Below are 41,370 nucleotides of genomic sequence, written 5' to 3'. Positions count from 1 at the left end.
CAGATTTCGCGGATGCCTTCTTCGAACACGCCGTGGGTCGACGGGTAGGTGATCATCAGCGCGGCGAGGTGTTCGCGGTGCTCGATGGCTTTGGCGCGCAGGTCTTCGATGTCGACGTTGCCACGCGCATCGCACGCAGTCACGACAACGCGCATGCCAGCCATGTTGGCGGTGGCCGGGTTGGTGCCGTGGGCGGACGACGGGATCAGGCAGATGTCGCGACGCTCATCGCCACGGCTCTGGTGATAAGCACGAATCGCCAACAGGCCAGCGTATTCACCTTGCGAACCGGCGTTCGGTTGCAGCGAGATCGCGTCGTAACCGGTGGCGGCGCAGAGCATCGCTTCCAGTTCGTCGGTCAGTTGCTGGTAACCGGCGCTCTGTGCGGCTGGGGCGAACGGGTGCAGGGCACCGAATTCAGCCCAGGTCACCGGGATCATTTCGCTGGCGGCGTTGAGTTTCATGGTGCACGAGCCCAGCGGGATCATGGTGCGATCCAGGGCCAGATCCTTGTCTGCCAGTTTGCGCAGGTAGCGCATCAGCTCGGTTTCCGAGTGATAACGGTTGAACACCGGGTGGCTGAGGATTGGCGACTGACGCACCAACGAAGCAGGAATGGTGCTCTGTACCGAAGCGGCCAGCGCAGCGAAGTCCGGCAGGGTCTTGCCGTCGGCGAACAGGCCCCACAGGGTTTCGATATCCGCCTGGGTGGTGGTTTCATCGACCGACAGGCCCAGACGCTGAGCGTCGACCACGCGCAGGTTGATCTGCGCAGCGTGCGCCTTGTCGTGCAGTGCGGCGGTTTGTGCGCCGGTGGCTACGGTCAGGGTGTCGAAGAAGCTGGCTTGTTCAACTGTCGCGCCCAGCGCGGTCAGGCCCTTGGCCAGAATCGCGGTCAGGTGATGCACGCGGTTGGCGATCTGCGTCAGGCCTTTCGGGCCGTGGTAGACGGCGTACATGCTGGCGATGTTGGCCAACAGAACCTGTGCGGTGCAGATGTTCGAAGTGGCCTTCTCGCGACGGATGTGTTGCTCGCGGGTTTGCATCGCCAGGCGCAGGGCCGGCTTGCCGAAACGGTCAACCGAAACGCCGACCAGACGGCCCGGCATGTCGCGCTTGAACGCATCTTTGGTGGAGAAGTAAGCGGCGTGCGGGCCACCGAAGCCCAGCGGCACGCCGAAGCGTTGTGCCGAACCGATGGCGACGTCAGCGCCGAATTCGCCCGGGGCGGTCAGCAGGGTCAGGGCCAGCAAGTCAGCGGCCACGGCCACCAACGCGTTGGCGGCGTGGAAGCGTTCGGTCAGTTCGCGGTAGTCGAACACATCACCGTTGGCGGCCGGGTATTGCAGCAGCGCGCCGAAGAACGGCGTCACGTCAGTCAGTTCACGCTCATCGCCCACTACAACTTCAATACCCAGCGGCTCGGCACGGGTGCGCAGCACGTCGAGGGTTTGCGGGTGGCTGTGGATCGAGGCGAAGAATTGGTGGCTGCCCTTGTTCTTGCTCAGGCGTTTGCAGAAGGTCATGGCTTCGGCAGCGGCGGTGGCTTCGTCGAGCAAGGATGCGTTGGCGATCGGCAGGCCGGTGAGGTCGCTGATCATGGTCTGGAAGTTCAGCAGCGCTTCGAGACGGCCCTGGGAAATTTCCGGCTGGTACGGGGTGTAAGCGGTGTACCAGGCCGGATTTTCCAGCAGGTTACGCAGGATCGGCGACGGCGTGTGGCAGTTGTAGTAGCCCTGGCCGATGTAAGTCTTGAACAGCTGATTCTTGCCGGCGATGCCTTTGATCATCGCCAGGGCATCGGCTTCGCTGAGGCCGTCGTCCATGCCGAGCACGCTGGTGCCCTTGATGCTTTCCGGGATGACGCTGGCGCTCAGCGCTTCGAGCGAATCGAAGCCGAGGCTGTTGAGCATGGCTTGCTCGTCACCGGCGCGCGGGCCGATGTGACGGGCGATGAATTCGTTGGCGGTGCCAAGGTTTACTTGAGTCATGTCGGTGTTCCTCAGGCTTCGGCTTGGGCTTTGATCAGACGGTCGTACGCGTCCTGATCGAGCAGTTTGCCGACAGCGGCGGCGTCGCTTGGCTGGAAGCGGAAGAACCAGCCTTCGCCCAGCGGATCTTCGTTGACCAGTTCCGGGCTGTCTTCCAGCGCCGGGTTGGTTGCCAGCACTTCGCCGTCGAGGGGCATGTACACGCCGCTGGCGGCTTTCACCGATTCCACGGTGGCGGCTTCGGCGCCTTTGTCGTACGCCTGCAATTCAGGCAGTTGCACGAACACCACGTCGCCCAAGGCGTTCTGCGCGAAAGCGGTGATGCCGACAGTAACGCTGCCGTCAGCTTCGGTGCGCAGCCATTCGTGATCTTCAGTAAAACGCAACTCGCTCATGGAAACTCCTCAGGGGCCAGACTCGTCTGGTGGACGCGGTGGAAGGCTTGGGCAGGGAAGCCCTTTATTTATGAAGGGTTGATTAGCAAGAACGCGGCCAAGGTTGATTTATCTTTATAAATCAGTGATTTGAATGATTTTTACGGATGTGACTCAGTGGCGCGTGTAGCGAAATCGCTACAGCACAAGGCGAGGAGAAAAGCTGAACCGGATCAAAGCCTTGCACAGCGGTGATCGGAGGAGGGTGTAACGACATCATTCCACTGTAGCGCTTTCAGTACAGATAAAGGTCGCTTTTAAGCAGGAAATACAATTCTTGGGTTGGAAACCCGGACTGTAGGAGCTGCCGAAGGCTACGATCTTGTCCCGGCCAATACACATTCAAAGTCAACAGATCGCAGCCTCCGGCAGCTCCTACAGAAAACAATCTGGAACACCGTTCAAAATGTAGGAGCAGAGCTTGCTCGCGAAAGCGGTCTGTCAGTCACCATTAATTGCAACTGAAAGGCCGCTTTCGCGAGCAAGCTCTGCTCCTACAAGGGCGCGGCGTCGGATTTGCTAAGTGTGCAAAAGGAGTTACGGTTTGTTGGGGATGCCGTACTTGCGCAACCGATGGGCGATAGCGGTATGCGAGGTTTGCAGGCGGCTGGCCAGTTGCCGGGTCGAGGGGTAGCTGACGTAGAGTTTTTCCAGCAGCGCTTTCTCGAACGACTCGACCGCTTGTTCGAGGCTGTCGACATCGCTGTCAGTCTGCCGCGCCACCGAGGTGCCGGCGATGTCGAGGTCGCCGATGTCCACCAGGCTGCTTTCGCAAATCGCCGCCGCGCGGAAGATCACGTTCTGCAATTGCCGCACATTGCCCGGCCAGCGATTGCCGAGCAGCGCCGGGTAAGTGCCCGGGGCGAGGCGGCAGACCGGGCGCTGAATCTGCGCGCAAGCCTGCTGCATGAAGTAGCGCGCCAGCAGCAGAATGTCCTGACCACGTTCACGCAGCGGCGGCACTTCCACGTTGAGCACGTTGAGGCGGTAGAACAGATCCTCACGGAACGACCCTTCGCTGACCATTTTTTCCAGATCGCGGTGGGTTGCACTGAGGATGCGCACGTTGACCTTGACCTCTCGATCACCGCCCACGCGGCGGAAGCTGCCGTCATTCAAGAAGCGCAGCAATTTCGCCTGCAAGTACGGCGACATTTCGCCGATCTCATCGAGAAACACCGTGCCCTGGTTGGCCAGCTCCATCAGCCCCGGTTTGCCGCCACGCGCCGCCCCGGTGAAGGCGCCGGGGGCGTAGCCGAACAGCTCGCTCTCGGCGAGGTTCTCCGGCAGCGCTGCGCAGTTGAGGGCGAGAAACGGCGCGTTGTGTCGCGCACTGATCGCGTGGCAGGCGCGGGCGACCAGTTCTTTGCCGGTACCGGTTTCGCCTTGAATCAACAGCGGCGCATCGAGGGCTGCTACACGTTGAGCACGGGCCTTGAGGGTGCGAATCGCCGGGGATTCGCCGAGCAGCGCATCGAAACCTTCGGCGTGGTCGTGGTGCAGCGCCGAGAGTTGTTCGCCGATGCGGTTGGGTTGATACAACGTGAGCAGGGCGCCGGCGTCGGTGATTGGCGTGGCGTCGAGCAGCAAGGTCTGACCGTTGACGGTGATTTCGCGCAGCGGCAGACGGAAGCCGTGTTCGAGCAGCGTGTCGAGCAGGCCGGGGTCGTTGAACAATTCGGAGACGCTTTCGCCGGCCGGTTCGCGACCGTAGAGGGCGATCAATGCCGGGTTGCCGAGCAAGACTTTGCCGGCGCTGTCGAGGGCTAGAACAGGATCGGTCATCGCCGCGAGCAAGGCATCGAGTTGCAAGTGCCGACGCTGGCCGGGGAGGATATCGACCACGGTCACCGCCTCCACGCCGAGCACGCGGAACAACGCATCTTTCAGCTCTTCGAGCACTGTCGGGCTCAGGGTTGGCGCGTCGATATAGACGTTCGGCGGGATCATCTCCACCGCATCCAGATTGAGGTTGCGCCCACCGAGGATAGCCAGGACTTCCTGGGTGATACCGACGCGGTCGATGAAACTGACGTGGATACGCATGGGGCGGTTCAGTGATCTGCAGAGCGGAGGGTGGCAAGTATGCCCTAAATCAAAAACACCCTCACCCCAGCCCTCTCCCGGAGGGAGAGGGGGCCGACCGAGGTGTCTGGGATTTGACATCGACCTGAAAGAACCAGTCGATTATGGATTCGGTGATGCAAGATCAGGTCGGCGTAATTCTGAAGCATCCCCCAATCAGTCCCCTCTCCCTCTGGGAGAGGGCTAGGGTGAGGGGCTTTTGACGGTTACTCGAAATGCTCAGGATTAACCGGATCCCCGGACTGCATATTCAGCTGCTTGCGGATGTCTTCAAACATCAAGTCGTAATGCTTGTGCACCGAGCCGATCTGGCTGTGCGTCTTGGGAATCCCGTATTTTTCGGCAATCCGGGTCACGTCGCGGGCGAAGTTGTAGGCCTCTTCCTTGGGCAGGAAAAACGTTTCCTTCATGTCCTTGCCCTGCATATTGCCGTGCAGGGTGAACTGTATCCCTTTGCCTTTTTGCGGATCGGTGAACACTTCATAGTCGAGGCAGACGTTGTAATTGACGTCATCGTCGGTCAACGCATGCCGCTCGATGTGCAAATGACCGGGTTCAAACTGGGCCATGAGGAACTCCTTTCAAGGCATGGAAAGAGGGCAGACCCTGGGCCTGCCCCCGCCGTTTCTAATTATCGGTAAGTGATGCCAGGCTTCGCTGTGGTCACGCGTGTACCGGCGGTGCCTTGGACAATCGCTTCGATGTCCGCCAGCGAACCGATCACCGCGACCTTGCCAGTATGGCGCGCAAATTCGCAGGCTGCCTGCACCTTCGGCCCCATCGAACCGGCGGCGAAACCGAGGCGCTCGAGTTCGTCCGGGTGCGCTTCGGCGATGCCTTTCTGCGTTGGTTTGCCGTAATCGATAAATGCTGCGTTGACGTCGGTGGCGATCACCAGCAGATCCGCTTCCAGTTGCTCGGCGAGCAGCGAAGAGCACAGATCTTTGTCGATCACCGCTTCGATACCCTTGAGGTTGCGGTTCTCGTCATACATGGTCGGAATCCCGCCACCCCCGGCGCAAATCACGATGCTGCCCTTGTCCAGCAACCACTTGATCGGGCGGATTTCGAAGATGCGTTTTGGTCGTGGACTGGCCACCACACGACGGTACTTATCGCCGTCCGGCGCAATCGCCCAGCCTTTTTCAGCAGCGAGTTTTTCCGCTTCGGCCTTGTCGTAAACCGGGCCGATCGGCTTGGTCGGGTTCTTGAACGCGGGGTCATTGGCGTCGACTTCAACCTGGGTCAACAGGGTGGCAAACGGTACTTCGAAGTCGAGCAGGTTGCCCAGTTCCTGTTCAATGATGTAGCCGATCATGCCTTCGGTTTCGGCACCGAGCACGTCCAGCGGGTAAGGGGTGACGGAGGTGTAAGCCGCCGCTTGCAGCGACAGCAGACCGACTTGCGGGCCATTGCCGTGGGCGATGACCAGTTGGTTGCCGGCATGGATTTTGGCGATTTGCTCGGTGGCGATGCGGATGTTGGCGCGCTGATTGTCAGCGGTCATCGGTTCACCACGGCGGAGCAGGGCGTTACCGCCCAGAGCTACGACGATACGCATGGTGCATGTCCTTCTAATCAGAGGAGAGGCGAACAACTCGATCTTCCTGCCGGAACCGGGATCCCCTGTGGGAGCGAGCCTGCTCGCGAAGGCGTCAGATCAGTCGACATCTCTGTTGAATGACCCACCGCTTTCGCGAGCAGGCTCGCTCCCACCTTTGGAACCGGTTCCTTCAGTGGGAGCTATTTCAGTTACAGATCAGCGAGGGTCGAGACCAGGATCGCCTTGATTGTGTGCATGCGGTTTTCCGCTTGCTCGAAGGCGATGCAGGCTGGGGACTCGAACACGTCGTCGGTCACTTCGATGCCGTTTTTCAGGTGCGGATACTGTTCGGCGATTTGTTTGCCGACTTTGGTATCACTGTTGTGGAACGCCGGCAGGCAGTGCATGAACTTGGTGCGCGGGTTGCCGGAGGCTTTCATCAGCTCGGCGTTGACCTGGTATGGCAGCAGTTGCTGGATACGCTCGGCCCACGCTTCAACCGGCTCGCCCATCGAAACCCAAACGTCGGTGTGAATGAAGTCGACGCCTTTGACCGCGGCTTTCGGGTCTTCGGTCAGGGTGATTCGTGCGCCACTTTCTTCGGCATATTTGTGGCAACGCTCAACCAGATCATCCAGTGGCCACAGGGCTTTCGGCGCGCAGATGCGCACGTCCATGCCGAGTTTGGCGCCGATCAACAGCAGCGAGTTACCCATGTTGTTGCGCGCATCGCCAAGGTAGGCGTAGCTGATTTCATGAATCGGCTTGTCGGCGTGCTCACGCATGGTCAGCACGTCGGCGATCATTTGTGTCGGGTGATATTCATCGGTCAGACCGTTGAACACTGGCACGCCAGCGAACTTGGCCAGCTCTTCGACGATTTCCTGTTTGAAGCCACGGTACTCGATGGCGTCGTACATGCGACCCAGCACGCGGGCTGTGTCTTTCATGCTTTCCTTGTGACCGATCTGGGAAGAGTTCGGGTCGATGTAGGTGACGTTGGCGCCTTGGTCATACGCCGCCACTTCGAACGCGCAACGGGTGCGGGTCGAGGTTTTTTCGAAGATCAGGGCGATATTGTTGCCCTTCAGGTGCTGCTGCTCGGTGCCGGTGTACTTGGCACGTTTGAGGTCGCGGGACAGGTCGAGCAGGTAACGCAGCTCACGTGGGGTGTGGTGTTCCAGGCTGAGCAGGTTACGGTTGTGAATGTTAAAAGCCATGATGGATCTCCTTCGGTGTCGGTTATCCCCCTGGCCGCACTTTATAAGTGACGGCCAGGGCTCAGAGGTTTAGTAGTCGATTGCGTCGCGCACGATTGGGCAGGTCATGCAGTGGCCACCGCCACGGCCTCGGCCCAGTTCACCGGCGCTGATGGTGATGACTTCCACGCCGGCCTTGCGCAGCAGGGTGTTGGTGTAGGTGTTGCGGTCGTAGCCGATGACCACGCCCGGTTCCACGGCCACCACGTTGTTGCCGTCGTCCCATTGCTCGCGTTCAGCGGCGAAGCTGTTGCCGCCGGTTTCCACCACGCGCAACGCTTTCAGATTGAGGGCCTTGGCCACGGTGTCGAGGAAAGTGCCTTCTTCGCGGCGGATGTCGATGCCGCCCTGTTTGCCTTCGTCAGGTCGCAGGGTGAAGGCAACGATCTGATTGACCACTTCCGGGAAAATCGTTACGAGGTCGCGGTCGCAGAAGCTGAACACGGTGTCGAGGTGCATCGCCGCGCGGGATTTCGGCAGGCCGGCAACGATGACTTTTTCCACGGCTTTGTTCTTGAACAGGTTCAGCGCCAGTTGGCCGATGGCCTGACGGGACGAGCGCTCGCCCATACCGATCAACACCACGCCGTTGCCGATTGGCATGACGTCGCCGCCTTCAAGGGTGGAGCTGCCGTGATCCTTGTCCGGGTCGCCGTACCAGATTTCGAATTCGGCGTTGGTGAACTGTGGATGGAATTTGTAGATGGCGGTGGTCAGCAGGGTTTCCTGACGGCGCGCTGGCCAGTACATCGGGTTCAGCGTCACGCCACCGTAGATCCAGCAGGTGGTGTCGCGGGTGAACTGAGTGTTCGGCAGCGGCGGCAGAATGAAGCTCGAATGGCCGAGGAAGTCGCGGAACATCTGAATAGTCTTGCCGCCGAAACTGTCCGGCAGATCATCAGCGGACACGCCGCCAATCAGGAACTCGGCGATGTGCCGTGGCTCGAGGCTTTTCAGCCAGGATTTGACTTCGTTGATCAGGCCCAGGCCCACCGAATCGGCGGTGACCTTGCGCTCGAGAATCCAGTCCAGCGCCTCAGGGATGGCGACGATGTCGGTCAGCAGGTTGTGCATTTCCAGTACATCGATGCCGCGCTCGCGCATCTTGGTGACGAAGTCGAAGTGGTCGCGCTTGGCCTGGGCAACCCAGAGCACGTCGTCGAACAGCAGCTCATCGCAGTTGTTCGGGGTCAGCCGCTGGTGGGCCAGACCTGGGGAGCAAACCATGACTTTGCGCAGTTTGCCGGCTTCGGAATGTACGCCGTACTTAACTTTTTCCGTGGTCATTTCAGTGATCCTCCAGATGACAAATTAGTCGGGTATTACAGCGTCAGGAAGCCGTCGTAGAGACCATAGGCTGCCACCAGGGCACCCACGATCACCGCGGCGAAAAGCAGCTTCTCGACATTAGTGAAAATCGGTTGTTTGAGTTCCAGCTTGGCTTTGGCGAACAGGATCGCTCCAGGTGCGTAGAGCAGGGCCGAAAGCAGCAAGTACTTGACCCCGCCGGCATACAACAGCCACACCGCATAGATCAGCGCGATGCCGCCGATAATCAGATCCTTGCGCCGTTCGGCGGCAAAGCCTTCGTAAGTTTCGCCGCGCACCGCCAGCAGCAGCGCATACGCCGCCGACCACAGATACGGCACCAGAATCATCGAAGTGGCGAGGTAGATCAGCGACAGGTAAGTACTCGCCGAGAACAGAGTGATGATCAGGAAAATCTGCACCATCGCGTTGGTCAGCCACAGGGCGTTGACCGGTACGTGGTTCTCGTTTTCCTTGCGCAGGAACTCTGGCATGGTGTGGTCTTTGGCGGCGGCGAACATGATCTCCGCACACAGCAGCACCCACGACAGCAGCGCACCCAGCAGCGAAATGATCAGACCAACACTGATCAGCACCGCGCCCCAGTGACCGACGACATGCTCAAGCACGGCGGCCATCGACGGGTTCTGCAGTTTCGCCAGTTCCGGCTGAGTCATGATGCCCAGCGACAGCACGTTCACCAGCACCAGAAACAGCAGCACGGTGATGAAGCCGATCACGGTGGCTTTACCGACGTCCGAGCGTTTTTCCGCGCGGGCCGAGAAGATGCTCGCGCCTTCGATGCCGATGAACACCCACACGGTGACCAGCATCATGTTGCGCACCTGGTTCATCACGCTGCCCAGATCAGGGTTTTTGATGCCCCAGATGTCGGCGGTGAAGATGTCCAGTTTGAAGGCGAAAATCGCGATCAGAACGAACAGCACCAGCGGCACAACCTTGGCGACCGTGGTCACAAGGTTAATGAACGCTGCTTCCTTGATTCCGCGCAGGACGAGGAAGTGCACGGCCCACAGCAGCACCGAGGCGCCGATCACCGCTGCAACAGTGTTGCCTTCACCGAAAATCGGGAAGAAATAGCCGAGAGTACTGAACAGCAGAACGAAGTAACCGACGTTGCCCAGCCAGGCACTGATCCAGTAACCCCAGGCGGACGAGAAACCCATGTAGTCGCCGAAACCGGCCTTGGCATAGGCGTAGACACCGCCGTCCAGGTCAGGCTTTCGGTTGGCGAGGGTCTGGAAGACAAAAGCGAGGGTGAGCATGCCGACAGCGGTGATGGCCCAACCGATCAGCACGGCGCCAACGTCGGCGCTGGCGGCCATGTTTTGTGGCAAAGAGAATATCCCGCCACCGATCATTGAACCGACTACCAACGCAACCAGTGCACCGAGTCGTAGTTTTCCGGGAGCTTCAGACATTGCATGACTCCATTGCAGGAGAAGAGAGATCACAGCGTAGTTCTGTTGTCTGTTCAGTTAGCTGACTTAGATCAGTGCATGGTCACATTCCATTGTTAATGAATGACTTATGAATCGGCTGAAGGCATAAAGCTATCGTCTGCGAAGCCCGATTTAGACGCTTTTTGGCTACATGCTTGGGAATAGCTATTATTACTTTCGAATTATGACGCTAGTTCGTTTTGGCAGATTGGCAAATTTTCCGCGTCTGTTTTCAGTACAGAATTGATTTATTAGGATCAGCGCACAAAATTGTCTGAGCGTGCTAGGCGTTAGCGTGATCGGCTATATATAAATGGGCATTTGTTGGCGTTATTTAATAAACGTACATACTCTTTACCCATTTAGTTAGTTAAGTCATAAACCAGTGGTGAGGGTTCGGTGCATCTGGGGTTTGGGTGGATCCTGAGGTTTGGCTGGAAATTGAGAATTCGTTGATCAGGAAGGGAGATTTGAATGTCGCAACCGACGCAAAAGCTGCGCCTAGGCGCGTTGATCGCTCTGGTGGTGGGGTCGATGATTGGTGGGGGGATTTTCTCGCTGCCGCAGAACATGGCGGCGCGGGCCGATGCCGGGGCGATATTGATCGGTTGGGGCATCACCGCGATCGGCATGCTCACGCTGGCGTTCGTCTTTCAGACCCTGGCCAACCGCAAGCCTGAACTGGATTCCGGCGTCTACGCCTATGCCAAGGCCGGGTTCGGAGACTACATGGGGTTTTCATCGGCGTGGGGTTACTGGATCAGCGCCTGGCTGGGTAACGTCGGTTATTTCGTCCTTTTATTCAGCACCCTCGGCTACTTCTTTCCGGTGTTCGGTCAGGGCAATACGCCGATCGCCATCGGCTGCGCTTCGGTGCTGTTGTGGTGCGTGCATTTTCTGGTGATGCGCGGGATCAAAGAGGCAGCGTTCATCAATCAGGTGACCACGGTGGCGAAGATCGTGCCGCTGATCATGTTCATCGTCATTGCCGCCGTCGCCTTCAAGGCCGACATTTTTACCCGCGACATCTGGGGCACCAGCAACCCGAACTTCGGCAATGTCATGGATCAAGTGCGCAACATGATGCTGGTCACGGTGTTCGTGTTCATCGGCATCGAAGGCGCCAGTGTTTACTCGGCGCGTGCGGAGAAACGCAGCGACGTCGGCCGCGCCACGGTGATCGGCTTTATCGGTGTGTTGGCGTTGCTGGTGCTGGTCAATGTGCTGTCGCTGGGGATCATGAGCCAGCCGGAACTGGCCAACCTGCAAAACCCTTCGCTGGCCGCGGTGCTGGAACACATCGTCGGGCCGTGGGGCGCATTGCTGATCAGCATCGGCCTGGCAATCTCGCTGCTCGGTGCGCTGCTGTCGTGGGCGCTGCTCTGCGCAGAAATCCTCTTCGCCACGGCCAAAGACAAAACCATGCCGGCGTTCCTTAAAAAGGAAAACAAAAACCACGTGCCGGTGAACGCGTTGTGGCTGACCAACGCGATGATCCAGATTTTCCTGCTGATCACCCTGTTTTCGGCGGGCACCTACACCAGCCTGATTTATCTGGCGTCGTCGATGATTCTGGTGCCGTATCTGTGGTCGGCGGCGTATGCCGTACTGCTGAGCGGGCGTGGCGAAACCTACGAACACGCCTCGGCTGAACGCACCAAGGATTTGCTGATCGGCGGCATCGCCCTGGGTTATGCGGTGTGGTTGCTGTACGCCGGCGGGGTGAAATATTTGCTGCTGTCGGCGCTGCTGTATGCGCCGGGGGTGATCCTGTTTGCCAAGGCCAAACATGAACAGGGCGAGCCGATCTTCACGTCTATTGAGAAGGGCATCTTTACCGTCGTCATTATCGGTGCGGGTCTGGCGGCGTATGGCTTGTACAGCGGCATGCTGTCGTTGTGAGGTTGGCGCTGGACTATCAACCGCCGTATGACTGGGAGGCGATGCTGGATTTTCTCGCGGCGCGAGCGGTGGTCGGGATGGAGACCGTGGTCGATGGCTTGTACTCGCGCAGCATCGGGTTGAACGGGGTGCATGGCACGGTTTCAGTGTGGCCCGGTGCTGCTGATTCGCTGGCGGTTGAAGTGGGTTTTCCTGATTCGCAGGCGCTGCCGGAGATTGTGCGGCGGTTGCGGCGGATGTTCGATCTGGATGCGGAACTGGTGGTGATGCAAGGGCATCTTGCGCAGGATCCGCTGCTGGCGCGGTTGATGGCCGAGCGTCCCGGGTTGCGCATTCCGGGGGCGTGGGATGGTTTGGAACTGGCGTTTCGTGCTGTGCTCGGGCAGCAGATTACCGTGGTGGCGGCGATTCGCTTGGCGGGGAAATTGGTGGCTCAGTATGGCGCGCCGTTGCAATCGACGGTGCCGGGTTTGAGTTATGTGTTTCCTGAGGCGAGTGTGTTGGCTGAGGCGGATTTGGCGGCGTTGGGGATGCCCAAGAGTCGAGGGCGGACACTGTCGGGCGTGGCTCAAGCGTTGCTTGATGATCCTTCATTATTTGAGCCGGATTGCGACGATGGTGTGGCGCGGTTGCTGGCGTTGCACGGGATTGGCGAGTGGACGGCGCAGTACATTGCGCTACGGCAGTTGCGCGATCTGGATGGCTTTCCCCATGGCGATGTCGGGTTGTTGCGGGCGTTGGAAGTGTTGGAAGGACAGCGGCCGACGGCGCGGGAATTGGCTGTGCGGGCGGAGGGTTGGCGGCCTTATCGCGGGTATGCGGCGCAGGTGTTGTGGGCGTCTTTGAGTCACCCTCACCCCAGCCCTCTCCCAGAGGGAGAGGGGGCCGATCGAGGTGTCTGGCGCTATACATCGACCTGAGTAACCGAGGCGATTATGGATTCAAGGCCAATTTTCCATGCTGATGTTGGATTCAACACCAATCTTTCAAGTCGGTGAATCTCGCCAATATCCCCCAATCAGTCCCCTCTCCCCCTGGGAGAGGGCTAGGGTGAGGGGCTCTTCAAACCCACTGCGGCCGGTGGGCGCCCAAATCCATGGCAGGCAACGCCCACTGCAGCGGTGTGCCGCTGATCTTCACCGGCGCCAGCAACCGATGTGCTGGCCCCCATGGGGTTTGTTCCAAGGGCAACCCTTGGTCTTGTTCATCCTCGGCACGCAACGCTTCGGCTATTCCGGCCCCGTGTTCGATCAACAACTTCGCCGTCCGCGCCAACGACAACCGTGCCGAACCACCATGCCCATTCCGCAACCGCTCAGTCAGCAATCTGATCGCACTCGCCGCCATCAAATAGCCGGTCGCATGATCCAGCGCCTGCACCGGCAACGGCGTCGGTTTGTCCGCCTGCTTCCAGCGCTTCCCGGCCTCGGCGATGCCGCTGCTCATTTGCACCAGACTGTCGAAGCCCCGACGGTTTTGCCACGGGCCGCTCCAGCCGTAAGCGTTGAGGCAGACGTCGATCAATCCCGGTGCCAATTGGCGACGACGTTCAACGCCGAAACCAAGATTCTCCAACGCATCAGCGCGATAACCGTGCAGCAGTATGTCGGCGTCTTTCAGCAGACTCTCGAACACCGCGCGATCCGCCGGAACCTGCAAATCCAGCCGTGCGCAGCGTTTGCCCAAGGTCATTTCCGGGACGACGCCGGGCTCATTCCAGGTCGGTGGATCGATGCGCAAAACCTCAGCACCGAGCCCCGCGAGGAAACGACTGGCGGTAGGGCCGGCGAGCACGCGCGTCAGATCTAACACCTTGATCCCGGCCAATGGGCGTTCCACGGAGCCTTGCCACGATTTCGCATATTCATCCTGATCAGCGATGAAGTGCACCAGCGGTTCGGCATTCACCGCCAACCCCTGCGGATGCTGTTGCCACTGCGCCCAACTGCGCATTTCGGCGGCGCAACCCTTGGCGTCGACCACCGCTTGCTCCAGCTCCGTGCTCGCCCACTGCGCGACTTTCGCCGCCATCACCGCGTGGTCGGCGCAGGCACCGAGCACGCGTTCAGCGGCGGCGCGGTGGTGCGGGGCGTTGGTGTGCAGGCGAATCCAGCCGTCGCGCGTTGCGTAGTCACCGGCGACCGGATCCCACAGCGGCGGCACTTGCCAGCCGATCGGGCGCAGTGATGAGGAAAACCAGAACGAGGCCAGACGACGATCGACTTCTACGGCGGGCAGGTGGCCGGTTTGTTGCTGCAAGAGTTCGCTGATGGCTTGCCCGGCAGCGGCGATGCTGGCGCAGGCCAGATCGGTGACGGCGAAGGCCGAGGGCAGGGCGCCACTGGCGGTGAACGCAATCGGCGTGTGCGGCAAGCCGAGTGCGGCTTGAATGGACGTGAGTAAATCAGTCATCGAAGGCCCTCCGGAGCGAGAGGGCGATGATAGTGCAAAACGTCACGGGATTAGATGAAGGCTCTTGTAGGAGCTGAGCTTGCTCGCGAAAGCGGTGTGGCAGTCGACGAAGATGTTGAATGTGACGGCCTCTTCGCGAGCAAGCTCTGCTCCTACAAGTTTGTGTGGTGAGGTCTAGACGCGGAACTGATCCATCAATTTCATCTGCTGGCTCGCCAGTGCATTGAGCTGGCTGCTGATCGCCGCCGACTCGGTGGCTTGCCCGGTCAAGGTCTCGGTCACAGTGCGAATCGCCGAAACGTTGCGATTAACCTCTTCGGCCACCGCGCTCTGCTGTTCCGCCGCGCTGGCAATCTGCAGATTCATGTCGCTGATCACCGTCACCGCGTCGCTGATCTTGCCCAGCGCATCCACGGCCTGACGAATCTGCCCGGCGTTGTTGTGTGCCTGAGTCTGGCTCGAATGCATGGTGGCGACCACGCCGCGCGTGCCGGTCTGAATACGCTCGATGACCACGCGAATTTCTTCCACCGAATCCTGCGTGCGTTTGGCGAGGTTACGCACCTCGTCGGCGACCACGGCGAAACCGCGTCCACTCTCACCGGCACGGGCCGCTTCAATCGCCGCGTTGAGCGCGAGCAGGTTGGTTTGTTCGGCGATGCTGCGGATCACTTCCAGTACCGAACCGATCTGCTCGCTGTTGACCGCCAGCGCTTCAACTTCGGTCACCGCTTTGCTGACTTCATCGGCCAGTTGATTGATGTCGCGGGTGCTGCGTTCGATGATCGACATGCCGTCCTTCGCCGACTGATCGGCACCTTTCGCGGCGTTGGCTGCGTTCGACGCGCTGTTGGCGACGTCGTGGGCGGTGGCGCTCATTTCGTTGGACGCGGTGGCGACCTGATCGATTTCGCGGAACTGCACCTGCATGCCTTCGCTGGTCTGACGGGCGATTTCCGAAGACTGGTCGGCGGTGCCGCGCGCTTCGGTAATGCTCTGTTTGATCTGCGCAATGGTCGGTTGCAGCTTGTCGAGGAAACGGTTGAACCAGTTCACCAGTTCGCCCAGTTCATCTTTCTTGCTGTAGTTCAGACGCTGGGTCAGATCGCCTTCGCCGCTGGCGATGTTCTTCAGCATCTTGGCGACGCTGTTGATCGGACGGGTAACGCCAGACGCGGTCAGCCAGATCAGCAGCAGACCGACCACGCCAGCCACCACAGCCACCAACAGCGCGGTGAGCACGCCGGTTTCCTGCGCATCATCGAGCACCGCTTGCAGCTTGACCGAGTCGGCCAGCAGCACTTGTTTCGGCAGGTCGATGACCACGCCCCACGCACGCGAGTTGCCAATCGGGTCGACCGGGTACACCGCACGGATCAGGTCGCCCTGTTCGAGGATTTTCGGTGTGCCGGAGGCGAGCAGTTGCAGTACGTCCTGGCCATTGGCGCCGAGGGTGTCGTTGATCTTTTTGCCGACCTTGGTCGCGTCCGAACTGTCGGCGCCGAGCACGCCGCTGCCGGAGACGATGAGCATGTGCCCGGCGTTGTTGAAGAGGTTGCGTTGCGACTCGACGGCGGCTGCTTGCAGCGCGTCGAGGGCGATGTCGACACCGACCACGCCGATCGCTTTGCCGTCGACAATCAACGGTACGGAAATGGTCGTCATGAGCATTTCCTTATTGCCCACGGTGTCTGCGTACGGGTCGAGCAAACAGGTGCGTTTGTTGTCGCGAGGGCAGGTGTACCAGCTGTTGTACGGCGTGCCGCTGACGCTGAGGGTAGTTTTGGTCAGGTCTTCTTCGACCATGATCGTGTTCAGCGAGGCGCCGGCCGCGCGGCTCCAATAGGTCGCGAAACGCCCGGCTTCGTTGGACTGGCGCGCGGCGTCGTTGGCGAACTCGCTGTCCTTGCCGTCGAGGCCGTTGGGTTCGAAGGCGAGCCAGATGCCGAGCACTTTATCGTTGCGCTCGAAGGCGGTTTTCAGGCTCAGGTTCAACTCTTCGCGCAGGGCGCCGGCGTCCAGTGAACGCTTGGCGGCCATCACGCGCATGTCTTTGATCTGATCCGCCAGCGCGGTAATCACCAACAAGCTTTCGCCAAAGGTTTTCTGCACCCGCACCGCTTGTTCGGCGGCTTTGGCTTGCAGCAGGTTTTGCACACTGGCGGTGAGCAGCTGGTTGCTGGAGTTGCTGACCAGTTCATCGTTCTGGTTGGTCTGGTAGATGTTCATGCCAACAATCAGCGCGACCACACCGAGCAGGCACAGACCGGAGAGCAGGACGATTTTCAGGCGGATGGACAGAGAGTCGAACATGGGGCGATCTCGCGAATGGATAAACGGTTGGCTTGCGGGTATGGACTACCCGGTTCGCCAAATCCATTCAGCGCCATGAATGCTCATCGGCGCGAGGCGAAAAGGCATGAGGCGCGCGCCGACGAACGGTCAGCGCTAAACGTTTGCGCAGGGGAAAGTGCTGGAAATCAGAGCAATTTCAGGGAAGTGTCTGCGTGAATTGGATAGCTTTTGTGGCGAGGGGATTTATCCCCGTTCGGCTGCGAAGCAGTCGTTAGACAAGATAATGCGGTCTGTCAGTGGAACGGGGGGGCCGGGTTTGGGGCTGCTTCGCAGCCCAGCGGGGATAAATCCCCTCGCCACAGGGTTTATGTATGCCGCAGATTTGGAGTGATCTTTGAAATATCAGGCGGGTTTAGTGATGGTTTCCGGGCGCGACCAGATCCACAGATTCCCCAACCCCATCCCGGCGATCGCCAGATAGATCGGCCAGCCGTGATCGAGCATCACCAGCATCAACGTCGCGCACAGCAACATGCTTACCGTCGCGCTGACTTTGGCTTTGCGCGCGATGATTTTGCCGTTGCGCCAGTTGCTCAGAATCGGCCCGAACAGGCGATGGTTTTCCAGCCAGGCACTCAGGCGCGGCGAACTGCGGGTGGCGGCCCAGGCGGCGAGGAGGATGAACTCGGTGGTCGGCAGGCCGGGCACGACAATGGCGATCAGGCCGATGCCGAGGCTGACGTAGGCCAGGAGGCCGAACAGCAGGCGGGCGAGTTTGGAGGAGGCTGGTTGCGGCATGGGCTCGGCGGGATGCTTCTGAAGCGGGATCGGGATCTTACAGATTTACGCGGCCCCTTGTAGGAGCAAGGCTTGCCCGCGAAGGCGGTGTGTCAGTCAACGATGATGTTGAATGGGCTGACGCTTTCGCGGGCAAGCCTTGCTCCTACAAGGGATCGTGTCGGGAATCAGGCCAGTTCGGCTTCTGTCGCGTAAGCCTGTTCCAGCAGCACGGTGAAGCGGTTGAACGCGTCGATCGCGCCTTGTTCCACTTCGACTTCTTCCTCAGCGCTGAATTCCAGCGAATCCAGGGTGCGCACGAAGCTCTTCCAGCCTTCGGCACGGCCACCTTCTGGCTCACCGAGGTGACGGGCGCCGAAGGTTTCGCTCAGTTCCAGCGCCACGGCGCGTTTGATCAGGAACGCAGCGCCGAGCTTCGAACCTTCGGACACAAAGATCCAGCCCAGTGCCCGTGCCTTGTTCGGGTTTTTCACCGCGCCAGCGACCGGTGCCGGGACTTCGGTGTCGAGATCGGCGAGGTCAGCCTTGGCCGCTTCAGCGCGGCAGCGGGCCGGCAGGTCAGGGACGATGGCGGTCAGTTCGGCGCTGTTGTAGAGGTCGACCAGTTCCGACTGGAACAGGTACTGCGCGACCACGAAACGGGCGAAGTTGGCGCGGGTCTCGAACGGCGCGTGAGCCTTCACCAGGGCATCGAGCTTGGTGTGCGGTTCGTTAGTGATCTGGTTCAAGCGTTGCGAACGCAGGGCAGGGCGTTGTTCGGTGTCTTGAGCTGTCATGGGAAATCCTTGAGAAAGAGAGGCGCTTGCTAACGAGACGAACAAGCAGACGCCTGAGCGTAAAAAAACCTCACTGCGCGGTGCTTGAACACGCGCAGTGAGGTCGGCCGGATCAGATGTCCCAGACCAGATTGATCGCGAAGTTGCGGCCCGGTTGGGTCAGGCGATCAAGGTTGGCCGGTTGCGTAACCGAGGCTTCGCCAACGCTGTCGTAACCGCGCACGTCATCCCACTGCCAGTATTTCTTGTCGGTCAGGTTGTAGAGACCGGCGTTGACGGTCACGTCGTCGGTGACTTTGTAGAAGCCCGCCAGATCGAGCACGCCATAACCCGGGGTCTTGAACTGGGTGCTGGTGCCGTCAGGCGTTTTGAACATGGTGCTGTCGACCCGATCCTTGCGCTTGACCAGCGTCCAGCTCAGCAGCGCGCCGTATTTGTCCTGGTCATAACCGAGGCCGAACACGCCGGTCAGCGGGTTGATGCTGTTCAGCGGCTCACCGCTGTCGTCGTTGCGGCCATACAGGTACGCCATCGAGCCTTGGGTGTAGAGGCCGGTCGGTGCGCCGAAGGTATCGAGGTTCAAGCGACCTTTAAGCTCCACGCCTTTGATGGTGGCGTGTTTGATGTTGTTGCTCTGGAACGTGGTCTCGGTGTAACCGGGAGTGATGGCGTTCTCGTCGATGAAATCACGGTACTTGTTGTAGAACACCGCAACGTCGAAGGTGCCCGCTTCAAACTGGCCACGCAGACCGGTTTCATAGCTTTTGCTTTTTTCCGGTTCAAGATCCGGGTTCGGCGCGACCTGGTAGCCGCCCGCGAGGTTTTCAAAGCGACCATACAAAGCCTTGGCGGTCGGGGTGCGGAAGCCTTCGGCGTATTGACCGTACCAGGTGTAGTTGTCGTTGAAGCTGTAAGTGGTGCCGAACTTCGGCGACAGACGATGCCAGGTTTTCTTCTCGTCGCTGACCAGACCGTTACCGCTCTGGTCGGCAGTGGCGAGGAACTCATCGGTGATGTGCGGTTTGAGTTCGGTGTAGTCGTAACGTGCGCCCGGCAGGAACGTCCAGTTGCCCCAGCTGATCTGATCCTGGGCAAACAGGCTGTAGCTGTTGATGGTCGGATCCGGGAAGTCGCTGGCCGGTGTCAAGGTGTCGGCCGCGCTTGGCGCCCCGATGACGCGGCAGGCACCGGCGACAGTCAGGCAGGTGCCGGAGCCGGTGCGCAGACCGGTGACCTTGTCCTGCTTGATGGTCGTGCCGTAGGTGATGGTGTGATCGGTGTCGGCGATGGCAAACGACTTGTCAGCCTGCGCATCGAACACCCACTGGCGATCTTTGTAATTGGTGTCACGGTTACGCAGCACAGTGCGCGACGGCGCGTAGATTTCCTGGGTGCTCTGATCGGTCTTGGCGATCTGATAGTTGAGCGACCACTTGATGTTGTCGGCCAGCACAGTGTCCAGTGCGAAGCGGTGTTCCAGACCAAAACGCTCGCGGGTAACGGTGTCGTTGCCGGTGCGCGACTTATAGAAACCGAAACCGCGTCCAGCGTTGAACGGGCCACCGACGGCGCTCAACTGGTTGGTGTCGCGATCATCTTTATAGTGTTCGTAGGTCAGGCCGAAGCGCGCGTCGTCAGCGTAGTTCCAGCCAAGTTTGGCCAGCACGTTGGTGGTGCGCACGTCTTCCGGGTTGGCCTCGGTGCGGTTCAGGCCGGTGCCACCGGTTTCGCCGTAGGATTCGGTTTCGTGACCGTTGCGCTGGCTCAGGTGCAGCAAACCGTCGAAGTCGCCGGTGCGGCCAGCAACGGTACCGGAGGTCAGCCAGCTGTCATCGGCCGAGCTGTAACCGGTTTTCAGCCGGGCGCCGACGTCCTGGCCAGGCTTGATGATGTCGTCCGGATCGAGGGTGTAGTAGCTGACGGCGCCGCCAATCGCATTGCTGCCGTACAGCACCGAGGCCGGGCCACGGAGAATTTCGACGCGTTTGACGATTTCCGGGTCGACGTAATTGCGGTTGGTCTGCGCGTACGGGCCGTTGAAGAAACTGTCCGGCACTTGCACGCCGTCGACCTGAGTCAGCACGCGGTCGCCATCGATACCACGGATGTTGTAGCCGGTGATGCCGGCACGTTGACCGGCGCCGCCCACCGAAACGCCCGGCTCGTACCGCACCAGATCCTTGATCGAATTGACGTTGTTGCGATCAAGATCTTCGCGGGTCTGCACGCTGACGGTGGCCGGCACGCTATTGACCGACTGTTCCTGACGCGTGGCGCTGATGGTCACCTGATCAAGGTTGAGGGTGCCGCTGCTGTTGCGCTTTTCCAGCACCACATTGTTATTGCTCAGCTTGCGGAAGCTCAGATTGGTCCCCACCAATAGCCGCTCAAGCGCTTTCTCCGGCGGCAGCGAACCGCGCACGCCCGGCGACGATACGCCCTGACCCAGTTCCGCCGGCAAGCCGACCTGCCAACCGGTCACAGAGGTGAAGGCATTGAGCGCCGACACCAGCGGTTGCTGGTTGATGGAGAACGCGTAATCACCCATGTTGCGCGCCGGTTGCTCGGTGGCAGCCATCAGCGGTGCGGTGCCGGCCATGAGAATGGCAGCGGTCAGCAGCGACAATACGCGGGAAGGGGAAGTCTGACGGGTAAGGCGTGAGGACATCGATAGCGCTCCGTGTCGCACGAATCTTTATAGGTGCTGATTGGCATCGTGATGCGAATCAATTGCATTGGCTATAACGAGACGAACGGGCTTCAGCTATCGAGTAAAAATAATTCTCATTTAGTTCAAGATCACCAGCGCCGGGAATTCCTGCAAGCGCGCGGAGGTGATGTGGGCGAGGGAACGCACCACGTCGAGTGGCTGATCGAGGCGATAATTGCCGGTCACGGCGACGCCGGCCAACTGCTCGTTGGTATTGATGATCCAGCCCGGATAGTAGCGGCGCAACTCGGCCAGCACTTGGTTGAGCGGACAGTTCTCGAACACCAGTCGGCCTTGTACCCAGGCCAGATCGGTCGCCGCGTCGAGTTTGGACGGGCGGTCAAAGCCATTAGGGCCGATGCGGATACTTTCCCCGGCCGACAGGCGCACGCGGGCATCGTTGTGGGTCGCGCGCAAATCGACATCGCCACGCTGGACGTTGACCTGCGCGACGCCATCGAGATAACGCACGGCGAATTCGGTGTCGCGCACACTGGCTTTGACCGGGCCGGCATCGATTTCCAAGGGCTGAGTGCGGCTGCCGGCGATCTCGAAATACGCCTCGCCCTGATACAGCCGCGCCACGCGTTGCTGATCATTGATCGTGCTGGAGAAAGCGGAATTGGTGTTGAGCAGGACTTTCGAACCGTCCTCCAGTTGCAGGCGCTGACGCTCGCCGACCACCGTCAAGTGATCGGCTTGAATGCGCATCGGCAGGTTGCTGAAACTGAACAGACCAAGAATCAGCACAGCAGCAGTGGCCAACGGTTTCCAGTGCGGGCGCAAACGCTTGAGAAAGGTGACCTTGGCCGGTTTCGCCGCGAGGCTTTGCGCGCACTGAATGACTTGCGGGCCATCCCAGATCGCCTGCGCCTTGGCGAACGCTTCGGCGTTCAACGGATCAGCCGCCAGCCAGGCATGAAACTGCCGGGTCTGCTCCTCGTCCGGGCTGCCGAGCACGATGAGCCAGTCCAGCGCCTGGTCCATTGCATCTGCAGCGTCCCGCGCCGAGTCAGGCGAAGGCGAGCGGTGGGTGTCCGTCACGGTGTTTCCTCGGGCTTTTTCAAAGCAAGTTTCGAGTTTCAAGCGACAAGCTGCAAGCTAAAGCTCATTCGGTGTGAACTTTGAGTTTTCAGCTTGCCGCTTGAAGCTTATAACTCGCCGCTGCTGTTATGCCGTTCGGCGACGCCGATGCAAATGGACATGATCAGTTTCAATTCTTTCTGCACGGTACTCAAGGAGACGTTCAGTTCGTCCGCGATTTCCTGGTAGCTGTTGCCGTGCAAACGGCTGAGGATGAAAATCTGCTGCTGACGCGAGCTGAGTTCGCTGAGACTCACGTTCAATCGCTCCAGCATTTGTTCGGCGTGGGCGGCGTCTTCGGCGCTGCTGGCGGGGGCGGCGATGCTGTGCACGACGTCTTGCGGCACGTCATCGACCATCGTCCGTGAGTGCAGCTTGCGCGCACGCAAATGATCCAGCGCCAGATTGCGCGCGGTCTGGAAGACAAAGGGCTCGAGGTGATCGATGGCCCGCTCGCTCAACGCCCGCGTCACGCGCAGGTAGGTTTCCTGCAGCAGGTCTTCAGCGGTGCTGTGATTGTTGACCATCCGTTCCAGCGTCCGCAGCAGGGACATACGCTGGGTGAGGAAGACGTGGTTGAAGCGCGATTGACTCACGGGGGAACCTGATCCATTTCGAGCGAATGATAATGCTTATCATCTATGCGAATGGTCAAGTATTGTTTTGTGATCGACACGGATAAATGTAGGAGCTGCCGAAGGCTGCGATCTTTTGATGTTGATCTTAAAAACAAGATCAAAAGATCGAAGCCTTCGGCAGCTCCTACGGGGAGAGCGAGGCACCCTTACTCGGCGTTACACAGCGCCAGGCAGTTATCCAGCATGCGGTTGGAGAAGCCCCACTCGTTGTCGTACCAGGCCAGCACTTTCAGCAGTTTGCCGCTGGATTTGGTGTGGTTGGCGTCGAAGATCGACGACAGCGGGTTGTGGTTGAAGTCGCTGGAAACCAGCGGCAACGTGTTGTAACCCAAAATCTTCGAATGCTGGCTCGCAGCCTTGAGCAGCGCATTGACCTCATCCGCCGAGGCTTCGCGCTTCAATTGCACGGTCAAATCCACCAGCGAGACATTGATCACCGGCACCCGCACGGCCATGCCGGTCAGTTTGCCGGCCAGTTCCGGCAGCACCAGGCCGACCGCTTCAGCAGCGCCGGTCTTGCTCGGAATCATGTTTTGCGTGGCCGAACGCGCGCGGTACGGGTCGGTGTGGTAGACGTCGGTGAGGTTCTGATCGTTGGTGTAGGCGTGAATGGTGGTCATCAAGCCACTTTCGATGCCCAGCTCACGGTGCAGCACCTGCGCCACTGGCGCCAGGCAGTTGGTGGTGCACGAAGCGTTGGAGATGATCTGGTGCGACTGGCGCAGAATGTCGTGGTTCACACCATAAACGACGGTGGCGTCGGCGCCTTTGGCCGGGGCCGAGATGATCACTTTGCGCGCGCCGGCAGTAATATGCGCGGCCGCTTTGGCGCGGTCGGTAAAGAGACCGGTGCATTCAAACACCACATCAATCTTTTCCGCGGCCCAGGGCAGGTCGGCCGGATTGCGAATCGCGCTGACCGCAATGCGGTCGCCGTTGACGGTCAGACTCTCGTTGTCGTGCTCGACTTGCGCGTCGAACGTGCCGTGAACGGTGTCGTATTTGAGCAGATGGGCGTTGATCGAGCTGTCGCCCAGATCGTTGATGGCGACGATCTGCAAATCCTGTCGATAGCCTTGGGTATACAGTGCGCGCAGGACATTACGGCCGATGCGGCCAAAACCATTGATTGCGATTCGTAGAGTCATGGAACAGCGCCGCCGTCGTTTTGTTGTTGGAATTACAAGATTATTCGCATAAAAATAGAAAACAAGCCTTTTTAATGGCAATATTTTGTTTTATCTACAACGAGTGACCTGAATCAACTGGTCCGAATGATCAAAAAAACCGTCTGTCATTCCAACAACAACGGCGTTTGATCAGCATAGACAATCAGGTCGCCACATCCGTTAGCCTGGAGTTCTACACATGCATCCCCGCGTTCTTGAGGTCACCGAACGGCTTATCGCCCGCAGCCGCGCCACGCGTCAGGCTTACCTTGCACTGATTCGCGGCGCCGCCACTGACGGGCCGATGCGCGGCAAGCTGCAATGCGCCAACTTCGCCCATGGCGTGGCCGGTTGCGGCAGCGAAGACAAGCACAGCCTGCGGATGATGAACTCGGCGAACATCGCCATTGTTTCGTCTTATAACGACATGCTCTCGGCGCACCAGCCGTACGAAGTGTTCCCGGAACAGATCAAAAACGCCCTGCGCGAAATCGGCTCGGTCGGCCAGTTCGCCGGTGGTACCCCGGCGATGTGCGACGGCGTGACCCAAGGCGAGCCGGGCATGGAACTGAGCCTGCCGAGCCGCGAAGTGATTGCCATGTCCACAGCGGTAGCGCTGTCGCACAACATGTTCGACGGCGCGCTGATGCTCGGCATCTGCGACAAGATCGTGCCGGGCCTGATGATGGGGTCGCTGCGTTTCGGCCACCTGCCGACGATTTTCGTGCCGGGCGGGCCGATGGTCTCGGGGATTTCCAACAAGGAAAAAGCCGACGTGCGCCAGAAGTACGCCGAAGGCAAAGCGACCCGCGAAGAGCTGCTGGAATCGGAGATGAAGTCCTACCACAGCCCGGGCACCTGCACGTTCTACGGCACCGCCAACACCAACCAGTTGCTGATGGAAGTCATGGGCCTGCACTTGCCGGGCGCCTCGTTCGTCAACCCGAACACGCCGCTGCGTGACGCGCTGACCCGCGAAGCCGCGCACCAGGTGACGCGCCTGACCAAACAAAACGGCAACTTCATGCCGATCGGCGAAATCGTCGACGAGAAGTCGCTGGTCAACTCGATTGTGGCGCTGCATGCCACCGGCGGTTCGACCAACCACACCCTGCACATGCCGGCCATCGCCATGGCGGCAGGCATTCAACTGACCTGGCAGGACATGGCCGACCTCTCCGAAGTCGTGCCGACCCTGAGCCACGTCTACCCGAACGGCAAAGCCGACATCAACCACTTCCAGGCGGCGGGCGGTATGTCGTTCCTGATCCGCGAACTGCTCGGCGCCGGTCTGTTGCACGAAGACGTCAACACCGTGCTCGGCCACGGCTTGAGCAAGTACACCAAAGAACCGTTCCTCGATAACGGTGAACTGGTCTGGCGTGAAGGCCCGGTCGACAGCCTCGACGAAAACATCCTGCGCCCGGTCGCGCGTGCGTTCTCGCAGGAAGGTGGTTTGCGCGTGATGGAAGGCAACCTCGGGCGCGGTGTGATGAAAGTGTCTGCGGTGGCGCTGGAAAACCAGATCGTCGAAGCACCAGCGATGGTGTTCCAGGATCAACAGGATCTGGCCGACGCGTTCAAGGCCGGTCTGCTGGAAAAAGATTTTGTCGCCGTGATGCGCTTCCAGGGCCCGCGCTCCAACGGCATGCCCGAGTTGCACAAGATGACGCCGTTCCTCGGTGTGCTGCAGGATCGCGGCTTCAAAGTCGCGCTGGTGACTGACGGACGCATGTCCGGCGCCTCGGGGAAAATCCCGGCGGCGATTCACGTCAGCCCCGAAGCTTATGTCGGTGGCGCTTTGGCACGCGTGCAAGAGGGCGATATCATCCGCGTCGATGGCGTCAAAGGCACTTTGGAACTTAAAGTCGACGCCGAAGAATTTGCAGCGCGCGAACCCGCCAAAGGCCTGTTGGGCAACAACATCGGCAGCGGACGCGAACTGTTCGGCTTTATGCGCATGGCCTTCAGCTCGGCAGAGCAGGGCGCCAGCGCCTTCACTTCTGCCCTGGAGACGCTTAATTGAAACTGGCTTTGGTCGGTGACATCGGAGGCACTAACGCACGGTTTGCGTTGTGGAAAGATCAGCAACTGCAATCGGTTCAGGTCTTGGCCACCGCCGACCACGCCAGCCCGGAAGAGGCGATCAGCCTTTACCTGAGCGGGCTCGGTCTGGCGCCGGGTTCGATCGGTTCGGTGTGCCTGTCGGTGGCCGGTCCGGTCAGTGGTGATGAATTTAAATTCACCAATAACCACTGGCGACTGAGCCGCACGGCGTTCTGCAAAACCTTGCAGGTCGAGCAGTTGTTGCTGGTCAACGACTTCTCGGCGATGGCGCTGGGCATGACCCGTTTGCAGCCCGGCGAATTCCGCGTGGTCTGCGAAGGCACGCCGGAGCCGTTGCGCCCGGCGGTGGTGATCGGCCCGGGCACTGGCCTTGGCGTGGGCACTTTGCTCGATTTGGGCGAAGGCCGTTTTGCCGCATTGCCGGGCGAGGGCGGTCACGTCGATCTGCCGCTGAGCAGCCCGCGTGAAACGCAATTGTGGCAGCACATCCATAACGAAATCGGCCATGTCAGCGCCGAGACGGCGTTGAGCGGCGGCGGTTTGCCTCGGGTTTACCGGGCGATCTGCGCGGTGGACGGACATGAACCGACACTCGATACGCCGGAAGCGATTACCGCGGCCGGGCTGGCGGGTGATCCGATTGCGCTGGAAGTGCTCGAGCAGTTCTGCTGCTGGCTCGGCCGTGTCGCCGGCAATAACGTGCTGACCACGGGTGGGCGTGGCGGGGTGTTTATCGTTGGCGGCGTGATTCCACGGTTTGCCGATTTCTTCCTCGAAAGCGGTTTTGCTCGCAGCTTTGCGGATAAAGGTTGCATGAGTGATTACTTCAAAGGCATTCCAGTGTGGCTGGTGACAGCGCCGTATTCCGGGCTGATGGGCGCGGGTGTGGCTCTGGAACAGGCAGGCTGAAGCGTGAGATCGTTCCCATGCTCCGCGTGGGAATGCAGCCCGTGACGCTCCGCGTCACTGGACGCGGAGCGTCCCCAGAGGCATTCCCACGCAGAGCGTGGGAACGATCAGCGTGGGAACGATCGGTTCATCAGGCATAATCCGCCCCAATTCCAACAACAAGGATGCCTTCGAAGTGAGCTCAGTCAACAAGTCGATATTGTTGGTCGATGACGACCAGGAAATACGCGAGTTGCTGGAAACCTACCTGACCCGCGCCGGGTTTCAGGTACGTGCCACGGCCGATGGCGCCAGTTTCCGTCAGGCACTCAACGAGGCGCCGAGTGATCTGGTGATCCTCGATGTCATGCTCCCCGACGAGGACGGCTTCAGCCTGTGCCGCTGGGTGCGTCAGCATCCGCGTCAGGCGCAGGTGCCGATCATCATGCTCACCGCCAGTTCCGACGAAGCCGATCGCGTGATCGGACTCGAACTCGGCGCTGACGACTACCTCGGCAAACCCTTCAGCCCGCGCGAACTGCAAGCGCGGATCAAAGCCCTGCTGCGCCGCGCGCAATTCGGTCAGGAACGTAATGGCAGCGAAGTGCTGGCGTTTGATGAATGGCGGCTGGACATGGTCAGTCATCGTCTCTTTCACACCGACGGCGAAGAAGTGATTCTCTCCGGCGCCGATTTCGCCCTGCTGAAACTGTTCCTTGATCATCCGCAGGAAATTCTCGACCGCGACACCATCGGCAATGCCACCCGTGGCCGCGACCTGATGCCGCTCGATCGCATCGTCGACATGGCCGTCAGCCGCTTGCGCCAACGCCTGCGCGATACGGAAAAACCGCCGCGACTGATCCGCACCGTGCGCGGCAGCGGTTACCAATTGGCAGCCAATGTGGTTGCCGGCAATGGTCACTGAGTCGCTGCGTAAACTCGCCGCCAAGGTACCAGTGCCGCGCTCGCTGCTTGGGCGGATGTTGCTGCTGACCTTGCTCGCCGTGCTGTTTGCGCAGACGTTGTCCAGCGTGATCTGGGTCTCGCAACTGCGCGCCACCCAGCTCGAAGGCCTGGTCACCAGCGCCCGCAGCCTCGCCCATTCGATGACCGCCAGCGTCAGTTATTTCCGCTCGTTGCCAGTGGCTTATCGACCACTGGTGCTCGACCAATTGCGCAGCATGGGCGGCACCCGATTTGTCGTGACGCTCAATGACAAACCGCTGGGCATGGACGTTTTGCCGGTCACCCCGCGTAAAGCGGCGGTGATGAAAGCCGTCGACGAAGTGCTGCGCCAGACCCTCGGTCATGACACCGATATTTCGGTGACCTTTGTCAGTCCCGAGGATCTGCGGATCTTCAATGCCGGGCTGAAACTCGATGAATTGCCACGCTCGTGGGCGCATTACGCGTTGACCCTCGAGCCGGTCAATCCGCCGGTTCTGGTCACGCAAATCCAGATGGCGCCGGGCGAATGGCTGTACATCGCCTCGTTGCTGCCCGAGCCGTACACCAGTCTTGAAGAACAAGGCCTGCCGTCGCAGCAGGTGTGGTTCATCGTCCTCACCAGTGGCTTTCTGTTGTTGTTCATCGGCGTGCTGGTGCACTGGCAGAGCCGTCCGCTCAAGCGTCTGGCACGTGCGGCGCGGGACATGTCGCTGGGTGCCGACGTTGAGCCGGTGGCGGAGGGCGGCGGCAGTGAAGTGGTGGAAGTAGGGCGCGCGTTCAACAGCATGCGCGAACGCATCAGTCGTTACCTGACCGAACGCAGCCAGTTGTTCAGTGCTATCTCCCATGACCTGCGCACACCGATCACCCGTTTGCGTTTGCGCGTGGAGTTGCTTGAAGACGAGCAACTGCAAGCCAAGTTCGGCCGCGATCTCGACGAGTTGGAGTTGCTGGTCAAAGGCGCGCTGCAATGCGTGAAAGACACCGACATCCACGAGAACATTGAACCGGTCGATCTCAATCATGTACTCGATTGTCTGGTCGAGCCGTATCTGGCGCCAAACGGCAATGGCCGCGTGACCCAGCAGGGGCGGGCGCTGGCGGCGTATTCGGGCAAGCCGTTGGCGTTGAAACGCTGCATTGGCAACTTGATCGACAACGCGTTGAAGTACGGGCAGAACGCGCATCTGCACATCGATGACGATGACAGCGCGTTTGTCTTGCACGTTGATGACGAAGGCCCGGGCGTGCCGGAGCAGCGGCTGGAGCAGGTGTTCGAGCCGCACTTCCGGTTGGCGGGGCAGCAGCAGGGGTATGGCCTGGGATTGGGCATTGCGCGCAACATCGCCCACAGTCATGGCGGCGAAGTGACGTTGCAGAATTTGCGTGAGGGTGGGTTGCGGGTGACCCTGCAATTGCCGCGCAGTGCTGACTAGGTAGACCGCGTTATCGTTCTTCGCGAGCAAGCCCGCTCCCACAGGTGACCGCATTCCATCGGGAAGAATGCGGTCGAATGTGGGAGCGGGCTTGCTCGCGAAGGCGTCCGACCTGACAACACAAATGTAACTGGCTGGTGACAAAACCCGCCCCCTTCGTTACAAGCCCACCCCGGCCCGTTGTTTAGACTCCCCGCAGTCATAACAACAAAAAAGGCCACCCATGGATCGCTTCCAACCCGGCTTCAGCAGTTGGCTGAACGCCCATGCCCACCAGCAATGGCTCGCCGCTGAAGGCCTGCGTCTGCTGGATTTCGCCAAGGCTGCAAAACTCCCGCAAGGTTTCGGCAACCTCGACGAACGCGGCCGCCTGCCAGCGAACGCGCAAGCCGAAACCATGAACACCGCGCGCATGACCCACAGCTTCGCCATGGCCCATATTCAGGGCTTGCCGGGTTTCGCTGAACTGGTCGATCACGGCATCGCCGCATTGCGCGGGCCGTTGCGTGATGCGTTGCACGGTGGCTGGTTCGCCCTCGCCGAACACCGCGACGACAACACCGGCAAAAACGCCTATCTGCATGCCTTCGTCGCGCTGGCCGCCAGCTCTGCTGTGGCCGCAAAACGCCCCGGCGCGCAAGCGTTGCTGGATGATGCGATCGACATCATCGACACGTATTTCTGGAGCGAAGAAGAGGGCGCCATGCGCGAATTCTTCAATCGCGACTGGAGCGAAGAAGAAGCCTATCGCGGCGCCAACAGCAACATGCACGCCACCGAGGCGTTCCTCGCACTGGCCGATGTCACCGAAGACCCGCGCTGGCTGGTGCGCGCGCAACGCATCGTTGAGCGGGTGATCCACGCTCACGCGGCCGGCAACGGTTACATGGTCATCGAACACTTCGATCGCGACTGGCAACCGCTGCGCGAATACAACCACGACAATCCGGCTGACGGTTTCCGCCCTTACGGCACCACGCCGGGCCACGGTTTCGAGTGGGCGCGGCTGTTGCTGCACCTCGAAGCGGCGCGGGTGCAGGCCGGCATGCTCACACCGGGCTGGCTGGCGACCGATGCGCAGAAACTCTTCGAAAACAATTGCCGCAACGGCTGGAACGTCGATGGTTTGCCGGGCATCGTTTACACCCTCGACTGGAACAACAAAGCCGTCGTCCGTCATCGCTTGCACTGGACGCACGCTGAAGCCAGCGCCGCCGCCAGCGCCTTGCTCAAACGCACCGGCGATGAGCAATACGAAACCTGGTATCGGCTGTTCTGGGAATTCTGCGAAACGCATTTCATCGATCGTTGCGACGGCAGTTGGCACCACGAACTCAACCCGCAAAACGTCCCAAGTGCCGATATCTGGGCGGGCAAACCCGACCTGTATCACGCCTGGCAAGCGGTGCTGATCCCTCGTCTACCCTTGTCACCTAGCATGGCGACTGCTTTGGCGCAGTTGTCTCAAGAGATTCCTGTGTAACCATGCGGTGACATTCGCGCGTCCCTTCGTTACCTGCGAAGGGAAACGTCCTGTTTAAACTCCTGTGCAGCGCAAGCACCAGACTTGCATGCATAACAACAAGAAAGGTACATCTCAGATGAATGCGATTTCTCGCCTCGCTACTGTCATTTCTGTCGCCTCCCTGTTCCCGCTCGCAATTCTGCCTCTCAGTGTTTCTGCTGCCGAATCCAAAGGTTCGGTCGAAGTCGTGCACTGGTGGACGTCCGGTGGCGAAAAAGCCGCTGTTGATGTGCTCAAGGCTCAAGTCGAAAAAGACGGTTTCACCTGGAAAGACGGCGCTGTCGCCGGTGGTGGCGGTGCCACTGCCATGACCGTGCTGAAAAGCCGTGCCGTTGCTGGCAACCCGCCTGGCGTTGCTCAGATCAAAGGCCCGGACATCCAGGAATGGGCATCGACCGGCCTGCTCGACACCGACGTGCTGAAAGACGTCGCCAAGTCGGAAAAGTGGGACAGCCTGCTCGATAAGAAAGTCTCCGATACCGTGAAGTACGACGGTGATTACGTGGCCGTGCCGGTGAACATTCACCGTGTGAACTGGCTGTGGATCAACCCGGAAGTCTTCAAGAAAGCCGGCATCACCAAGAACCCGACCACCCTCGAAGAATTCTACGCTGCGGGCGACAAGCTGAAGGCTGCGGGCTTCATTCCGCTGGCTCACGGCGGTCAGCCTTGGCAGGACAGCACCGTGTTCGAAGCCGTGGTGCTCTCGGTCATGGGTGTCGATGGTTACAAGAAAGCCCTGGTTGATCTGGACAACGGCGCGCTGACCGGTCCGGAAATGGTCAAGGCACTGACCGAGCTGAAGAAAGTCGCGACCTACATGGACGTCGACGGCAAAGGTCAGGACTGGAACCTGGAAGCGGCCAAAGTCATCAACGGCAAGGCCGGCATGCAGATCATGGGTGACTGGGCCAAGTCCGAATGGACTGCCGCCAAGAAAATCGCCGGCAAGGATTACGAGTGCGTAGCCTTCCCGGGCACCGACAAAGCGTTCACCTACAACATCGACTCGCTGGCTGTGTTCAAGCAGAAAGACGCAGGCACTGCGGCCGGTCAGAAAGACATTGCCAAAGTCGTGTTGGGTGAAAACTTCCAGAAAGTCTTCAGCATCAACAAAGGCTCGATCCCGGTTCGCAACGACATGTTGAACAACATGGAAGCGCTGGGCTTCGATTCCTGCGCACAGACCGCTGCCAAGGACTTCCTGGCTGACGCCAAATCCGGCGGCCTGCAACCAAGCATGGCGCACAACATGGCGACCACGCTGGCCGTGCAAGGCGCGTTCTTTGATGTCGTGACCAACTACATCAACGACCCGAAAGCCGACCCGGCCGACACCGCCAAGAAACTCGGCGCAGCGATCAAGTCCGCCAAGTAATGCTTGGCCCCTGTAGGAGTGAGCCTGCTCGCGATAGCAGTTGGTCAGGTAACAGATTTATCAACTGACTCACCGCAATCGCGAGCAGGCTCACTCCTACAAGGGGGCGAGTTGCCCATGTAGTCCTTTTCTCTCGTACTGGATTTCCCCATGAGTTCTGTTGCTGTGTTCAGCAAGGCCTCGCCGTTCGATGCATTGCAGCGCTGGCTACCAAAACTGGTGCTGGCGCCGAGCATGTTCATCGTTCTGGTGGGCTTCTATGGCTACATCCTGTGGACGTTCGTGCTGTCGTTCACCACCTCGACTTTCCTGCCCAACTACAAGTGGGCCGGTCTGGCGCAATACGCGCGGTTGTTCGATAACGATCGCTGGTGGGTCGCGAGCAAAAACCTCGCGGTGTTCGGCGGCATGTTCATCGGCATCACTTTGGTGATCGGTGTGTTGCTGGCGGTGTTCCTCGATCAGCGCATCCGTCGCGAAGGCTTTATCCGCACCATTTACCTGTACCCGATGGCGCTCTCGATGATCGTCACCGGTACCGCGTGGAAATGGCTGCTCAACCCGGGCATGGGCCTGGACAAATTGTTGCGTGACTGGGGCTGGGAAGGCTTCCGTCTCGACTGGCTGATCGACCCTGATCGCGTGGTGTATTGCCTGGTGATCGCTGCTGTCTGGCAAGCCTCGGGCTTCATCATGGCGATGTTCCTCGCCGGCCTGCGTGGCGTTGATCAATCGATCATCCGTGCCGCCCAGATCGATGGCGCGAGCATGCCGATGATCTACTGGAAAGTGGTGCTGCCAAGCCTGCGTCCGGTGTTCTTCAGTGCCGTGATGATTCTGGCGCACATCGCGATCAAGAGCTTCGACCTGGTCGCGGCGATGACCGCTGGTGGTCCGGGTTACTCCTCCGATCTGCCCGCGATGTTCATGTATTCCTTCACCTTCAGTCGCGGCCAGATGGGCATGGGCTCGGCCAGTGCGATTCTGATGCTCGGTGCGATCCTCGCGATCATCGTGCCTTACCTGTATTCCGAGCTGAGGACCAAGCGCAATGACTAGTCTCGCTGCCAAACCTGCTATCAGCCTGAGTCGCATCGCGATCTACGCGGTGCTGATCCTTGCCGTACTGCTTTATCTGGTGCCGCTGGTGGTCATGTTGCTGACCAGCTTCAAGACCCCGGAAGACATCAGCACCGGCAACCTGTTGAGCTGGCCGACCGTGGTCAGCGGCATCGGCTGGGTCAAGGCCTGGGCCACGGTTGACGGTTACTTCTGGAACTCGATCAAGATCACCGTTCCGGCCGTGATCATCTCCACCGCCATCGGTGCATTGAACGGTTACGTGCTGTCGTTCTGGCGCTTCCGTGGTTCGCAGTTGTTCTTCGGCCTGCTGTTGTTCGGTTGCTTCCTGCCGTTCCAGACCGTGCTGCTGCCGGCCTCGTTCACCCTCGGCAAAATGGGCCTGGCGAGCACCACCACCGGCCTGGTGTTTATCCACGTGGTTTACGGTCTGGCGTTTACTACGCTGTTCTTCCGTAACTACTACGTGAGCATTCCGGATGCGCTGGTGAAAGCCGCACGTCTGGATGGCGCGGGTTTCTTCACGATTTTCCGCCGCATCATTCTGCCGATGTCGACGCCGATCATCATGGTCTGCCTGATCTGGCAATTCACCCAGATCTGGAACGACTTCCTGTTCGGTGTGGTGTTCTCCAGCGGTGATTCGCAACCGATCACGGTGGCGCTGAACAACCTGGTCAACACCAGCACCGGCGCCAAGGAATACAACGTTGATATGGCAGCGGCGATGATCGCCGGCCTGCCGACCCTGCTGGTCTATGTGGTCGCAGGCAAGTATTTCGTGCGCGGGCTGACGGCCGGCGCAGTCAAGGGGTAATCATGGCAACGCTCGAACTTCGCAACGTAAACAAGACCTACGGTGCCGGCCTGCCGGACACCCTGAAGAACATCGAACTGTCGATCAAGGAAGGCGAATTCCTGATCCTCGTCGGCCCGTCGGGCTGCGGCAAATCGACGTTGATGAACTGCATCGCCGGTCTCGAAACCATCACCGGCGGCGCGATCATGATCGGTGATCAAGACGTCAGCGGCATGAGCCCGAAGGATCGTGACATCGCCATGGTGTTCCAGTCCTACGCGCTGTACCCGACCATGAGCGTGCGCGAGAACATCGAATTCGGCCTGAAAATTCGCAAGATGCCTCAGGCGGCGATCGACGAAGAAGTCGCTCGCGTCGCCAAGCTGCTGCAGATCGAACATTTGCTGAACCGCAAACCGGGTCAGCTCTCCGGTGGTCAGCAACAGCGTGTGGCGATGGGCCGCGCACTGGCGCGTCGTCCGAAGATTTATCTGTTCGACGAACCGTTGTCCAACCTCGACGCCAAGCTGCGCGTCGAGATGCGCACCGAAATGAAACTGATGCACCAGCGTCTGAAAACCACCACGGTCTACGTGACCCACGACCAGATCGAGGCAATGACCCTGGGCGACAAAGTGGCGGTGATGAAGGACGGCATCATTCAGCAGTTCGGTACGCCGAAAGAGATCTACAACGACCCGGCCAACCTGTTCGTCGCGAGCTTCATCGGTTCGCCGCCAATGAACTTCATTCCGCTGCGTCTGCAACGCAAGGACGGTCGTCTGCTGGCGCTGCTCGACAGCGGTCAGGCCCGTTGCGAATTGCCGATGAGCATGCAGGATGCCGGTCTTGAAGATCGCGAAGTGATCCTCGGCCTGCGCCCGGAACAGATCGTTCTGTCGAACGGCGAGGGCAATGGCCTGCCAAGCATTCGTGCCGAAGTGCAGGTCACCGAGCCGACCGGTCCGGACACGCTGGTGTTCGTCAATTTGAATGAAACCAAAGTCTGCTGCCGTCTGGCGCCGGACGTGGCACCGCAAGTCGGCGAAAGCCTGACGCTGCAATTCGATCCGTCGAAAGTGTTGTTGTTCGATGCCAACACCGGCGAGCGCCTCGGCACTGCCGGCCAACCACAGACCGATGCGCGGTCTGCGAACGTGGCCCAATTCAAAGGCCGCTGAAGATCAATGTAGGAGTGAGCCTGCTCGCGATTGTGTCCTGTCAGTTGATGTAGTTGTTACCTGACACACCGCTATCGCGAGCAGGCTCACTCCTACAAAGGAGCACGCGGCGGATTGCCTGTAATCCATCGCAATTTAAGTAAACCGCGTTAGATAAAAACAGTTAATAACAATAAAGACGAGGATGTAGGGATGAAAAAGAAACACGTCAATGCCCGGTTGATCTGCCAAGTATCAGCTGCGGCGGCATTGGTGCTGGCCGGTAACGCCATGGCGGCGGATGCCTTCAGCTCCGATTCGAAATGGATGACGGGCGACTGGGGTGGCGAGCGTACCAAGCTGATCGAGCAGGGTATCGACATCAAGGCTGACTACGTTGGGGAAGTCGGTGGCAACCTGAACGGTGGCTACAACGACGACAAGACTGCGCGTTACGCTGACCAGTTCGGTCTGGGCGTGGCACTCGATCTGCAAAAGCTGTGGGGCTGGGATAACACTCAGGCCAAGATCCAGCTGACCAACCGTAACGGTTACAACATCTCCAACGACCGTGTTGGCGATCCGCGTGCCGGCACCCTGAGCTCCTCGCAGGAAGTCTACGGTCGTGGCCACATGGTGCGTCTGACCCAGTTGTGGATTCAGCACCAGTTCTTCGACAACAAACTCGACGTCAAGGCCGGTTACTTCGGTGAAGGCGAAGACTTCAACACCTTCCCGTGCGACTTCCAGAACCTGGCGTTCTGCGGTTCCCAAGTGGGTAACTGGGCCACCAACATCTGGTACAACTGGCCCGTCAGCCAGGCCGCGATCCGCGTGAAGTACAACATCAACGACGAGCTCTACGCGCAAATCGGTGCTTACAACCAGAACCCGTCGCAGCTGGAACACGGCAACGGCTTCAAACTCAGCGGCAGTGGTACCAAAGGGACTGTGTTGCCGGTTGAATTGGTCTGGTCGCCGAAGGTCAACAGCTTGCCGGGCGAATACCGCGTCGGTTACTACAAGAGCACGGCCGATGCCGACGACGTTCGTGAAGACGTCAACGGTTTCGACGCGGCTACCACGGGCGACGCGTACAAATCTCACAGCAGCAAAAGCGGCTACTGGTTTGTGGCGCAACAGCAACTCACCAGCCACAACGGTGATGCTTCTCGCGGTCTGAACATCGCGGCCAACGCCACGTTCCACGACAAAGACACCAACTTCATCGACAACTACCAGTCGGTGATGTTTGTCTACAAAGGCCCGTTCGACGCACGTCCGAAGGATGACGTCGGTATCGGCGCGGCACGTATCCACGTCAACGATGACGTGAAGAAAAACGCCGAGCTGCTGAACGTTTCCAACGGTGTGTCGGATTACGACAATCCGGTGTTCTCGCCGATTCGTGAAACCGAATACAACTACGAAATCAACTACGGCTTCCACGTAACAAACTGGCTGACCGTACGTCCTAACCTGCAGTACATCACTCACCCGGGCGGTGTGGATGATGTGGACAACGCATTGGTCGCTGGCCTGAAAATTCAGTCTACGTTCTAACGCGTCTGCGATAAGCTCCTCTCTATGTGCGCATATTTGCGGACAGCCAAGGCTGTCCGCTTTTTTTTGTGACACAGGTCGATGCAATCATAGGTAATGCCTCTGTGGCGAGGGAGCTTGCTCCCGCTCGGCTGCGTAGCAGTCGTAAACGCTGCTGATGAGATTTGACTGACACACCGCAGTGAATGATTCAGGGGCCGCTTCGCAGCCCAGCGGTAGCAAGCTCCCTCGCCACAACAGCAATGTGGAATTTGAATACCCCCATGATTTTCAGGACCGTGGCCCATGCATGAGCATCCGCTACAACGCTTCTTCAAATCCCTGCGCGAACAGCCGATATTCGCTTGGGAGCGCTATCAGATGCGCGACGTGTTGGTGATCGATCACCCGCTGTGTCAGGCGGTGTTCAGTCGTCAGGGCGCGCAGTTGCTGCACTTTCAGCCGCGCGGGCAAAAACCGTGGTTGTGGTGTGCGGCAAAGTGGCCGCATGTCGGGGCGATCCGTGGCGGTGTGCCGGTCTGCTGGCCGTGGTATGGCCGTCATCCGAGCGAGAACGCCTGGCCGTCGCATGGTTGGGCGCGCCTGCTCGACTGGAAGTTGATCGACAGCAGCACCTGCGATGACGGCGTGCGTCTGCACTGGCAATTGCAACTGTGCGACTGGCAGGTTGACCTGCACGCGCACCTTGGCGAACGCATGGATCTGCGTCTGAGCACCGAGCATCAGGATGATATGCCGTGCCAGTTGAGCCAGGCTTTGCACGCTTACTGGCGTATTGGCGATGTTGGTGAGATAGCGCTGTCTGGACTCGAAGGGGCGCAGGGTTACGATCAGTTGAGCCGCCAGACCTGTCAGCAGGAAGGCGAGTTGCGCGTGGATGGCGGGTGTCAGCGGGTGTTCCAGCATGACGGCGAATTGCAGCTGAAAGATCATGCCTGGCAGCGCGAGTTGTGCATTGATACCGGCGACAGTGCCGACACGGTGGTCTGGCATCCCGGGGCGCGGCCATTATTGGGCGTGACGTGGGATGAGATTTCGGAGTTTGTCTGTGTTGAAGCGGCGGCGGGCGGGACGGACAGCCTGCACCTGGCGCCGGGGGAGAAGGCGCATTTGAGTTTGCAGGCGTGGGCGGCGGCTTGATGATCGTTCCCACGCTCTGCGTGGGAATGCCTCAAGGGACGCTCCGCGTCCAGTGACGCGGAGCGTCACGGGCTGCATTCCCACGCAGAGCGTGGGAACGATCAACCTCTGTAGGAGCTGCCGAAGGCTGCGATCTTTTACGCGAAGCGTCCTAATTAAATTCATCCCCAACCGGATACCGGCTGGCATTCAAGCTCTCTTTGATCTTGCGCAGATGAGGCTGGAAATCCACCCCGCGCCGCAAGGTCATCCCGGTCGCCAACACATCCAGCACGGTCAATTGAATGATCCGCGAAGTCATCGGCATATAGATGTCGGTGTCTTCCGGCAGCGGAATGTTCAGGCTCAAGGTACTCGCCTTGGCCAGCGGCGAATTCTCCGCCGTCAAACCCAGCACCGAAGCCCCGTTCTCGCGAGCAATGCGCGCCACTTCCACCAGTTCACGGGTGCGCCCGGTGTAGGAAATGATCACGAACAGCTCACCGGTATGCGCCACCGAAGCAATCATCCGCTGCATCAGTACATCAGCATGCGCGGTAACGGCCAGGTTGAAGCGGAAAAACTTGTGCTGCGCATCCAGCGCCACCGGTGCCGAGGCGCCGAGACCAAAGAAGTGGATCTGCCGCGCCTGAATCAACAGGTCAACGGCGCGGCTGATCAGGTTCGGATCCAGCGCCTGACAAGCGCTGTCCAGCGAGGCGATCGCGCTGCCGAAAATCTTTTGCGTGTAGGCCTCGGGATTGTCATCGGCCTCGACCGCGCGGCTGACGTACGCCGCGCCACTGGCCAGGCTCTGCGCCAATTGCAGCTTGAGTTCCGGGTAGCCGCTGACGCCGAACGAACGGCAGAAACGGTTGACCGTCGGTTCGCTCACCGACGCGGCCTGGGCGAGGGCGGCGATGCTGAAGCGGGTGGCCTGCTGTGGGTTGAGCAGGATCACCTCGGCGACTTTGCGTTCGGCCTTGTTCAGGTCTTCAAGGCGACTCTGGATCTGTTCCAGTAAATTTCGCACGCGGTCCATATGGAATTCCTAATTCACCAGCGCAAAGGTGCGCTGATCTATGCAAATTGGGCCTTTGATGTGGCCCGTCACGGTGGCCTATCCTACTGATGGCTCCGACCGACCACCACTCGGAATCTGTATTTTGCGAAAATGTTGTGGTTATTACTACATTTTCCCTTGAGTGATGCCTTGAAAAAGGTATTTGTAGCTTAACTTGATAAAAGAACAAACATCATGCCTTCGATTACGGTTGAACCGTGCACCTTTGCCTTGTTCGGCGCTCTCGGCGATCTGGCCCTGCGCAAGCTGTTTCCTGCCCTGTATCACCTGGATGGCGCCGATCTGTTGCACGAGGACACGCGCATCATCGCGTTGGCCCGTGAAGACGGCACCGAGCAGCAGCACCTGGCGTTCATCGCCGCCGAACTGCGCCGCTATGTCGGCAAAGAGCTGGACGAAGCCGTGGCCGAGCGCTTTCTTGCGCGCCTGAGCTACCTGCACGTCGACTTCCTCAAGGCTGAAGACTATGTCGCGCTGGCCGAACAGGCCGGCAGCACGCAACGCATGATTGCTTACTTCGCCACACCGGCAGCGGTGTACGGCGCGATCTGCGAGAACCTGGCGAATGTCGGTCTGGCGGAAAACACCCGCGTGGTGCTGGAAAAACCGATCGGCTCCGATCTCGAATCGTCGCGCAAGGTTAACGATGCCGTGGCGCAGTTCTTCCCGGAGAACCGCACTTACCGTATCGACCATTATCTGGGCAAAGAAACCGTTCAGAACCTGATCGCCCTGCGTTTCGCCAACAGCCTGTTCGAAACCCAGTGGAACCAGAATTACATCTCCCACGTGGAAATCACCGTGGCCGAGAAGGTTGGCATCGAAGGCCGTTGGGGCTACTTCGACAAGGCCGGCCAGCTGCGCGACATGATCCAGAATCACCTGTTGCAGCTGCTCTGCCTGATCGCCATGGATCCGCCGGCTGACCTGTCTGCCGACAGCATCCGTGACGAAAAAGTAAAAGTGCTCAAGGCGCTGGCGCCGATCAGTCCGGAAGGCCTGACTACGCAAGTGGTGCGCGGCCAGTACATCGCCGGCCACAGCGAAGGCAAATCCGTACCGGGTTACCTCGAAGAACCAAATTCCAACACCCAGAGCGACACCGAAACCTTCGTCGCTTTGCGTGCCGACATCCGCAACTGGCGCTGGGCCGGCGTGCCGTTCTACCTGCGCACCGGCAAGCGTATGCCGCAGAAGTTGTCGCAGATCGTTATCCACTTCAAGGAACCGTCGCACTACATTTTCGCCCCCGAGCAGCGCTTGCAGATCAGCAACAAACTGATCATCCGCCTGCAACCGGACGAAGGCATTTCCTTGCGCGTGATGACCAAAGAGCAGGGCCTGGACAAAGGCATGCAACTGCGCAGCGGGCCGCTGCAATTGAATTTCTCTGACACCTGGCGTAGCGCGCGGATCCCCGATGCCTACGAGCGGTTGTTGCTGGAAGTGATGAACGGCAATCAGAACCTGTTTGTCCGTAAAGATGAAATCGAAGCCGCGTGGAAATGGTGTGACCAGTTGATCGCCGGTTGGAAAAAATCCGGTGACGCGCCCAAGCCGTACGCGGCCGGGTCGTGGGGGCCGATGAGCTCCATTGCATTGATCACGCGGGACGGGAGGTCGTGGTATGGCGATATCTAATGTGCAACTGCCTGCGGGCGTAAACGCTCACGAATTCAAGAGCCCGGTGCTGTTGGCTGAAGGTCTGGCGCTGAATGTCGCCAAGCAATTGAGCGAGGCCATTGCGGCACGCGGCAACGCGGTGCTGGTGGTGTCGGGCGGTCGCAGCCCGGTGGCGTTTTTCCAGCACCTGGCCAAACAGGAACTGGACTGGTCGAAGGTCATCGTGACCCTCGCCGACGAGCGCTGGGTACCGGTTGAACATGCCGACAGCAATGCCGGTCTGCTCAAGCAATACCTGCTCAAAGGCCCGGCGGCGAAAGCGCAGTTCCTCAGCCTTTATAGCGCTGCGGCGAATGTCGAGCAGGCTGCTGAACAGGCTGATCGCTTGCTCGCTGAGCTGCCGCCGATTGACGTGCTGGTGTTGGGCATGGGCGATGACGGTCACACCGCGTCGCTGTTCCCGAACAGTCCGAACCTGGCCGAAGCGCTGCAAGCCGATGGCACCCGCCGTTGCTGGCCGATGCTGGCGCCGAGCGTGCCGCGTCAGCGCCTGACCATGAGCCGTGCGCTGCTGGCTTCGGCGAAACACAAAATTCTGTCGATTTCCGGTCAGTCGAAACTGACCACCCTGAATGCCGCGCTGGCATCCGATGACGTCGCCGCCATGCCGGTGCGCGCGTTTCTGCAACCTACGTTAGAGATTTACTGGTGCCCATGAGCCAAGGAACAGCCGCTATGACACCCCCCTCCCCGACCGTTGCCATGGCGGACAAAGTTGCCCTGATCGACAGCCTCTGCGCCAAGGCGCGGATCCTGCCGGAGATCACCAGC

29 protein-coding genes and 5 pseudogenes are annotated in these 41,370 nt (G+C 59.7%); 16 read left to right on the top strand and 18 right to left on the bottom strand.

The features are described from left to right. The 8 genes and pseudogenes from gcvP to arcD (ACIP66_RS18115) form a co-directional block, all read right to left on the bottom strand. Window positions 1-1,991 (bottom strand): annotated as a pseudogene (gene gcvP / locus ACIP66_RS18150) (aminomethyl-transferring glycine dehydrogenase); the annotation flags it as partial. An 11-nt stretch (window positions 1,992-2,002) separates the two neighbouring features. Continuing rightward, window positions 2,003-2,386: a glycine cleavage system protein GcvH gene (gcvH, locus tag ACIP66_RS18145; RefSeq protein WP_180698637.1), complete on the bottom strand. Its 384-nt coding sequence runs from the start codon at window positions 2,384-2,386 to the stop codon at window positions 2,003-2,005. Window positions 2,387-2,962: 576 nt separating this feature from the next. Then, complete coding sequence (locus ACIP66_RS18140; RefSeq protein WP_212543892.1) at window positions 2,963-4,471, bottom strand: sigma-54-dependent transcriptional regulator; 1,509 nt, start codon at window positions 4,469-4,471, stop codon at window positions 2,963-2,965. Window positions 4,472-4,716: 245 nt separating this feature from the next. Further along, entirely contained in the window at window positions 4,717-5,079 is a 363-nt protein-coding gene (locus ACIP66_RS18135; RefSeq protein WP_053123058.1) for a DUF5064 family protein, read from the bottom strand. Between the two features lie 62 nt (window positions 5,080-5,141). Next, entirely contained in the window at window positions 5,142-6,071 is a 930-nt protein-coding gene (arcC, locus tag ACIP66_RS18130) for a carbamate kinase (protein ID WP_053123056.1), read from the bottom strand. A 191-nt stretch (window positions 6,072-6,262) separates the two neighbouring features. Beyond that, the gene (locus tag ACIP66_RS18125; protein WP_053123054.1) at window positions 6,263-7,273 is read right to left on the bottom strand and encodes an ornithine carbamoyltransferase; all 1,011 of its coding nucleotides are present in this window, start codon (window positions 7,271-7,273) and stop codon (window positions 6,263-6,265) included. A gap of 69 nt (window positions 7,274-7,342) precedes the next feature. Then, a complete protein-coding gene (gene arcA / locus ACIP66_RS18120) occupies window positions 7,343-8,599 on the bottom strand; it encodes an arginine deiminase (RefSeq protein WP_053123052.1) in 1,257 nt (418 codons plus the stop codon). 35 nt (window positions 8,600-8,634) lie between these two features. Further along, window positions 8,635-10,062 (bottom strand): arginine-ornithine antiporter, encoded by a 1,428-nt coding sequence (arcD, locus tag ACIP66_RS18115; protein ID WP_053123050.1) that lies wholly within the window; start codon window positions 10,060-10,062, stop codon window positions 8,635-8,637. 495 nt (window positions 10,063-10,557) lie between these two features. On the opposite strand from arcD (ACIP66_RS18115), the gene arcD (ACIP66_RS18110) reads away from it, so the two are divergent. Then, on the top strand, window positions 10,558-11,985 hold the full coding sequence (gene arcD / locus ACIP66_RS18110; RefSeq protein WP_053123047.1) for an arginine-ornithine antiporter: 1,428 nt from the start codon (window positions 10,558-10,560) through the stop codon (window positions 11,983-11,985). Then, window positions 11,982-12,833, top strand: a pseudogene (locus ACIP66_RS18105) (DNA-3-methyladenine glycosylase family protein); the annotation flags it as partial. The gene arcD (ACIP66_RS18110) and the pseudogene ACIP66_RS18105, both read left to right, overlap by 4 nt. 214 nt (window positions 12,834-13,047) lie before the next feature. Here the strand turns inward: ACIP66_RS18105 and ACIP66_RS18100 are convergent. The 9 genes and pseudogenes from ACIP66_RS18100 to gap form a co-directional block, all read right to left on the bottom strand. Continuing rightward, window positions 13,048-14,397, bottom strand: coding sequence for a CoA transferase (locus tag ACIP66_RS18100; RefSeq protein ID WP_400649650.1), 1,350 nt, complete (start codon window positions 14,395-14,397; stop codon window positions 13,048-13,050). 174 nt (window positions 14,398-14,571) lie between these two features. Continuing rightward, window positions 14,572-15,099, bottom strand: a pseudogene (locus tag ACIP66_RS18095) (methyl-accepting chemotaxis protein); the annotation flags it as partial. A 378-nt stretch (window positions 15,100-15,477) separates the two neighbouring features. Continuing rightward, window positions 15,478-16,437 (bottom strand): annotated as a pseudogene (locus ACIP66_RS18090) (chemotaxis protein); the annotation flags it as partial. Window positions 16,438-17,094: 657 nt separating this feature from the next. Beyond that, on the bottom strand, window positions 17,095-17,490 hold the full coding sequence (locus ACIP66_RS18085) for a YbaN family protein (RefSeq protein ID WP_400649648.1): 396 nt from the start codon (window positions 17,488-17,490) through the stop codon (window positions 17,095-17,097). A gap of 167 nt (window positions 17,491-17,657) precedes the next feature. Then, on the bottom strand, window positions 17,658-18,266 hold the full coding sequence (locus tag ACIP66_RS18080) for a biliverdin-producing heme oxygenase (protein WP_400649647.1): 609 nt from the start codon (window positions 18,264-18,266) through the stop codon (window positions 17,658-17,660). A 112-nt stretch (window positions 18,267-18,378) separates the two neighbouring features. Continuing rightward, complete coding sequence (locus tag ACIP66_RS18075) at window positions 18,379-20,934, bottom strand: TonB-dependent receptor (protein WP_400649644.1); 2,556 nt, start codon at window positions 20,932-20,934, stop codon at window positions 18,379-18,381. Between the two features lie 120 nt (window positions 20,935-21,054). Continuing rightward, the gene (locus ACIP66_RS18070; RefSeq protein WP_400649639.1) at window positions 21,055-22,020 is read right to left on the bottom strand and encodes a FecR family protein; all 966 of its coding nucleotides are present in this window, start codon (window positions 22,018-22,020) and stop codon (window positions 21,055-21,057) included. A gap of 107 nt (window positions 22,021-22,127) precedes the next feature. Continuing rightward, a complete protein-coding gene (locus tag ACIP66_RS18065; protein WP_053123030.1) occupies window positions 22,128-22,655 on the bottom strand; it encodes an RNA polymerase sigma factor in 528 nt (175 codons plus the stop codon). Window positions 22,656-22,843: 188 nt separating this feature from the next. Beyond that, window positions 22,844-23,845: a type I glyceraldehyde-3-phosphate dehydrogenase gene (gene gap, locus ACIP66_RS18060; RefSeq protein WP_053123028.1), complete on the bottom strand. Its 1,002-nt coding sequence runs from the start codon at window positions 23,843-23,845 to the stop codon at window positions 22,844-22,846. A 220-nt stretch (window positions 23,846-24,065) separates the two neighbouring features. On the opposite strand from gap, the gene edd reads away from it, so the two are divergent. From edd to ACIP66_RS18005, 11 genes are all read left to right on the top strand, one after another. Further along, window positions 24,066-25,892, top strand: coding sequence for a phosphogluconate dehydratase (gene edd / locus ACIP66_RS18055; protein ID WP_212548880.1), 1,827 nt, complete (start codon window positions 24,066-24,068; stop codon window positions 25,890-25,892). After that, window positions 25,889-26,842, top strand: coding sequence for a glucokinase (locus ACIP66_RS18050; protein ID WP_212548881.1), 954 nt, complete (start codon window positions 25,889-25,891; stop codon window positions 26,840-26,842). The genes edd and ACIP66_RS18050 overlap by 4 nt, the downstream gene beginning before the upstream one ends. A 175-nt stretch (window positions 26,843-27,017) precedes the next feature. Continuing rightward, window positions 27,018-27,749, top strand: coding sequence for a response regulator (locus tag ACIP66_RS18045; protein ID WP_008082801.1), 732 nt, complete (start codon window positions 27,018-27,020; stop codon window positions 27,747-27,749). Continuing rightward, window positions 27,739-29,208: an ATP-binding protein gene (locus tag ACIP66_RS18040; RefSeq protein ID WP_053123022.1), complete on the top strand. Its 1,470-nt coding sequence runs from the start codon at window positions 27,739-27,741 to the stop codon at window positions 29,206-29,208. The genes ACIP66_RS18045 and ACIP66_RS18040 overlap by 11 nt, the downstream gene beginning before the upstream one ends. A gap of 223 nt (window positions 29,209-29,431) precedes the next feature. Further along, window positions 29,432-30,691, top strand: a complete 1,260-nt coding sequence (locus ACIP66_RS18035) for an AGE family epimerase/isomerase (protein ID WP_400649632.1) — start codon at window positions 29,432-29,434, stop codon at window positions 30,689-30,691. A gap of 118 nt (window positions 30,692-30,809) precedes the next feature. Next, window positions 30,810-32,111, top strand: coding sequence for an ABC transporter substrate-binding protein (locus ACIP66_RS18030; RefSeq protein WP_053123019.1), 1,302 nt, complete (start codon window positions 30,810-30,812; stop codon window positions 32,109-32,111). Window positions 32,112-32,261: 150 nt separating this feature from the next. Continuing rightward, window positions 32,262-33,170, top strand: coding sequence for a carbohydrate ABC transporter permease (locus ACIP66_RS18025; protein WP_008082808.1), 909 nt, complete (start codon window positions 32,262-32,264; stop codon window positions 33,168-33,170). After that, a complete protein-coding gene (locus ACIP66_RS18020; RefSeq protein ID WP_007917872.1) occupies window positions 33,163-34,008 on the top strand; it encodes a carbohydrate ABC transporter permease in 846 nt (281 codons plus the stop codon). Before ACIP66_RS18025 ends, ACIP66_RS18020 begins: the two co-directional genes overlap by 8 nt. 2 nt (window positions 34,009-34,010) lie before the next feature. After that, window positions 34,011-35,171: an ABC transporter ATP-binding protein gene (locus ACIP66_RS18015; RefSeq protein ID WP_053123017.1), complete on the top strand. Its 1,161-nt coding sequence runs from the start codon at window positions 34,011-34,013 to the stop codon at window positions 35,169-35,171. Between the two features lie 192 nt (window positions 35,172-35,363). Continuing rightward, the gene (locus tag ACIP66_RS18010; RefSeq protein WP_159812812.1) at window positions 35,364-36,713 is read left to right on the top strand and encodes a carbohydrate porin; all 1,350 of its coding nucleotides are present in this window, start codon (window positions 35,364-35,366) and stop codon (window positions 36,711-36,713) included. Between the two features lie 285 nt (window positions 36,714-36,998). Continuing rightward, a complete protein-coding gene (locus ACIP66_RS18005; protein WP_400649627.1) occupies window positions 36,999-37,853 on the top strand; it encodes a D-hexose-6-phosphate mutarotase in 855 nt (284 codons plus the stop codon). A 151-nt stretch (window positions 37,854-38,004) separates the two neighbouring features. Here ACIP66_RS18005 and ACIP66_RS18000 read toward each other — a convergent pair whose 3' ends face one another. Beyond that, a complete protein-coding gene (locus tag ACIP66_RS18000) occupies window positions 38,005-38,865 on the bottom strand; it encodes a MurR/RpiR family transcriptional regulator (protein WP_171057240.1) in 861 nt (286 codons plus the stop codon). A 225-nt stretch (window positions 38,866-39,090) separates the two neighbouring features. Here ACIP66_RS18000 and zwf point away from each other — a divergent pair, with 225 nt between their 5' ends. The 3 genes and pseudogenes from zwf to ACIP66_RS17985 all read left to right on the top strand — a co-directional run. Next, a complete protein-coding gene (zwf, locus tag ACIP66_RS17995; RefSeq protein ID WP_212543881.1) occupies window positions 39,091-40,557 on the top strand; it encodes a glucose-6-phosphate dehydrogenase in 1,467 nt (488 codons plus the stop codon). Next, entirely contained in the window at window positions 40,544-41,257 is a 714-nt protein-coding gene (gene pgl, locus ACIP66_RS17990; protein ID WP_159812809.1) for a 6-phosphogluconolactonase, read from the top strand. Before zwf ends, pgl begins: the two co-directional genes overlap by 14 nt. 17 nt (window positions 41,258-41,274) lie before the next feature. Beyond that, window positions 41,275-41,370, top strand: a pseudogene (locus ACIP66_RS17985) (keto-deoxy-phosphogluconate aldolase); the annotation flags it as partial.

The organism is Pseudomonas sp. NPDC088429 (assembly GCF_044753305.1).
GTDB classification, from domain to species: Bacteria; Pseudomonadota; Gammaproteobacteria; order Pseudomonadales; family Pseudomonadaceae; genus Aquipseudomonas; species Aquipseudomonas rustica.
Note: the sequence above shows the minus strand (reverse complement) of the source record. Positions and strands in the feature narration are given on the sequence as shown.

What these genes read in the sequence shown, in the direction of transcription:
- gcvH (WP_180698637.1), bottom strand. Translation starts at nt 2,386, where the DNA reads ATGAGCGAGTTGCGTTTTACTGAAGATCACGAATGGCTGCGCACCGAA.
- ACIP66_RS18140 (WP_212543892.1), bottom strand. Translation starts at nt 4,471, where the DNA reads ATGCGTATCCACGTCAGTTTCATCGACCGCGTCGGTATCACCCAGGAA.
- ACIP66_RS18135 (WP_053123058.1), bottom strand. Translation starts at nt 5,079, where the DNA reads ATGGCCCAGTTTGAACCCGGTCATTTGCACATCGAGCGGCATGCGTTG.
- arcC (WP_053123056.1), bottom strand. Translation starts at nt 6,071, where the DNA reads ATGCGTATCGTCGTAGCTCTGGGCGGTAACGCCCTGCTCCGCCGTGGT.
- ACIP66_RS18125 (WP_053123054.1), bottom strand. Translation starts at nt 7,273, where the DNA reads ATGGCTTTTAACATTCACAACCGTAACCTGCTCAGCCTGGAACACCAC.
- arcA (WP_053123052.1), bottom strand. Translation starts at nt 8,599, where the DNA reads ATGACCACGGAAAAAGTTAAGTACGGCGTACATTCCGAAGCCGGCAAA.
- arcD (WP_053123050.1), bottom strand. Translation starts at nt 10,062, where the DNA reads ATGTCTGAAGCTCCCGGAAAACTACGACTCGGTGCACTGGTTGCGTTG.
- arcD (WP_053123047.1), top strand. Translation starts at nt 10,558, where the DNA reads ATGTCGCAACCGACGCAAAAGCTGCGCCTAGGCGCGTTGATCGCTCTG.
- ACIP66_RS18100 (WP_400649650.1), bottom strand. Translation starts at nt 14,397, where the DNA reads ATGACTGATTTACTCACGTCCATTCAAGCCGCACTCGGCTTGCCGCAC.
- ACIP66_RS18085 (WP_400649648.1), bottom strand. Translation starts at nt 17,490, where the DNA reads ATGCCGCAACCAGCCTCCTCCAAACTCGCCCGCCTGCTGTTCGGCCTC.
- ACIP66_RS18080 (WP_400649647.1), bottom strand. Translation starts at nt 18,266, where the DNA reads ATGACAGCTCAAGACACCGAACAACGCCCTGCCCTGCGTTCGCAACGC.
- ACIP66_RS18075 (WP_400649644.1), bottom strand. Translation starts at nt 20,934, where the DNA reads ATGTCCTCACGCCTTACCCGTCAGACTTCCCCTTCCCGCGTATTGTCG.
- gap (WP_053123028.1), bottom strand. Translation starts at nt 23,845, where the DNA reads ATGACTCTACGAATCGCAATCAATGGTTTTGGCCGCATCGGCCGTAAT.
- edd (WP_212548880.1), top strand. Translation starts at nt 24,066, where the DNA reads ATGCATCCCCGCGTTCTTGAGGTCACCGAACGGCTTATCGCCCGCAGC.
- ACIP66_RS18040 (WP_053123022.1), top strand. Translation starts at nt 27,739, where the DNA reads ATGGTCACTGAGTCGCTGCGTAAACTCGCCGCCAAGGTACCAGTGCCG.
- ACIP66_RS18035 (WP_400649632.1), top strand. Translation starts at nt 29,432, where the DNA reads ATGGATCGCTTCCAACCCGGCTTCAGCAGTTGGCTGAACGCCCATGCC.
- ACIP66_RS18030 (WP_053123019.1), top strand. Translation starts at nt 30,810, where the DNA reads ATGAATGCGATTTCTCGCCTCGCTACTGTCATTTCTGTCGCCTCCCTG.
- ACIP66_RS18025 (WP_008082808.1), top strand. Translation starts at nt 32,262, where the DNA reads ATGAGTTCTGTTGCTGTGTTCAGCAAGGCCTCGCCGTTCGATGCATTG.
- ACIP66_RS18020 (WP_007917872.1), top strand. Translation starts at nt 33,163, where the DNA reads ATGACTAGTCTCGCTGCCAAACCTGCTATCAGCCTGAGTCGCATCGCG.
- ACIP66_RS18015 (WP_053123017.1), top strand. Translation starts at nt 34,011, where the DNA reads ATGGCAACGCTCGAACTTCGCAACGTAAACAAGACCTACGGTGCCGGC.
- ACIP66_RS18010 (WP_159812812.1), top strand. Translation starts at nt 35,364, where the DNA reads ATGAAAAAGAAACACGTCAATGCCCGGTTGATCTGCCAAGTATCAGCT.
- ACIP66_RS18005 (WP_400649627.1), top strand. Translation starts at nt 36,999, where the DNA reads ATGCATGAGCATCCGCTACAACGCTTCTTCAAATCCCTGCGCGAACAG.
- zwf (WP_212543881.1), top strand. Translation starts at nt 39,091, where the DNA reads ATGCCTTCGATTACGGTTGAACCGTGCACCTTTGCCTTGTTCGGCGCT.
- pgl (WP_159812809.1), top strand. Translation starts at nt 40,544, where the DNA reads ATGGCGATATCTAATGTGCAACTGCCTGCGGGCGTAAACGCTCACGAA.